Raw genomic sequence first — 54,493 nt, forward strand, 5'->3', positions numbered from 1 at the left:
GGGCCCAGCCGACCAGAGTGCCCACCGTCATGCCGGCGAGCAGCACGAGCGCCGCCTTGAGCAGGGCGCCTCGGCGCACGCGGGCCCAGAACTGGCGGCGCGCCAGCACAAGGCACACGACGGCGACGATGTGGAAGCCCAGACCGATGATCTCGCCGACCTTCTCGAACCAGCGTTCGCCGCCGTCGATCAGCGCGATCAGGTTCCACAGGGCGGCGGCGACCATGTAGCCGGTCAGAATCCACAGCGCGATGCGTTTGCGGGCGGCCAGGGCCGCGGCCAGCAGTATGAGCACGAACGCCCAGGCGAAGCTGGTGTCCGGGAAGTTGAAGATGTAGTCGTCGACGAACTCGCGCGGCACCTTGATGGCCAGGCGGATCAGCGGCGAGATGCTGGCCAGCAGCGACAGCGTCGCGATGACGCCGACGATCCAGCCGGCAGCGGCAGGCACCCAGCCGAAGCTGGGTGCGGGACGGGTCCTGGCAACGCCAGTGGTGGTCATAGGGCGCGAGGATAGGCGCTCACGCTGCGTCGCGGCTGCATGTTGGCCGCGCGCCGATGTCACCAGACGGGACCGGTGTACTTCTCGCCGGGGCCTTTGCCGGGTTCCTCGGGTGCGGCGCTGCCCTCGCGGAACGCCAGCTGCAGACTCTTCAGCCCGTCGCGGACCGGTCCGGCGTGCGGACCGAGGTACTCCGCCGACGCCGTCACCAGCCCCGCCAGGGCCGTGATCAGGCGTCGCGCCTCGTCGAGGTCACGGTGCGGGCTGTCGTCGGGGTCGTCTGCCGACAGACCGAGCTTCTCGGCAGCGGCGCTCATCAGCATCACCGCGGCGCGGGTGATCACCTCGACCGCGGGCACGTCGGCCAGCTCCCGCGCGGGCGGGCCGGCGTCCGATTCGGGATGTGCAGAGCTATCGGTCATGGCTGCTAGACTGGCATGCGCGACCGTCCCGGCTGACGCCAGGGACAGCAAGTGGAGTCCCAACTCCCACCGCCTGCCGACGATAGATCACAGGTAGCGCGGTCCGGTCCGGATATCGGTGACGACGTCACCGACGTCTGGCCTGGTCGGCATTGGGCCCTGCTATGAGCAGGGCTTGTTCGTTCCTATGGGGGACGTCTGCCGCCGGGGTGGGGACTCTGTGATGACAACAGGATCTACCCCGGGAGGCCCCATCAGCACTGAGACCCGCGTCAACGAGCGCATCCGCGTACCTGAAGTCCGTCTGATCGGACCGGGCGGTGAACAGGTAGGCATCGTGCGCATCGAAGATGCACTCCGCGTCGCCGCCGACGCCGATCTCGACCTCGTTGAAGTAGCGCCGGACGCCAAGCCGCCCGTGTGCAAGATCATGGACTACGGGAAGTTCAAGTACGAGACGGCGCAGAAGGCTCGCGAGTCTCGCAAGAACCAGCAGCAGACCGTCGTCAAGGAACAGAAGCTCCGTCCCAAGATCGATCCGCATGACTACGAGACCAAGAAGGGTCACGTCATCCGCTTCCTGGAAGCCGGGTCGAAGGTCAAGGTGACGATCATGTTCCGCGGCCGCGAGCAGTCGCGGCCCGAACTGGGTTTCCGCCTCCTGCAGCGTCTGGGCGCCGATGTGGCCGATTACGGCTTCGTCGAGACGTCGGCGAAGCAGGACGGCCGCAACATGACGATGGTGCTGGCGCCGCACCGCGGCGCGAAGACTCGTGCCAAGGCAGCCCACGATGCGGACGCACCGGCGCAGCAGCGCACCCCCGCGCAGCCCGCCGAAAACCAGCCCGACACATCACAGAAGAACTGAGGAAACATGCCCAAGGCGAAGACCCACAGCGGCGCTTCGAAGCGGTTCCGCAAGACCGGGACCGGCAAGATCGTCCGCCAGAAGGCCGGCCGTCGCCACCTGCTCGAGCACAAGGCGAGCAAGCGCACCCGCAGGCTCGACGGCCGCACCGCGGTGGCTGCCAACGACACCAAGCGTGTCGCGAAGATGCTCAACGGCTGATTCTTTCGGGCGCTCGCGCCCTCTCCCTTAACCAACCCAGATAGGAAACACCCATGGCACGCGTGAAGCGCGCAGTCAACGCGCAGAAGAAGCGGCGCACAGTACTCAAGGCCTCCAAGGGCTACCGCGGTCAGCGGTCGCGCCTGTACCGCAAGGCCAAAGAGCAGCAGCTGCATTCGTTGACCTATGCCTACCGTGACCGGCGTGCTCGCAAGGGCGAATTCCGCAAGCTGTGGATCTCGCGCATCAACGCCGCCGCACGGGCCAACGACATCACCTACAACCGGCTGATCCAGGGCCTCAAGGCCGCCGGCATCGAGGTGGACCGAAAGAATCTCGCCGAGATCGCCGTTAGCGACCCGGCGGCGTTCACCGCGCTGGTCGAGGCCGCCAAGGCCGCACTGCCCGAAGACGTCAACGCGCCGTCGGGTGAGGCTGCCTGACTCTGTCAGAACTCACGGATCGATCTGCCCGGGTGGTGGCGGCAGCCAAGCTGCACCGCCACACCGGGCGCCGCCGCGCCGCACGCTTTCTCGCCGAGGGACCCAACCTCGTGGAGGCAGCGCTGCGGCGCGGACTCGTTTCCGAGCTGTTCGCCACCGAAGCCGCCGCGCAGCGATTCGCCGATCTGCTGACCGGGACAACCGTCCAGCTGGTCACCGAAAAAGCCGCCAAGGCGTTGTCCGACACCGTGACTCCGGTGGGGCTCGTCGCGGTGTGCGAGCAACCGACCGTCGACCTCGACGACGTGCTGGCCTCGCGGCCGACGATGCTGGCTGTTCCGGTCGGCATCTCCGAGCCCGGTAACGCCGGCACCCTGATCCGGGTGGCCGACGCGATGGGCGCCGATGCCGTCGTGCTCGCCGGCGAGAGCGTCGACCCCTACAACGGCAAATGCCTGCGCGCCTCGGCGGGCAGCATCTTCTCGATTCCGGTTCTCTCCGAACCCGATGCGTCCCAGGTGGTCTCGCGGTTGACGGCGGCCGGTGTGCAGATCCTGGCCACCGTCCTCGACGGCGACGTGAGCGTCGACGACGTCGATGCCTCGACGCCCACCGCGTGGCTGTTCGGCCCGGAAGCGCACGGCCTGCCCGACGACGTGACCGCGCTCGCGACCGCGCGGGTGCGCATCCCGATGCTGGGGGAGGCGGAGAGCCTCAACGTCGCCTCGGCAGCCGCCATCTGCCTCTACGCATCGGCCCGCAGCCGCCGCGAGGCTACTCGGCTTTGAGCATGCGCTCCGACACCGCGAGCAGGAGCTTTCGCGGTGCCACCCGGTACCCCGAGGCGAGGATGGCGTTCTTGAGGCCGGACACGACGGTCGGCGTCGATTTGTCGAGCGCGGCAAGCGCGGTGTCGACGACCTCGGTGGCGCTCTGGCGCCCGTCGGTCATGAAGGTCTCGCCGGTGCGGTCGAAGAACTCGGTCTCTGTCGCGCCCGGGCAGAGCGCGAGGACCCGCACTCCGGTCTTGCGATTCTCCTGCCACAGGGCCTCGGTGAACGACAGCACGAACGCCTTCGTGGCACCGTAGACAGCCATGCCGGGGGTGGGCTGGAACGCCGCGGTGGAGGCCACATTGATCACTACGCCGTGGCGCCGCTCTGCCATGGCGGGCAGGAACCGCGCGGTCAGATCGACCAGGGTGCCGCAATTGAGTTGCACTGCACCGGCATTGGCGTCGGGTTCCTGGGTGTGGAACGCGCCGTGCAGGCCGATGCCGGCGTTGTTGATCAGGACGTCTACGCGGCGATCGAGCTCACCGACGCGCGCCGCCAGCTCGGCGCCGGACCCAGGGCGGGCGAGGTCGGCGGTGACGATGTCGACGACGATGCCGGGGTGACGTTCCGTCAGCCGCTGACTTAGCTGCTCGAGCCGGTCGGCGCGGCGCGCCACCAGGATCAGGTCGGCGCCGCGCGCCGCGAGCTGGACCGCGAACTCCTCGCCGATGCCGCCGCTCGCTCCGGTGATCAACGCCGTGCTGTCGGTGAATTCCACGCCCGCGCTCCTTCGATGGTCGGAGCCCCCAGTGTGTCAGGTCGGTCAGGCTGCCGTGCGGCTCCGCGGACGTCCCGGACGCAGCGCGGCCAGCGCGAAGGTGGTGTGCACCAGCGAACCGGCGCGGTCCAGAAGTGTCTTGCCGTGGGGAACGTAGTGCATGGGGAGGCCGCGGCGTTCCCGCGGCGGACCCATGAACGAGGGCGCCTCCACCAGCGGGGAGTCCGGTGGGGTCGTACCGTCGGCGCGCCGGTAGGCGGCCACCGCGCGCGGGTGCAACCGGATCTCGTCGGGTACCGCGACGAACGCCAGCTCGACCAGCTTGCCGAACAGCCGCAGCAGGACTTCGTCGCCGGGCGTCCAGCGCATGCCGGCCTTCTCCCGCACCGCGGGGTCGAAGAGCCCCGCCGCGATCCAGCGTTGCGCGCCGACCATCGGTTTGAACATCTGGTCCCACAGCGGCGTCGGCATCAGGACGAAGCGGGGCTTGGGGATGCGGATCGAGAAGATGTCGCGAGTGGCGCGGTTGATCTCGAGATCCTCGCGACACGTCCGGTCCCAGTACTCGCAGAACTCCTCCCACGAGCCGGGGACCGGCCGCATGCTCATGCCGTACATGCGATACCACTGGACGTGTTCGTCGAACAGTTGCCGCTTCTCGGTGTCGGTCAGGCCGCCGCAGAAGTACTCGGCCGTCTTGATGATCAGCATGAAGAACGTGGCGTGCGCCCAGTAGAACGTGTCGGGGTCCAGCGCGTGGTAGCGGCGGCCCGACGCGTCGACCCCCTTGATGGTGGCGTGGTAGCCCTTGATCTGCGCGCCGGTCTGGGCGGCGCGTTCACCGTCGTAGACGACGCCCATGATCGGGTAGACCGAGCGGGCGACCCGCTGTAGCGGCTCTCTCAGCAGGATCGAATGATCCTCCACGCCCGCCCCGAGGGCGGGATACATGTTCTGGATCGCGCCGATCCACACGCCGAGCATCCCCGTGCGGACGTCGCCGAAGTACTTCCACGTCAGCGAGTCCGGGCCCAGCGGGTCCGATGCCGAGGTGCGCGGGGCCGTCGCCGGTGATCGCATCACCTCACGCTAACGACTGACAACGGCCGTTGTCTACGGGTGGTCCGTCCCCGTTATCGGCCCGCCATCGCACGGTCGCACGCGTGTGACCTGGTCGTTCAGTGGCGTCGACCGGCTCGATTACGCTGACCGCTGTGGAGGACAGTGAGGCGTCGGGGCCGCTGACGTGGCTACGCACTGTGAACCACCATGCGGGAGCCGTGGCTTTTCTCCGCCGCGCCCGCCGGGCATTGCCCGGAGACCCCGAGTTCGGCGATCCGCTGTCGGTCGCGGGCGTGGGCGGTCCGCGCGCGGCCGCTCGAGCGGCTGACCGTCTGCTGGAACGCGAGGCGCTGACCCGCGAGGTGAGCCTGGGCGCGCTGCAGGTGTGGCAAGCGCTCACCGAGCGGGTGTCGGGCCGGCCGGCCAACGACGAGGTGACGCTCGTCTTCACCGATCTCGTCGCGTTCTCCGCCTGGTCACTGCGCGCCGGCGACGACGCCACGCTGCGGTTGCTGCGCCGCGTCGCCCAGGTGGTGGAACCGCCGCTGCTGCAGGCCGGCGGACACATCGTCAAACGCATGGGCGACGGGCTCATGGCGGTCTTCGCCGATCCCTCCACCGCGCTGACTGCGGTGCTGGAGGCCAGAGAGGCCATCAGGACCGTCGAGCTCGACGGTTACACGCCCCGCATGCGGGTGGGCGTCCACACCGGCCGCCCACAGCGGATCGGCGCCGACTGGCTGGGCATCGACGTGAACCTGGCGGCCCGGGTGATGGAACGCGCAACCCGCGGTGAACTGGTGGTGTCGGCCGCCACGCTGGAGCGCATCCCGGACGAGGAGCTCGACCGTCTGGGCGTGTCCGCAAAACGGCTCCGCAAGCCCGTCTTCACGGGCAAACAGGACGGCGTGCCGGACGACTTCGTGATGTACCGGCTGAGAACTCGCAGGCAGTTCGCAGGAAACGAGGACGAGGACGGCGCCGCGTCCGGCGCATAGTGGATGTGGTGCAGTCCGGATTCCTGGTCGGCCTCCGCCGGGCGCGGTTCACGCTGAGCTACGCCGTCGTGGTGTCGGCTGTCACCACCGCCATGGTGCGCATGGATCCGGCGATGCACGAGGCGTTGATCCGCCACGCCAGCACCAACCTGCACAACCTGAGCCGAGGCCGGTTCGGGACGTTGATCAGCAGCGCTTTCGTCGTCGACGCCGGCCCGATCTACCTGTGGCTGCCGGGCCTGGTCTGCCTGCTTCTGGTGGCGGAGTTGACCCTCGGCGGCGGCCGGACCGCTCTCACTTTCGCGACGGGCCACGTCGGGGCGACGCTGCTGGTGGCTGTCGGACTGGTGGCCGCCGTCAAGCTCGACTGGCTGTCGGCCTCGATCGCCCGGGCCTCCGACGTCGGCATGAGCTACGGGGCGATGGCCGTGGTCGGGGTGCTCACCGCGGCCCTTCCCACCCGATGGCGCGCGGCCTGGATCGGATTCTGGTGCGCCGCGGCGGTTGTGGTGGTGACCGGTGGCGGTGGGTTCACCGACATCGGGCATGCGGTGGCGCTGGCCCTCGGCATGCTCGTCTCGACGCGACTGCACGCACGCGCGCGCTGGTCCGTGCCGACGGCAGCCCTGCTGTGCGTCGGAGCCGCATTCGCGTTCCTGATGCTCGCCGACGGTCTCGTCGGGGTCGTCGAGGGCGCCGCCTGGGGCACCGCGGGGGCACTCGCGGCCGCCGGTGTCGAGCGCCTACGGCGCTCTGAACCGCTGCGTCAGACGAACTCGTCGGCAGATGCTGTCACCCAGTCCGAGCGCCACGACTGCGGCGGGTCCTCGAGCAGCTCGCCGGAAGCCAGCCACTCGTAGATCTCGGCGTAGGTGCCGGTGCGCTGACCTTCGATACGCCGGTTCAGCATGGCCGGCGACAGCTCGTGAAAACCGTTGAGCCCCATGGAGGCAACGATTTGTGCAGCACTCTGGACCGTGGCGCGCTGGAAGTTGACCACCCGGGCGGTCTTGTCGGTGACATCGAGAGCACGGCTGCGGGCGGGATCCTGAGTGGCCACGCCCGTCGGGCAGCGATTGGTGTGGCACTTCAGCGCCTGGATGCAGCCGACGGCGAACATCATCGCGCGGGCGGCCATCGTGAAGTCGGCGCCCTGACAGACGCGGCTGACGATGTCGACCCCACTGGCGACCTTGCCTGACGCACCGACCGCGATCCGATCGCGCAACCCGGTGCCGACGAGGCAGTTGTGCACGAGCATCAGCCCCTCGGTCAGCGGCATCCCGACGTGGTCCTCGAACTCCTGTGGGGCCGCACCGGTTCCGCCCTCGGCGCCGTCGACGATCACGAAATCGGGGGTGATCCCGGTGGCCAGAAAGCCCTTGCACAGCGACAGGAACTCGGTGCGGGCTCCGACGCACAGCTTGAAGCCGACGGGCTTGCCCCCGGAGGCGCGCCGCAGCGCCGCGATGAAGTGCGCGAACTCCACCGGCGTGCCGAACGCGGTGTGCGCCGGTGGCGAGACGACGGTGCGCCCCACCGGAACCCCGCGGGTCTCGGCGATCTCGGGACTCACCTTGGCACCCGGCAGCACGCCGCCCAGCCCGGGCTTGGCGCCCTGGGACAGCTTGATCGAGATCGCCTTCACCGCGGGAAGTGCCGCCTTCTCGGTGAACTGGGCGGCGTCGAAGCGCCCCTCGGTGTCTCTGCATCCGAAGTAGCCCGACCCGATCTCCCAGATCAGATCTCCGCCGCCGGCGAGGTGATAGGGGCTGATGCCACCCTCACCGGTGTCATGGGCGAATCCACCGCGAGCGGCGCCGGTGTTCAGCGCCGTGATGGCGTTGGCCGACAGCGCTCCGAAACTCATGGCCGACACGTTGAGCAGCGCGATGTCGTAGGGCTGCGTGCAATCCGGGCCGCCGAGGCGGACCCGCGGGTCGAGCTCGTCGGCGAACCGCGCGCGCAGCGAGTGGCGCAGGAACTCGTAGCCGAGCGCGGTGACATCGCGTTCGGTGCCGAACGGTTCGTCGCCCTTGGTGCCCTTCGCCCGCTCGTACACCAGGTCCCGGGTCTCGCGGTCGAACGGTGTCGCCTCGATGTTCGACTCGATGAAGTACTGCCGGACCTCCGGACGGATCATCTCCATCAGGAACCGCACGTGGCCGATGATCGGATACAGGCGAAGGATCGTGTGCCTGCGCTGGATCAGGTCCCACGAACCGAGGAGCGCGAGCGCCAGCAGCACGGCCGCGGTAACGCCCCACCCCGCATGCGAGAGCACGGCCAGCGCCGCCGCGCCCGCCGCGAGCAGCCAGATTCCTGCGATCACCAGCGGCCGCATCACCACGGCGTGAGGGTAACGCGCCATCGCCTATGATCGCCGGGTGGCTGATCAGCCAGGGAAACTCACCGACGACGCGTTGACCGATGCGGTCAGCGCAGCCGGGCGCGCCTTCGCCGAGGCGGCGACCCTCGACGACCTCGCGCGCGCGAAAACCGAACACCTCGGGGACCGGTCTGCGATCGCGCTGGCCCGCCAGGCGCTGGGCAGCCTGCCCAAGACCGAGCGGGCCGACGCGGGCAAGCGGGTCAACGTCGCGCGGACCGCCGCGCAGAGCGCATACGACGAGCGCTTGGTCGCGCTGCGCGCCGAACGCGACGCCGCGGTGCTCGTGGCCGAGCGCATCGACGTGACACTGCCGTCCACGCGGCAACCGATCGGCGCCCGGCATCCCATCACGATCCTTGCCGAGCGCGTCGCGGACACGTTCGTCGCGATGGGGTGGGAGCTGGCCGAAGGCCCCGAGGTCGAGACCGAGCAGTTCAACTTCGACGCGTTGAACTTCCCGCCCGATCACCCCGCCCGCAGCGAGCAGGACACCTTTCACGTGGCGCCCGACGGCTCCCGGCAGGTGCTGCGCACCCACACCTCCCCGGTACAGATCCGCGCGCTGCTCGACCGCGAACTGCCCGTCTACATCGTCTCGATCGGCCGCACCTTCCGCACCGACGAACTCGACGCCACCCACACACCGGTCTTCCACCAGGTGGAGGGACTGGCCGTCGACAGAGGACTGACCATGGCGAACCTGCGCGGCACGCTGGACGCGTTCGCGCGCGCCCAGTTCGGGCCGCAGGGGCGGACCCGGCTGCGGCCGCACTTCTTCCCGTTCACCGAGCCGTCGGCCGAGGTCGACGTCTGGTTCCCCGACAAGAAGGGTGGGCCCGGCTGGGTGGAGTGGGGCGGTTGCGGCATGGTGAACCCGAATGTGTTGCGCGCGTGCGGTATCGACCCCGAGGAGTACTCGGGTTTTGCATTCGGCATGGGATTGGAGCGCACGCTGCAATTCCGCAATGGCATCCCGGACATGCGTGACATGGTCGAAGGTGACGTGCGCTTCTCGCTGCCGTTCGGGGTGGGCGCCTGATGCGCCTTCCCTACAGCTGGCTGCGCGACGTCGTGGCGGCCGGAGCTCCGGGCTGGGACGTGACGCCCGAGGACCTCGAGCAGACGCTGATCCGGATCGGCCACGAGGTCGAGGAGATCATCCCCGTCGGACCCGTGCGCGGACCGTTGGCCATCGGCCGGGTCGTCGCCATCGAGGAACTCACCGAGTTCAAGAAGCCGATCCGTGCGGTCAAGGTCGACGTCGGCTCGCAGAACCTCGACGGCGAGCCACGCGACATCGTCTGCGGTGCAACCAACTTCGCGGTCGACGATCTCGTCGTGGTGGCGCTGCCCGGCACCGTGCTGCCCGGCAAGTTCACGATCGCCACGCGCAAGACCTACGGACGCACCTCCGACGGCATGATCTGCTCGTCGGCCGAGCTCAACCTCGGCGCCGACCATTCCGGCATCCTGGTGCTCCCGCCGGGCACCGCTGCACCCGGAGACTCCGCCCACGAGGTCTTGGGGCTCGACGACGTGGTGTTCCACCTCGCGATCACCCCCGATCGCGGCTATTGCCTGTCGGTGCGCGGCCTGGCCCGCGAGATCGCCAACGCCTACGACCTCGACTACGTCGATCCGGCGCTCGAGGTGCCCGCGCTGCCCAGCGAGGGTGAGGCGCTGCCGGTGGTCATCGATCCCACGGCCGGCGTCCAGCGCTTCACGCTGCGCCCCGTGACCGGCATCGATCCGAGCGCCGTCTCTCCGTGGTGGCTTCGACGCCGCTTGCTACTCAGCGGGATTCGCGCGATCTCCCCGGCCGTCGACGTGACCAACTATGTGATGCTCGAGCTCGGGCAACCCATGCATGCCCACGACCACAGCTTGATCCACGGCGGCTTCCGGGTGCGTTTCGCGGAGCCGGGGGAGACCGTCGTCACGCTCGACGACGTCGAGCGCCGACTCGACCCGGCCGACGTGCTGATCGTCGACGACGTCGACACGGCTGCCATCGGCGGTGTCATGGGCGCCGGCACCACCGAGGTTCGCGACAGCACCACCGACGTCCTGCTCGAAGCCGCGGTCTGGGATCCGGCCGCAGTGTCGCGCACCCAGCGTCGACTCCGACTGCACAGCGAGGCCGGTCGTCGCTACGAACGCACCGTCGACCCCGCGATCTCCGTCGCCGCGCTCGACAGGGGAGCCGCTCTGCTGGCCGAGATCGCCGGTGGCACAGCGCAACCGACGCTCACCGACTGGCGGGGTGAACCGCCGCGGCAGGACTGGTCGCCGGCGCCGGTCCGCATGCCCGTCGACCTGCCCGACCGCATGGCCGGGGTCGAGTACCCGGCCGGGGCCGCGCAGCACCGACTGACCCAGATCGGCGCGACGGTCACCGTCGACGGCGACGAGCTCACGGCCGTACCGCCCAGCTGGCGCCCCGACCTGCGGGAGCCCGCGGATCTGGTCGAAGAAGTGATGCGCCTCGAGGGGCTCGACGTCGTCCCCTCGGTGCTGCCCGCCGCGCCCGCTGGGCGTGGCCTGACCCCGGTGCAGAAGCGGCGCCGGGCGATCGGAAAGGCCCTCGCGCTCGGCGGCTACGTCGAGATCCTGCCGACGCCGTTCCTGCCCGCGGGAATCTTCGACCAGTGGGGGCTGCCGGCCGACGACCCGCGCCGCAACACCACCCAGGTGCTCAACCCACTGGAGTCCGACCGGCCGGCGCTGGCCACGACGCTGCTCCCCGGCCTGCTGGAAGCGTTGAGCCGCAACGTCTCCCGCGGCGCCGCCGACGCGGCGCTGTTCGCACTGGCGCAGGTCGTCGAACCCACCACCGCGACGCGCGCCGTGGACCGCATCCCCACCGACCGGCGCCCCACCGGCGAGGAGATCGCGACGCTGGACGCGTCGCTGCCCCGCCAGCCCCAGCACGTCGCCGCGGTGCTGACCGGACTGCGTGAACCTGCCGGCCCGTGGGGTCCCGGACGTCCCGTCGAACCGTTCGACGCCTTCGAGGCGGTCCGGATCGTCGGTAGGGCAGCGGGCGTCGAGTTCACCCTGCGCGCGGTCGACCACCTGCCCTGGCACCCCGGCCGGTGCGCCGCGGTGTGTCTCGGCGACACCGTCGTCGGGCACGCCGGGCAGTTGCACCCCGCAGTGATCGAGCGCTCCGGTCTGCCCAAGGGCACCTGTGCGGTGGAGTTGGACCTCGACGCGGTGCCGATCACCGAGCTGCTTCCGGCCCCACGCGTCTCACCGTTCCCCGCGGTGTTCCAGGATGTCGCGCTCGTCGTCGACGACGAGGTGCCGGCGCAGCAGGTCGTCGACGCGGTGCGCGACGGTGCGGGCGACCTCCTCGAAGACGTCCGGCTCTTCGACGTCTACACCGGGCCGCAGGTCGGCGAGGGCCGCAAATCGCTGGCGCTCGCGCTGCGCTTCCGGGCCGACGACCGGACGTTGACCGAGGACGAGGCCAGCGCCGCACGAGATGCGGCAGTGTCCGCCGCAGCCGCCGCGGTCGGCGCGCAGCAGCGGCGCTGACCAGCAGTAATAATGAATTTGCATGTTTCTGCATAAGCATGCAAAGATCGATCACATGACATCCGTCGCCGTGGCCGGAGCCAGCGGATACGCCGGAGGAGAGATCCTGCGGCTGCTGCTCGGGCACCCCGCCTACGCGCAGGGCACACTCACCCTCGGAGCGCTCACCGCTGCGGCGAGCGCCGGGACCGCACTCGCTGACCACCACCCCCACCTCTTGCCGCTCGCCGATCGTGTCCTCGAGCCGACCGAGGTCGAGGTGCTGGCGGGTCACGACGTCGTGTTCCTCGGTCTGCCGCACGGCCACTCCGCCGCATTGGCCGAGCAGTTGGGCCCCGACACGGTGATCATCGACTGCGGCGCGGACTTCCGGCTCACCGACGCCAGCGCATGGGAACGCTTCTACGGCTCCGACCATGCGGGTAGTTGGCCCTACGGGCTGCCCGAATTGCCCGGCGCGCGTGACCGTCTGCGCGGCGCCACCCGGATCGCAGTCCCCGGCTGCTATCCCACTGCTGCGCTGCTGGCGCTCTGGCCCGCGGTGGCGGCGGGGCTCGTCGAGCCGGCCGTGACCGTCGTGGCGGTCAGCGGCACCTCCGGTGCGGGCCGGGCCGCCAAGGTCGACCTGCTGGCCGCCGAGGTGATCGGCTCGGCGCGGGCGTACAACGTGGGCGGCAAGCATCGGCACACTCCCGAGATCGCCCAGGGCCTGGCTGCAGTGGCCGCCGGCGCGGACGTATCGGTGTCGTTCACCCCGGTGCTGATCCCGACGGCCCGCGGCATCCTGGCAACCTGCACCGCACGCACCCAGGCGTCGGTGTCGGATCTGCGCGCCGCCTACGAAAAAGCCTACGATGCCGAGCCTTTCGTGCATCTGCTGCCCGAGGGGCGGCTGCCGCAGACCGGTGCCGTGGTGGGTGGCAACGCCGCCCAGCTCGCGATCGCCGTCGACACCGATGCGCAGACGTTCGTCGCGATCGCCGCGATCGACAACCTGGTCAAGGGCACAGCGGGTGCGGCCGTGCAGTCGATGAACCTCGCGCTGGGCTGGACCGAGACCGATGGACTGACGACTGTGGGAGTGGCTCCGTGACCGATCTGGCCGACAGCGCCCGGCTGCTGCGCACGCAGGGGGTGACGGCGCCCGCTGGGTTCCGGGCGACGGGGATCGCCGCAGGCATCAAGGCATCCGGCAAACTCGACCTCGCGCTGGTCTTCAACGAAGGCCCCGATCACGGCGCGGTCGGGGTGTTCACCCGCAACAAGATCAAGGCTGCGCCGGTGCTGTGGTCGACGCAGGTGCTCACCACCGGTCGGCTGCGCGCGGTGATCCTCAACTCCGGGGGCGCCAACGCCTGCACCGGCCCGGCCGGTTTCCAGGACACGCATGCGACCGCGGAGGCGGTCGCGGCGGCGCTGTCGGACTGGGGCACCGAGACAGGAGCGATCGAGGTCGCGGTGTGCTCGACCGGCCTGATCGGTGATCGCCTCCCGATGGACAAGGTGCGCGCCGGCGTGACCGAGATCGTGCACGAGATGGCCGGCGGCCTCACCGGTGGGGAAGAGGCGGCGCGCGCGATCATGACCACCGACACCGTGCCCAAACAGGTTGCGCTGCACCACCAGGACCGGTGGACCGTCGGCGGTATGGCCAAGGGGGCGGGCATGCTCGCGCCGTCGCTCGCCACCATGCTCTGCGTGCTGACCACCGATGCGGTGGCCGACGCCGCCGCGTTGGACCGTGCGCTGCGCCGCGCGACCGCGGCCACGTTCGACCGGCTCGACGTCGACGGCAGTTGCTCCACCAACGACACGGTGCTGCTGCTGTCGTCGGGGGCATCGGAGATCGCACCGAGTCAGGACGACCTCGACGCCGCGGTGCTCGCCGTCTGCGAGGACCTCTGCGCGCAGCTGCAGGCCGACGCCGAAGGCGTGACCAAGCGGATCACCGTCACCGTCACCGGGGCGGAGACCGAGGACGACGCCGTCACGGCTGCCCGGGTGATCGCCCGCGACAGCCTGGTCAAGACCGCGCTGTTCGGCTCCGACGCCAACTGGGGTCGGGTGCTCGCCGCGGTGGGTATGGCGCCGGTGCCGTTGGACGCCGACCGGATCACCGTGTCCTTCAACGGCTTTCCGGTCTGCGTCGACAGCGTGGGGGCGCCCGGCGCGCGCGAGGTCGACCTCACCGGTGAGGACATCGTGGTCGCGGTGGATCTGGGGGTGGGCGCCGCCTCTGCCTCGATCCGCACCACTGATCTGTCGCACGCCTACGTCGAAGAGAATTCGGCATACAGCTCATGAGCATCGCCACTTCGCAGAAGGCAATGGTGCTCGCCGCCGCGCTGCCCTGGCTCAAGGCGCTGCACGGCAAGATCGTCGTGGTCAAGTACGGCGGGAACGCGATGACCGACGACACCCTCAAGGCGGCGTTCGCCGAGGACATGGTCTTTCTGCGCAACTGCGGCGTGCATCCGGTGGTCGTCCACGGAGGCGGCCCCCAGATCAGCGCGATGCTCAAGAAGCTCGGTATCGCAGGGGAATTCAAGGGCGGGTTCCGCGTCACCACCCCCGAGGTGCTCGACGTCGCCCGCATGGTGCTGTTCGGTCAGGTCGGCCGCGAACTGGTCAACCTGATCAACGCGCACGGGCCCTACGCCGTCGGCATCACCGGCGAGGACGCGCACCTGTTCACCGCGGTGAGGCGCAGTGTGCTCGTCGACGGGGTGGCCACCGACATCGGCCTCGTCGGCGACGTCGAGAAGGTCAGCACCGACGCGGTGCGCGATCTCATCGCCGCCGGGCGCATCCCCGTCGTGTCGACGATCGCGCCGGACGCCGAGGGGCTCGTGCACAACATCAACGCCGACACCGCTGCGGCCGCCCTGGCCGAGGCGCTGGGCGCGGAGAAGCTGCTGATGCTCACCGACGTCGAAGGGCTCTACACCAGCTGGCCCGACCGCGGGTCCCTGGTCGGCGAAATCGATTCCGCCGCTTTGACGCAACTGCTCCCGACGTTGGAGGAGGGCATGGTGCCCAAGATCGAGGCATGCCTGCGCGCGATCAACGGCGGTGTCCCCAGTGCGCACGTCATCGACGGCCGCGTCGAACACTGCGTGCTGGCCGAACTGTTCACCGACGAGGGCGCGGGAACGAAGGTGGTGCCGCTATGACCGATACGCTTCTCGACCGCTGGTCTGCGGTGATGATGCACAACTACGGCACCCCGCCGGTGGCGCTGGCCAGCGGAGCTGGCGCCGTCGTCACCGACGTCGACGGCAAGTCCTATGTCGATCTGCTCGGCGGCATCGCCGTCAACGTGCTGGGCCACGGCCATCCCGCGGTCATCGAGGCTGTGCACCGGCAGATGAGCACGCTCGGTCACACCTCGAACCTCTACGCCACCGAGCCGGGGATCGCCCTGGCCGAAGCGCTGGTCGGCCACCTCGGGGCGCCCGCCCGGGTGTTCTTCGCCAACTCCGGAACCGAGGCCAACGAGGTCGCGTTCAAGATCACCCGGTTGACGGGACGCACCAAACTCGTTGCCGCCGAGGGCGCTTTCCACGGCCGGACCATGGGGTCGCTGGCGCTGACCGGCCAGCCCACCAAGCAGGCGCCCTTCGAGCCGCTGCCCGGTGACGTCACGCACGTGCCCTACGGCGACGTCGAGGCGTTGCGCGCGGCCGTCGACGACGAGACGGCCGCGGTCTTCCTCGAACCGATCATGGGCGAGGGCGGCGTCGTCGTCCCGCCGGCGGGCTACCTGGTCGCCGCGCGGGAGATCACCGCGCGGCACGGCGCCCTGCTGGTGCTCGACGAGGTGCAGACGGGGATCGGACGGACCGGAGCGTTCTACGCGCACCAGCACGACGGCATCACCCCCGACATCGTCACGCTGGCCAAGGGGCTCGGCGGCGGGCTGCCCATCGGGGCGTGCCTGGCCATCGGACCGACCGCCGAGCTGCTGACCCCCGGCCTGCACGGCAGCACCTTCGGGGGCAACCCGGTGTGCACCGCGGCGGCACTGGCCGTCCTGAAGGTGCTCGCCGACGAGGGCCTCGTCGAGCGCGCCGACGTGCTGGGCAAGACGCTGAGCCACGGCATCGAGGCACTCGGACATCCGCTGGTCGACCACGTCCGCGGTCGCGGACTGCTGCGCGGCATCGTGTTGACCGCCGAGGTCGCCAAGCCGGTCGAGGCCGCGGCCCGCGACGCCGGCTTCCTCGTCAATGCCGCTGCGCCGCAGATCGTCCGGCTCGCCCCACCGCTCGTGCTCACCGACGAGCAGGCGGAGTCGTTCGTCGCCGCGCTGCCGGCCATCCTCGACGCGGCGAGCCAGCTGTGATCCGGCATTTCCTGCGCGACGACGATCTGAGCCCGGCCGAGCAGGCCGAGGTGCTGGCGTTGGCCGCCGAGCTCAAACGGGAGCCGTTCAGCCGCCGGCCGCTAGAGGGGCCGCGCGGTGTCGCGGTGATCTTCGAGAAGAACTCCACCAGAACGCGGTTCTCGTTCGAGATGGGCATCGCCCAGCTCGGGGGGCACGCCGTCGTCGTCGACGGACGCAGCACCCAGCTGGGGCGGGAGGAGACGCTGGAGGACACCGGAGCGGTGCTCTCCCGCTACGTCGACGCGATCGTGTGGCGTACCTTCGCGCAGGAGCGACTGACCGCGATGGCCTCCGGTTCCAGCGTTCCGATCGTCAATGCGCTGTCCGACGAATTCCACCCCTGCCAGGTGCTCGCCGATCTGCAGACGCTCGCCGAGTGGAAGGGTGGCCTGAACGGCTTGCGGCTCAGCTACTTCGGCGACGGCGCCAACAACATGGCCCACTCGCTGATGCTGGGCGGCGTCACCGCCGGCGTGCACGTGACGATCGCCGCGCCGCGTGGCTTCGCTCCGCACCCGATGTTCGTCGCGGCCGCCGAGGCCCGCGCCCACCAGACCGGCGCCACGGTGACGGTGACCGACGATCCGCGGGCGGCCGCCGCGGGAGCCGACGTGCTGGTGACCGACACATGGATTTCGATGGGCCAGGAGAACGACGGTCTCGACCGAGTCCGGCCGTTCCGCCCGTTCCAGGTGAACGCGGAATTACTCGGCCAGGCTGATTCGGAAGCTGTTGTGCTGCATTGTCTTCCGGCTCACCGGGGACACGAGATCACCGACGAGGTGATCGACGGGCCGCGCAGCGCGGTGTGGGACGAGGCCGAGAACCGGCTGCACGCGCAGAAAGCGCTGCTGGTGTGGCTGCTGGAGAATTCGTGACCGCCTCCACCCGCGCGGGCCGGCAGGCGCGCATCGTCGCGCTGCTGTCCGCGCAGCCGGTGCGTAGCCAGGGGGAGTTGGCGGCGTTGTTGTCCGCCGACGGTATCGAGGTGACGCAGGCGACGCTGTCGCGCGACCTCGAAGAGCTGGGCGCGGTCAAGCTGCGAGGCGCCGACGGTGGCGGTGGCCAGTACATCGTTCCCGAGGACGGCAGCCCGGTGCGCGGGGTGAGCGGTGGCACCGAGCGGGTGTCGCGGCTGCTGGGAGACCTGCTGGTCGCCACCGACGCCAGCGCCAACCTCGCGGTGCTGCGCACACCCCCCGGTGCCGCGCACTATCTGGCCAGTGCGATCGACCGGGCCGCACTGCCGTACGTCGTCGGCACCATTGCCGGCGACGACACGATCTTCGTCATCGCGCGTGAGCCGATGACCGGGGCTGAACTCGGCGAGGCTCTGGAGAGCCTCGCCAAAGCGTGACACGAACAAGGGAGAGAGTCATATGTCCGAGCGCGTCATCCTGGCGTATTCCGGCGGTCTGGACACCTCGGTGGCCATCAGCTGGATCGGCAAGGAGACCGGCCGCGAGGTCGTCGCGGTGGCCATCGATCTCGGGCAGGGCGGCGAGGACATGAACGTCGTGCGCCAGCGGGCCCTGGACTGCGGCGCGGTGGAGGCCGTCGTGGTCGACGCCCGCGACGAGTTCGCCGAGCAGTACTGCCTGCCGGCGATCCAGTCCAACGCGCTCTACATGGATCGCTACCCGCTGGTCTCGGCGCTGAGCCGGCCGCTGATCGTCAAGCACCTGGTCGAGGCGGCGCGTGAGCACGGCGGCGGCACCGTCGCGCACGGCTGCACCGGCAAGGGCAACGACCAGGTCCGCTTCGAGGTGGGCTTCGCCTCGCTGGCGCCCGATCTGCAGGTCCTGGCTCCCGTGCGCGACTACGCGTGGACCCGCGAGAAGGCGATCGCGTTCGCCGAGCAGAACGACATCCCGATCAACGTGACCAAGCGGTCGCCGTTCTCGATCGACCAGAACGTGTGGGGTCGAGCGGTGGAAACCGGCTTCCTGGAACACCTCTGGAACGCCCCAACCAAGGACGTCTACGACTACACCGAGGATCCGACGGTCAACTGGAGCAGCCCGGACGAGGTGATCGTCGGGTTCGAGAAAGGCGTGCCGGTCAGCATCGACGGCCAGCCCGTGACGGTGCTGCAGGCCATCGAACAGCTCAACGCCCGCGCCGGGGCGCAGGGCGTGGGCCGGCTGGACGTCGTCGAGGACCGCCTCGTCGGCATCAAGAGCCGCGAGATCTACGAAGCACCCGGCGCGATGGTGCTGATCACCGCGCACACCGAGCTCGAGCACGTCACGCTGGAACGCGAACTGGGCCGCTTCAAGCGCGGCACCGACCGCAAGTGGGGCGAGCTGGTTTACGACGGCCTGTGGTACTCGCCGCTGAAGTCCTCGCTCGAGGCGTTCGTCGCGCACACCCAGCAGCACGTCACCGGCGAGATCCGAATGGTGCTGCACGGCGGCCACATCGCGGTCAACGGTCGGCGCAGCGCCGAGTCGCTGTACGACTTCAACCTGGCCACCTACGACGAGGGCGACACGTTCGACCAGTCCTCGGCGAAGGGTTTCGTGCACGTGCACGGGTTGTCGTCGAGCCTGTCGGCGCGGCGGGACCTGGCCGGCAAGTGACGCCCAAACCGACATTTGGGCGGGAAAGTGTGAGTGGAATCCACCAGAACGTCGATCTCGACGCGGGACGGGGGCACTGACGTGAGCACCAATGAGGGGTCGCTCTGGGGCGGCCGGTTCGCCGATGGGCCGTCGGATGCGCTTGCCGCACTGAGCAAGTCGACACACTTCGACTGGGTGCTCGCGCCCTACGACGTCGTCGCGTCGAAGGCGCACGCGCGGGTCCTGCATCGCGCCGGGCTGCTGACCGACGACCAGCGCGACGGGCTGCTCGCCGGGCTGGACAGTCTGGGCGCCGATGTCGCCGACGGCAGCTTCGGTCCGATCGCGACCGACGAGGACGTGCACGGCGCGCTGGAGCGTGGCCTTATCGACCGCGTGGGTGCCGATCTGGGCGGGCGGTTACGCGCCGGCCGATCGCGCAACGATCAGGTGGCCACGCTGTTCCGGCTGTGGCTGCGCGATGCGATCCGCCGGATCGCCGACGGCGTGTTCGACGTCGTCGCCGCCCTGTCCACGCAGGCCGCCGCGCACCCCACCGCGATCATGCCCGGCAAGACGCACCTGCAGTCCGCGCAGCCGATCCTGCTGGCTCACCACCTCCTGGCGCACGCCCATCCATTGCTGAGGGACATCGACCGGCTCGTCGACGCCGACAAGCGCGCCGCGGTGTCGCCCTACGGTTCGGGTGCGCTGGCGGGGTCGTCGCTGGGTCTAGATCCTGATGCGATCGCCGAGGAACTGGGCTTCACCGCCGCCGCTGACAACTCCGTCGATGCCACCGCCGCACGGGATTTCGCGGCCGAGGCGGCGTTCGTCTTCGGTCTGATCGCCGTCGACCTGTCTCGGTTGGCCGAAGACATCATCTTGTGGAGCACAACGGAATTCGGGTACGTGCGGCTGCATGACGCCTGGTCGACGGGTAGTTCGATCATGCCGCAGAAGAAGAACCCCGACATCGCCGAGCTCGCCCGCGGCAAGGCCGGTCGGCTGATCGGCAACGTGACCGGACTGCTCGCCACGCTCAAAGCCCAGCCGCTGGCCTACAACCGGGACCTGCAGGAGGACAAAGAGCCCGTCTTCGATTCCGCGGCACAGCTCGAGCTTCTGCTGCCCGCGATGGCCGGACTGGTCTCGACGCTCGAATTCGACGAGGGCCGCATGGTCGCCCTCGCTCCGCTGGGCTACACGCTGGCCACCGACGTCGCGGAATGGCTGGTGCGGCGCGGTGTCCCGTTCCGGGTGGCGCACGAAGCCGCCGGTGCGGCGGTGCGCGCCGCCGAAGCCCGCGGCGTCGGCCTGGAAGACCTCGAGGACGCCGAACTCGCTTCGATCCATCCTGACCTCGGTCCGGAGGTTCGCGACGTCCTCACCGTGGAAGGGTCGGTGAACTCGCGCGACGCGCGGGGCGGCACCGCGCCGGTGCAGGTGGCCCGGCAGCTGAGCGCGGTGCGGGCTACGACCGACGAACTGCGGATCCGGCTGCGCCGCTAGCATTCGGCACCATGGACCCCGGCGAGCAGCAGGCCCGGCCACCTCGGGTGATCAGCCGGCGCGCCCGACTCCGGCACTGGGTGGCGCAACGCCGGTTGCGACAGTGGTGGAAAGCCGCGCTGGCCGCGGTCCTCGCGGTCGCCGCACTGTTCGGGGGCCTCGACACCGTCAACACCGGCGCGGTCCCGTTCGCGGCCGACGAGGACTTCTCCGACGGTCAGTACACCGTCACCGTCCACGGCGCCTCGCTGCTGCCCAAGGTCACCGCCGGCACGCGCACGATCGGCCCCGCCCAGCCCGGCAAGCTCTATCTCGGCGTGACCGTCACGCTCACCAACGACGCAACGGTGCCCGGCCGGCTTCGCAACGAGCTGGATCTGCGTGAGGTGGAGGGCAAAGAGTTCTTCGGAGCGTTCCGCTTTCGCGACGGTTCGCCGATCCAGACCCTCGGACCCGGGCTGACGGAAAAGCTGGCCTACCTGTGGGTGATACCGCAGAACGCGGTCCGGCCGGGCGACACGATCAGCGTGCGGGTGTGGAAGAAGCAGTACAAGCAGCTGATGGTGACCTACGGCGGCAAGGAGTGGCTCGACAGCCTCACCGATTACGGCGTCACCGAGCTGACCGTGAAGGAACCGGCATGACCGCGACCAGGATGCGGTCGGTGATGTCAGCGGTGTGCGTCGTCGTCCTGGTCGCAGCCGCGGCACTGGTCTGGCACAACCTGCCCACACCCACCGATCTCTACGGACCGTTCGACATCCACGGGAAAGCCGGTGAGCCGGTCCGCGGCCGCGGCGTCACCGCCACCGTCTCATCGGTCAGCGTTGCGCCGACAGTGAATTCGGTACCGGCAGCCGGCCGATGGGTGGTCGTCGAGACGACGTTGCAGGCACAGGGCACCACCGACGTGCCGCACGCCGATCTGCTCGTCGGCCCCAATACCTACATTCCTACCGACCGGTTCTTGACCAAGACCCTCGGACGGTCGCTGGCGCCGGGGATCGAGCAGCGCGGCAGCTGGGTTTTCGACGTCGCGGCGGAACTGGTCGACGGCCCCGCGCTGGACCCGCTGACACTGCGGGTCTGGGTGGGCAGTGACCTGCTCGACTCGAGGCTGGTGATCACGATCCCGCCCGAGACGGTGAACCGAGGTGCCGAGCTCGAGCTGGGTCGCCCGGAGGCGAGCGCGTGAACGGCCGGATGACCAGGCTGTGGCAGCGCAATCTCGTGGGCGCCGTCGCGGTCGCCTGCGCCCTCGGCGTGTACGTCGTGATCGATTTCGGACCGGACTGGTCGACCTACCGTCACTCCGTGCAACCCCGCGTCGTCATCCCCAAGGGGGAGAGCGGCTCTGCGGGGGGAGAGACGTGGCGGCTGACGAAGGTCACGCACCTCAACCGCAGCCCCGTGCGGTTCGGTCCGCCGCTTCCGCAGGGCACGGTGTTGACCGTGCTCGACTTCGACCGGTCGGGCACCCCCGAGCAGGGTTACTGCACCGCGGTGATCACCGACGGCACGACGCGGTGGACGGCGGAGGGGGTCGGCGGCTACACGCCGATCCCGCCCGACGGGGTCACGCCGCTGTGCCACCTGCCCGGCCCCGTCCAGTTCACGTTCCTGCTGCCCGACGACGTCGTGCCCACGGCCATGGACGTGACGCACAACGGTGAGATCACTGTGCGGGTGCTGCTGTAACCGATTGCGGGCGTACGTGTTCGAGGCAGTACGCCACCGTCGAGGCGATCAGACACACCCGCAGCGGCTCGATGATCAAGTTCGACAGGAAGACGAGCGTGGGCCGCACCGCATCCCAGTAGGCCTGCGGGTGCGGCCCGAGCAGCCGCGCCACTGCGCGGAACAGCTCTCCGGTGCGCACCTCGGGGCGGTAAAAACTGCCCGCCATGTCCAGCCAAGCCAGCCCGAGATAGCCGAGCACGTAGAGCGCCAACGCGATCACGCCGCCGTGCAGGATGAGCCGGGCCGAATCGGCGATCGGCCGGTAGTTGCCGAGCCGGGACAGCAGCACGTCCCGTGCCTCGTCGCGGCGGACATCAGACAACCGAGACCACCGCTCCCGCACCCGCTTCTGCCGCGTCGCCGTCCGCTCGAAGAGCAGGTCAGCCCGTTGCCCGGCCACGCGGCGCGCCGCGCTGCGCCAGTCCGCGGGCATCGACACCCCGTAGACGATCGCGGCGACGGCCAGCCACAGCAGCGGAATGGTGGCTCCGCCGAACACGGTGGACACGGTCCAGGTGACCGTGTCCCACAGGATTTCCAGCGGCCGGAAGTGGGAGAAGAGTTCCGCGCGAGTGTCGGTGAACCACACGACGATTCGCCGCTGCTGCAGCCAGCCGCTCGGGTTGACGAAGAAGGTGACGTCCTTGCTGGCGGCGAAGCTGAGGCTGAGGAAGACCCACAGCGCGTCGACGTAGACCCGGACCGCGATCATCCACCGCGGCATCAGATCCGCGAAGCGGCTCAGGACGTAGCGCAGGACCAGTGCCGTCACGATCAACACCACGGTGAGCGTTCCCCCTGGAAGCGCTTCAGGGTGGAGGTCGACCCCGCCGGGGGTCGTCATGGTCTGCCCGATCCGATAGCCCAGCGCGCGTTGTTCGTAGGCGATCCAGTCCTCAGCGAACATCTTCCACGCCAGGTAGATCGCGAAGAACGGCACGATCACGGTGGCGAAGACGTCGACGCGGCGGGCGCTGCGTGGCGGCAGCGTCGCCAGCGCCGGGAGGCCCGACCGGAGCACGAAGAACATCGCGACGTAGGACCCGAGCCGGGCCAGTCCGGCCAGCGGCATGATCAGCGAGGCCCACAGATCGTTGTCGTAGCCTGCCCACGCGGCCAGCTCGATCGCACCCCGGCGCCCCAGCAGCCCGAGCAGATAACACGCGGCGAGCTGGGGCCAGTACCGCACGCACAGCACGAACGGGCGCGCGAGATACGACAGGCCGGTGCTCACCCGGCGTCCTCCGCCAGTTCGAGCCAGGCCTGCTCCAGATCGTCCTTACGGGAGAGCAGGTCGCCGAGCTCGCCGTTGAGCTCGCCCGCCCGCACGTGGTCGGCGGCGGCGTCGGCCATCGCCTCGTGTAGGGCGGCGATCCGATCGTCGAGTTTGGTGAGCTGGTTCTCGATTCGTGCCATCTCCTTGCCCGCGCGGCGATCGCGGGCGGCGGCCGATTCGGCACGCACCGGCTCCGCGCGGGCGGCGGGGGTCTGCACAGCGGCCGCCGACCGTTCCGCGAGGTACTGCTCGACGCCCCCGGGCAGCAGAACGCAGCGTCCGCCGCCGGTCAGTGCGTAGGTCACGTCACTGACGCGCTCGAGGAAGTACCGGTCGTGGCTGACCACGATCAGCGTGCCGGGCCAGCCGTCGAGGTAGTCCTCGATGACGGTCAGCGTGTCGATGTCGAGATCGTTGGTCGGTTCGTCGAGCAGCAGCACGTTCGGCTCGTCGAGCAGCAGCCGCAGGAACTGCAACCGCCGCCGCTCACCGCCGGACAGCTCGCCGAGCCGCGTGGTCAACTTGTCCCCGGTGAAGCCGAAGTCCTCCAGCAGCGTCGAGGTGCTGACCTCGCGACCGCCCGCCACCTCGGTGAGCCGCTTCTTGCTCTCGACCGCGTCGAGAACTCGCTCGTCGGGATGCAATTCGGTGAGGGCCTGGCTGAGGTGGCCGATCGACAGCGTCTGACCGCGCTTCACCGTGCCCGAGGTCGGGGGTATCTCACCGATGAGGAGCTTGAGGATCGACGTCTTTCCGGTGCCGTTGACGCCGACCAGCCCGATGCGCGCGCCCGGGCCGATCGACCAGTCGATGCCGTCGAGGAGCGTGCGCGGCGGATCGCCCACCTGCAGACCCACCCGGTGCAGATCGAAGACGTCTTTGCCGAGCCGCGAGGTGGCGAAGCGTTGCAGCATCAGCGAGTCACGGGGCGGTGGCTCGTCCGCGATGAGGTCGTTGGCGGCCTGGATGCGGAACTTCGGTTTGGACGTCCGCGCCGGCGGTCCGCGCCGCAGCCACGCCAACTCCTTGCGCATCAAGTTTCTGCGTCGGGCCTCGGTCCCGGCGGCCATTCGCATGCGTTCGGCGCGCGCAAGCACGAACGCCGCGTACCCGCCGTCGTAGGCGTCGACGACGCCGTCGTGCACCTCCCAGGTGCTCGTGGCGACCGCGTCGAGGAACCACCGATCGTGGCTGACCACCACCAGTGCCCGAGCGGGCCGCGTGGCCAGGTGCCCGGCCAGCCAGCCGATCACCTCGACGTCGAGGTGGTTGGTGGGTTCGTCGAGCACCAGCACGTCGTGGTCGGCCAGCAGCACCTCGGCGAGCGCGACGCGGCGCCGCTCGCCGCCGGACAGATCGGCCGCGCTGCCATCCAGCGAAACCCCGGACAGCAGGTGTTCGACGACGGCGCGGGTGTTCGCCTCGGCAGCCCAGATGTGGTCGGGGCGGCCGCCGACGATGACGCCGCGCACGGTGTCCTCCGGCGCGAAGTCGTCGGCTTGGCGCAGATAACCCACCGACAGCCCGGAGGTGTGGGTCGCCCGTCCGGAGTCGGGGGCCTGCGTGCCGGTGAGCACCTTCAGCAATGTCGTCTTGCCGTCGCCGTTGCGGCCGACCACGCCGATCGCGTCGCCCTCCTCGACACCGAGGCTGACGGCATCGAGCAACGTGCGGGTGCCGTAGCCCACGGTCACCTTTTCCAGGTTGATCAGGTTCGCCATCAGGCGCAAATGATAGGCCTGCGCTGTGCCATGATGACCTCTGCACTGGGGGGATCAGCGGTTCGGGGTCGGCGATAGGGGAGCAGGCGTTGGTGGATCTCTCGGCGATCACCGGACCGGTCGGCCGATTGGTCGCGACCGCTCAGAACGGTCTCGAGGTGCTGCGCTACGGCGGCCTGGAGACCGGATCGGTGCCCTCACCGTTCCAGATCGTGGAGAGCGTGCCGATGTACCGGCTGCGCCGCTACTTCCCGCCGGACACCCGGCCCGGCGCCAAACCCGCGGGCCCTCCCGTGCTGATGGTCCACCCGATGATGATGTCGGCCGACATGTGGGACGTCACCCGTTCCGACGGCGCGGTCGGCATCCTGCACCGCGCCGGCATCGACCCGTGGGTGATCGATTTCGGATCGCCGGACAAGGTCGAGGGCGGGATGCAACGCAACCTGGCCGACCACATCGTCGCGCTCAGCGAGGCGATCGACACGATCAAGTCGACGACCGGGCGCGACGTGCACGTGGCCGGGTACTCGCAGGGCGGCATGTTCGCCTATCAGACCGCGGCGTACCGCCGCTCGAAAGACCTGGCGAGCATCATCGCGTTCGGCTCGCCGGTCGACACCCTGGCCGCGCTGCCGATGAACCTGCCGGCCAGTCTCGCCCCGGTGGCCGCCGACTTCATGGCTGACCACGTCTTCAGCCGGATCGACATCCCGGGCTGGATGGCGCGCACCGGTTTCCAGATGCTCGACCCGATCAAGACCGCCCAGTCGCGGCTGGAGTTCCTGCTCCAGCTGCATGACCGCGAAGCCCTGCTCCCGCGCGAGCAGCAGCGCCGGTTCCTGGCCTCCGACGGCTGGATCGCGTGGTCGGGCCCCGCGATCTCGGAACTGCTCAAGCAGTTCATCGCGCACAACCGGATGATGACCGGTGGCTTCTCCGTGCACGGCGATCTGGTGACGCTCTCCGACATCGACTGCCCCGTGCTGGCTGTCGTCGGCGAGGTCGACGACATCGGGCAACCCGCCTCGGTACGCGGGATCAAGCGGGCGGCACCGCAGGCCGACGTCTACGAATTCATGATCAGGGCCGGCCATTTCGGGCTCGTCGTCGGTTCCAAGGCGGCCGGCCAGACGTGGCCGACGGTGGCGCAGTGGGTGCGTTGGCTCGACGGGGCAGGCGCCATGCCCGACGGTGTCGCGCCGATGGCGCTGCAACCGGCGGCATCGTCGGAGAGCGGTGTCTCGCTGACGTCCCGACTGGCGCACGGCACCGCCGCGGCGACGGAGATGGCGCTGACGCTGGCGAAGTCGGCCGCCGACGCGCTGGTCGCGGCGAACCGCTCGGCCCGCACGCTCGCGGTGGAGACCGCCCGCACGCTGCCCCGCCTCGCGCGACTGGGGCAGGTCAACGATCACACCCGAATCTCGTTGGGCCGCATCATGAGTGAGCAGGCCCGCGATGCCCCGCAGGGTGAGGCGCTGCTGTTCGACGGCCGTGTGCACACCTACGAGGCGGTCGATCGGCGCATCAACAACGTGGTGCGCGGCCTGATCGAGGTCGGGGTGCGTCAGGGCGCCCGAGTGGGCGTGCTGATGGACACCCGGCCCAGCGCACTGGTCGCGATCGCCGCGCTGTCCCGGCTGGGTGCGGTCGCGGTGCTGATGCCGCCCGACGCCGATCTCGCCACCGCGGCACGGCTGGGCGCGGTCACCGAGATCATCGCCGACCCGGGCCATTTGGATGCCGCCCGCACGCTCGACACCCGGGTGTTGGTGCTCGGTGGCGGCGAATCGCGCGACCTGCACCTGCCTGACGATGCCGGCGTCATCGATATGGAACAGATCGATCCCGAGCGCGTCGATCTGCCCGGCTGGTACCGCCCGAACCCCGGGCTCGCCCGCGACCTGGCGTTCATCGGGTTCAGCACGATCAGCGGCGAGATGGTCGCCCGCCAGATCACCAACTACCGCTGGGCGCTCTCGGCGTTCGGCACGGCGTCGGCGGCCAACATCAGCCGCAACGACACCGTCTACTGCCTCACCCCTCTGCACCACCAGTCGGGTCTGCTGGTGAGCCTGGGCGGCGCGGTCGTGGCCGGCGCGCGCATCGCGTTGTCGCGGGGTCTGCGGCCGGACCGCTTCGGGCAGGAGATCAGGCAGTACGGCGTGACGGTGGTGTCCTACACCTGGGCGATGTTGCGCGAGGTGATCGACGATCCCGCCTTCTCGCTGACCGGCAGCCACCCGGTGCGGGTGTTCATCGGTTCCGGCATGCCCAGCGGTCTGTGGAAACGGGTCGCGGAGGTGTTCGAACCGGCCAGGGTCGTCGAGTTCTTCGCCACCACCGACGGGCAGGCCGTGTTGGCCAACGTCGCGGGCGCGAAGGTGGGCAGCAAGGGCAGGCCGCTGCCGGGTGGCGGCGAGATCGCGCTGGCCGCCTACGACCCCGAGGACAACCTGATCCTCGAGGACGACCGCGGTTTCGTTCGTCGTGCCGACACCAATGAGGTCGGCGTCCTGCTCGCGCACCCGCGCGGCCCGGTCGATCCGCTGGCGTCGGTCAAGCGCGGCGTCTTCGCACCCGCCGACACCTGGGTGTCGACCGAGTACCTGTTCCGCCGCGACGAAGACGGCGACTACTGGCTCGTCGACACCCGTGCCGCGGTGATCCACACCGCCCGCGGACCCGTGTTCGCGGCCACCGTCAACGACGGGGTCGGGCGTCTGGGCGCGGTCGACATGGCCGTCACCTACGCGGTGCCCACGGACACCGGCACGCTGGCGGTGACCGCCCTGGCCCTGCGTCCGGGAGGCAGCGTCACCACCGCCGATCTGTCCGAGGCGCTGGCCGATCTTCCCGTCGGCGCCGCGCCCGACATCGTCCACGTCGTCGCCGACATGACGCTCACCGCCACCTACCGCCCTCTGGCAGGGCCGATGCAGGCTGACGGCATTCCCAAAGCGTCCCGTAACGCCTGGTATCGCGACGCCGATACCCATCTGTACAAGCGGTTGACTGCGGCTGTTCGCAGCGAGATTGCCGGCACACAGCAGTGATGCCCGGTGCGCGCCTCACTGTTAGGCTCGCGCTGGCGACTCCGAGGAGGATTCATGTCACCACGCAATTGGCGCCGCGCCGCCGGGACCGCGCTTGCCGGTGCCGCGCTGATCGGCGGCGTTGCCGCGGGGCTGTCGGCTCCGGTGGCGGCAGCTGATCCGGCCGCCGCGCCGGCCACGGGGGATGCTCCTCCGCCGGTGTCGCCCGATCGAATTCTCATGATGATCAATGAGCAGTACAACACCGGGTCGGGCGGCGGTCAGGTCTCGAAGCTGATCGACCAGGTGATGACGCTGCGCATGCAGGGCTTCAAGCCCTCGCGCGCCAACACCGCTGCGCTTGCGGATGCCCTCGACAAGCGTCCGAATCAGGCTCCGCTGGTCGAAGCTCTACAGGCGACGCTGGCGACACAGCGCAAGATCAAAATGCAGGCATCCAATCAGGTCCAGCAGCCCGCGGTGCCGCCGCCGGCGACGCCCGGCATCGTCCAGGCGCCGATGGGTCCGAACTGGGGACCGGGTAATCCGATGATCAAGGATCCCGACGACAACCCCTTCCCGATGCCCGGTCGGACGGGATGACGCTCGACCCTGCACTGCTCGAGCTGCTCGTCTGCCCGCAGGACCGCGGCCCTCTGACCTACGTGGACGGGTGTCTGTACAACCCTCGTCTGCAGCGTAAGTACCGCATCGACGACGACATCCCGGTGCTGCTGATCGACGAAGCCGTGACGGTGGACGACGCCGAGCATCGGCGCCTGGTCGCCGCGGCGGGGGAGTCCTAACCGAGGCCGGGGAGTTCGCCCGTCAGGTAGCGCTGAAGATTCGGCGCAATCGTCTCCACGACCTGGTCGACCGGCAGGGATCTGAACGGTTCCAGCTCGAGGATGTAGCGCGCCATCACGACGCCGACCAGCTGTGATGCCACGAATTGGACGCGGATGTGGCCGGTGCCGGGCGGATCGTCGACGCGGCCGCCCACCTCGACGGTGATGACGTCCTGCAGAAAGCTCCGCACCATCGAGACGTCGCTGCCGGCCAGCAATGACCGCAGGGTGGCGATGAATCCCTTGCCCATCTCCGAATCCCAGAGCGGCAGCAGAAGCGACGGCAGGACGTGGCCGATCTCCTCGACCGGCACCTCGCGCAGCGGGCCGATCACCGTCATGGGGTCGATCGGGATGTGGATCGCAGCGGCGAACAGCTGGGTCTTGGTGCCGAAGTAGTGGTGCACCAGCGCAGCGTCCACGCCGGCTCCCGCAGCGATGGAGCGGATCGACGTGTTCTCGAACCCGTTGCGGGCGAACAGGTCTCGCGCGACGGCCAAGATGCGATCGCGGGTGTCCGAGGCGCCGGGGGGACGTCCCGGACGTTTGCGATCCTGCTCGGTCGTCACGGTCGCTACGGTGTCCTTCGCCTCAGTGTCGCTGCGGCCAGGGCGAGTGCCGACACCGCGAAGGCGGCGACGATCAGCAGATCGCGTACGGCCAGCGATGTCAGCTCGGCGTGGGCGCCGACCTGGCGGAGTGCCTCCAGAGCGTAGCTGGCAGGCATCGCGTTGCTCACCCACTGCAGCCAGTCGGGCAGCTGCTCGCGCGGCACGACGATCCCGCAGAGCAGCAGCTGCGGCGCGATGACCAGCGGCATGAACTGCACGGCCTGGAATTCGGTGCGTGCGAACGCGCTGCACAGCAGACCCAGCCCGACCCCGAGTACGGCGTTGACGATTGCGATGACGAACACCCACACCGGATTTCCTGCGGTGTGGAGACCCAGGAGCCAGAAGGACACCAGGCACGCGAGGGTGGCCTGCGCTGCTGCCGCGAGTGAGAACGCGGTCCCGTAACCGGCGAGCAGGTCGAGGCGGCCCAGCGGCGTGGTGAGGATGCGCTCCAACGTGCCCGACACCCGTTCGCGCTGCATGGTGATCGAGGTGATCAGGAACATCACGATCAGCGGAAAGACGCCCAGCATCACCAGGCAGGCGTTGTCGAACGGCCACGGCATTCCCGGCCTGGTGGGCACCGCGTCGAACATGAAGTACATCAGCGCGATGATCAGACTGGGCACCACCAGGATCATCGCCACGCTGCGGTGATCGCCGGCCAGCTGCCGCAGGATGCGGACGGTGGTCGCGAGGTAGGCGCGCGGCGTTCCCGCGGTCAGGCGGGCGCGGCTGCGGTGTCGCGCCGGATGACGGACAGGAACGCTTCCTCCAACGACTGACATGCGGTGTCCTCTCGGAGTCGATTCGGTGTGGTGTGCGCCAGGAGACGGCCCTCGCGCATGAGCAGCAGGTCCTGACAGTGGTCTGCCTCGTCCATGACGTGGCTGGACACCAGCAGCGTGGTGCCGTGTCGCGCGAGAGCCGCGAACCGGTCCCACAGTTCTGCGCGCAGCACCGGGTCGAGGCCCACGGTCGGCTCGTCGAGCACCAGCACCTCGGGATGGCCCACCAGTGCGCAGGCCAGCGACACCCGGGTGCGCTGACCGCCGGAGAGGTTGCCTGCGAGCGCGGTGCGATGGCTGTCGAGACCCACCGCGGCCAGGGCGTCGTCGATGTCGGCGGCGTCACTGCCGTAGAGCGCGGCGAAGTACCGCACGTTGTCGACGACCCGCAGATCCGGGTAGACGGTCGGCTGCTGCGTGACGTAGCCGACTCGGTGGCGCAGTTCGGCGCAGCCGGCGGGCAACCCGAGCACCCGCACCGCGCCGCTCGACACCACCTGGGTGCCGACGATGCTGCGCATCAGCGTGCTCTTTCCGCACCCGGAGGGCCCAAGCAATCCGGTGATGGTGCCGCGCGCAACGTGCATGGTCACGCCGTCGACCGCGGTCCTGCCACCGCGACGAACGTGAAGGTTCTCAACGTCGATAGCGGCGGCTGACACCCCGGTCGTTAATTCATCGTGCGATGAACTCATCATGTGATGAATATTGCGCTCGCCGGCGAGACGGTGTCAAGACCGGTCGTAGGATGGCCCGACATGGCGGACCTCGGCGCGCAGCTCCTGGCTGTCGATCCCGTTCGGGCGGCGCAGATGCTGCTCGGCGCCCGCCTGACGGGACGCGAAGTCACTGCCACGATCGTCGAAGTCGAGGCCTACGGGGGTCCGGCTGACGGGCCGTGGCCAGATGCGGCGTCGCACTCGTTCCGCGGCCGCGGGGGACGCAACACCGTGATGTACGGCCCGCCGGGTCGCCTCTACACCTACCGAAGTCACGGCATCCACGTCTGCGCCAACGTGGTGTGCGCCACCGACGGTGTCGCGGGCGCAGTGTTGCTCCGAGCGGCCGTCGTCGAGGACGGTGTGGGTCCCGCCCGGATGCGGCGGGGCGAGCTGGTCGCCGAGTCCGCCCTGGCCCGAGGGCCCGGCAACCTGTGTTCTGCGCTGGGCATCGAGATGGCGGACAACGGCTGTGATCTCTTCGATCCGCTTGCGCCGGTCCGTCTTTCACTGGCGCGCCCGCTACCTGGGGCGGCGGGACCCCGCACGGGGGTCAGTAAGGCTGCCGATCGGCCCTGGCGCTTCTGGGTGTCGGGTCGCAGGGAGGTGTCGCCCTATCGGCGCAGCCCGCGGGCACCCGCTCCCGGCGAGAGCGACTAGTACGGGAAGATCGGTGCGTGGGCAGCGACATCCCGGGGAACATCCTCGATGAATTGGACTGGCGCGGGCTGATCGCGCAGTCGACAGACCGTGACGCACTGGGCGAAGCCTTGGCCGGCGGACCCGTCACCGTGTATTCCGGGTTCGATCCGACCGCCCCCAGCCTGCACGCCGGGCACCTCATCCCGCTGCTGACCCTGCGGCGATTCCAGCAGGCCGGACACCGCCCGATCGTGCTGGCGGGCGGCGCGACCGGAATGATCGGCGACCCGCGTGAGGTCGGCGAGCGCACGATGCAGACTGCCGACACCATCGCCGAGTGGTCTGTCCGCATCCGCGGTCAGCTGGAGCGGTTCGTCGATTTCGACGACTCGCCCACGGGCGCGGTCATCGCCGACAACCTGTCCTGGACTCAGGAGATGTCGGCCATCGAGTTCCTGCGTGACGTCGGGAAGCACTTCTCGGTGAACGTGATGCTCGACCGGGAAACGGTACGTCGCCGACTCGAGGGCGATGGCATCTCCTACACCGAGTTCAGTTACATGCTGTTGCAGGCCAACGACTTCGTGGAGTTGCACCAGCGCTACGGGTGCGCACTGCAGATCGGTGGCTCCGATCAGTGGGGGAACATCATCGCCGGCGTGCGGCTGGTCCGGCAGAAGGCCGGTGCCGGGGTGCATGCGCTGACGACCCCGCTGGTGACGGATTCCGAGGGGCGCAAGTTCGGGAAGTCCACCGGGGGCGGCAGCCTGTGGCTCGATCCCGAGATGACCAGCCCGTACGCCTGGTACCAGTACTTCATCAACACCGCCGATGCCGACGTCGTCGGATACCTACGGTGGTTCACGTTCCTCGACGCGACCGAGATCGCAGAACTCGAGGAGGCCACCGCACAGCGACCTCACGAACGTGCCGCCCAGCGCCGCCTGGCCCGCGAGCTCACGACGCTCATCCACGGTCAGGCGGCCACCGATGCGGTCGAACACGCGAGCAGGGCGCTGTTCGGCAGGGGAGAGCTCGCCGATCTCGACGAGCCCACCCTGGCGGCCGCGCTGCGCGAAGCCGGCAACAGCGAGATCGTGGAAGTGCTTCCCGCAGGGCAGGATTCGATCGTCGACCTCCTGGTGGCGACCGGTTTGTCGGCGAGCAAGGGCGCCGCCCGACGGACGATCGCCGAAGGTGGAGTCTCGGTGAACAACGTGAGGATCGCCACAGAGGAGTGGACGCCGCAGCCGTCGGACTTCCTGCACGGTCGGTGGCTCGTACTGCGCCGCGGCAAGCGCAATGTCGCCGGCGTGCGCAGCGCGTGAGCCAAATGCCCAGGTCAAGACGAATTTGACGCGTCGGGAACAACCACGCTTGCCCGCGCGTTGTCACTTCAGCAGTCAACGCACGCCAGCCGTGCGCACGCTGGGATCAGGTCGAAAAACCGGTTCTAGCAGGCCATTTGACTCGGCGTTATCCCTGACGTAACTTATCGGAGTCGCTGCGACACGGGCCCAGCCCGGAGAGCGCGGCCGACTCCCGAGAGGTCACTCACTTTGGTGAGAGTCCTCATCTGCCCGCAGTAGAGATCGCGGCTTTTAGCCGCGGGATCTTCGCGCGGTCAGTCGGGGCTGTTGTTTGAGAACTCAATAGTGTGTTTGGTGGTTTTTGTTTGTTGTTTTTTGTTGTGTCCGCATTTTCCCGTTTGGGGGCATGACGTTTTTTTGGATGCCAGTTTGTGGTGTCTGTTGTTTGTGATCGGATTTTTCTGATTCGAATTCTGCCCGGGGTTGTCCCTGGGGGTTTTTGTTTGGAGAGTTTGATCCTGGCTCAGGACGAACGCTGGCGGCGTGCTTAACACATGCAAGTCGAACGGAAAGGCCCTTCGGGGTACTCGAGTGGCGAACGGGTGAGTAACACGTGGGTGATCTGCCCTGCACTTTGGGATAAGCCTGGGAAACTGGGTCTAATACCGAATAGGACCACGGCATTCATGTGCTGTGGTGGAAAGCTTTTGCGGTGTGGGATGGGCCCGCGGCCTATCAGCTTGTTGGTGGGGTAATGGCCTACCAAGGCGACGACGGGTAGCCGGCCTGAGAGGGTGACCGGCCACACTGGGACTGAGATACGGCCCAGACTCCTACGGGAGGCAGCAGTGGGGAATATTGCACAATGGGCGCAAGCCTGATGCAGCGACGCCGCGTGAGGGATGACGGCCTTCGGGTTGTAAACCTCTTTCGCCAGGGACGAAGCGCAAGTGACGGTACCTGGAGAAGAAGGACCGGCCAACTACGTGCCAGCAGCCGCGGTAATACGTAGGGTCCGAGCGTTGTCCGGAATTACTGGGCGTAAAGAGCTCGTAGGTGGTTTGTCGCGTTGTTCGTGAAAACTCACAGCTTAACTGTGGGCGTGCGGGCGATACGGGCAGACTGGAGTACTGCAGGGGAGACTGGAATTCCTGGTGTAGCGGTGGAATGCGCAGATATCAGGAGGAACACCGGTGGCGAAGGCGGGTCTCTGGGCAGTAACTGACGCTGAGGAGCGAAAGCGTGGGGAGCGAACAGGATTAGATACCCTGGTAGTCCACGCCGTAAACGGTGGGTACTAGGTGTGGGTTTCCTTCCTTGGGATCCGTGCCGTAGCTAACGCATTAAGTACCCCGCCTGGGGAGTACGGCCGCAAGGCTAAAACTCAAAGGAATTGACGGGGGCCCGCACAAGCGGCGGAGCATGTGGATTAATTCGATGCAACGCGAAGAACCTTACCTGGGTTTGACATGCACAGGACGTGCCTAGAGATAGGTATTCCCTTGTGGTCTGTGTGCAGGTGGTGCATGGCTGTCGTCAGCTCGTGTCGTGAGATGTTGGGTTAAGTCCCGCAACGAGCGCAACCCTTGTCTCATGTTGCCAGCACGTTATGGTGGGGACTCGTGAGAGACTGCCGGGGTCAACTCGGAGGAAGGTGGGGATGACGTCAAGTCATCATGCCCCTTATGTCCAGGGCTTCACACATGCTACAATGGCCGGTACAAAGGGCTGCGATGCCGTGAGGTGGAGCGAATCCTTTCAAAGCCGGTCTCAGTTCGGATCGGGGTCTGCAACTCGACCCCGTGAAGTCGGAGTCGCTAGTAATCGCAGATCAGCAACGCTGCGGTGAATACGTTCCCGGGCCTTGTACACACCGCCCGTCACGTCATGAAAGTCGGTAACACCCGAAGCCGGTGGCCTAACCCTTGTGGAGGGAGCCGTCGAAGGTGGGATCGGCGATTGGGACGAAGTCGTAACAAGGTAGCCGTACCGGAAGGTGCGGCTGGATCACCTCCTTTCTAAGGAGCACCACGAGAGCTCGGCCCGCCCACATCGTGTGGGGGTTCGGTGACCGTAGCCGATTCGTGAAGATGGCCTGTCATCTGTAGTGGATGCAGGTCTGGTGCAATTCAACAAACGTTGAGTGCTGGAACGGGATTCACCCTTTTGGGGGTGGATCGCCGGCGCGAGATCATCGGACACACTATTGGGCTTTGAGACAACAGCCCGTTGGTTCTCTGGCCACTGTGTGTGGTGAGAGGTGCTGTTGTTGCCCTGCTTTGGTGGTGGGGTGTGGTGTTTGATTTGTGGATAGTGGTTGCGAGCATCTGATCGCAGACAACTCTTGTGTGGGTTGTGTGGGGTCAGCATGTAATGCAAATTTTTCTGATACCCGCACACATGCGTGTGTGTGGGTGATGACTCATTTTTTTGGTTTTGTGTTGTAAGTGTTTAAGGGCGCATGGTGGATGCCTTGGCACTGAGAGCCGATGAAGGACGTGGGAGGCTGCGATATGCCTCGGGGAGCTGCCAACCGAGCGTGGATCCGAGGATGTCCGAATGGGGAAACCCAGCACGAGTGATGTCGTGTTACCCAGCGCTGAATATATAGGCGTTGGGGGGGAACGCGGGGAAGTGAAACATCTCAGTACCCGTAGGAAGAGAAAACAACAGTGATTCCGTGAGTAGTGGCGAGCGAAAGCGGAGGATGGCTAAACCGTGTGCATGTGATACCCGGCGGGGGTTGTGTGTGCGGTGTTGTGGGGCGTTTCTTCTTCTCTCCGCCGAGAGGAGCGAAAGTGATCAACCGTTGTGTTAGGTGAAGTGGTCTGGGATGGCCTGCCGGAGAGGGTGAGAGCCCCGTACCTGAAAACGTGACGGCTTTCGTGAAATGTTTTCCCCGAGTAGCAGCGGGCCCGTGGAATCTGCTGTGAATCTGCCGGGACCACCCGGTAAGCCTGAATACTTCTCAGTGACCGATAGCGGATTAGTACCGTGAGGGAATGGTGAAAAGTACCCCGGGAGGGGAGTGAAAGAGTACCTGAAACCGTGCGCTTACAATCCGTCAGAGCCCTCGACTTGTCGTGGGGTGATGGCGTGCCTTTTGAAGAATGAGCCTGCGAGTCAGGGACATGTCGCGAGGTTAACCCGGGTGGGGTAGCCGTAGCGAAAGCGAGTCTGAATAGGGCGTATCCACACAACAGTGTGTGGTGTAGTGGTGTGTTCTGGACCCGAAGCGGAGTGATCTACCCATGGCCAGGGTGAAGCGCGGGTAAGACCGCGTGGAGGCCCGAACCCACTTAGGTTGAAGACTGAGGGGATGAGTTGTGGGTAGGGGTGAAAGGCCAATCAAACTCCGTGATAGCTGGTTCTCCCCGAAATGCATTTAGGTGCAGCGTCGCAGTGTTCGTGTCGGAGGTAGAGCTACTGGATGGCCGATGGGCCTCACAAGGTTACTGACGTCAGCCAAACTCCGAATGCCGACACGGTGTAATGCGGCAGTGAGACGGCGGGGGATAAGCTCCGTGCGTCGAGAGGGAAACAGCCCAGATCGCCGGCTAAGGCCCCTAAGCGTGTGCTAAGTGGAAAAGGATGTGCAGTCGCGAAGACAACCAGGAGGTTGGCTTAGAAGCAGCCACCCTTGAAAGAGTGCGTAATAGCTCACTGGTCAAGTGATTGTGCGCCGATAATGTAGCGGGGCTCAAGCACACCGCCGAAGCCGCGGCAGCGTACGTCGTACGCTGGGTAGGGGAGCGTCCTGCATCCGGTGAAGCCGCCGAGTGATCGAGTGGTGGAGGGTGTGGGAGTGAGAATGCAGGCATGAGTAGCGATAAGGCAAGTGAGAACCTTGCCCGCCGAAAGACCAAGGGTTCCTGGGCCAGGCCAGTCCGCCCAGGGTGAGTCGGGACCTAAGGCGAGGCCGACAGGCGTAGTCGATGGACAACGGGTTGATATTCCCGTACCCGTGTGTGAGCGTCCCTGATGAATCACCGGTACTAACCGCCCAAAACCAGCATCACTGATCCCTTCGGGGTGACGGATTCTGGGGCTGCGCGGGACCTTCGGTGGTAGTAGTCAAGCGATGGGGTGACGCAGGAAGGTAGCCGTACCAGTCAGTGGTAATACTGGGGCAAGCCTGTAGGGAGAACGATAGGCAAATCCGTCGTTCACATATCCTGAGAGGTGATGCATAGCCGAGTGAGGCGAATTCGGTGATCCTATGCTGTCGAGAAAAGCCTCTAGCGAGCGCACACACGGCCCGTACCCCAAACCAACACAGGTGGTCAGGTAGAGAATACCAAGGCGTACGAGTGAACTATGGTTAAGGAACTCGGCAAAATGCCCCCGTAACTTCGGGAGAAGGGGGACCCCCATACCGTCAACACCCTTGCGGTGGGCAGCGGGAGGGGGTGGCACAAACCAGTGAGAAGCGACTGTTTACTAAAAACACAGGTCCGTGCGAAGTCGCAAGACGATGTATACGGACTGACGCCTGCCCGGTGCTGGAAGGTTAAGAGGACCTGTTAACCCGTAAGGGTGAAGCGGAGAATTTAAGCCCCAGTAAACGGCGGTGGTAACTATAACCATCCTAAGGTAGCGAAATTCCTTGTCGGGTAAGTTCCGACCTGCACGAATGGCGTAACGACTTCTCAACTGTCTCAACCATAGACTCGGCGAAATTGCATTACGAGTAAAGATGCTCGTTACGCGCGGCAGGACGAAAAGACCCCGGGACCTTCACTACAACTTGGTATTGGTGCTCGATACGGTTTGTGTAGGATAGGTGGGAGACTGTGAAGCGGTCACGCCAGTGATTGTGGAGTCGTTGTTGAAATACCACTCTGATCGTATTGGGCCTCTAACCTCGAACCGTATATCCGGTTCAGGGACAGTGCCTGGTGGGTAGTTTAACTGGGGCGGTTGCCTCCTAAAAAGTAACGGAGGCGCCCAAAGGTTCCCTCAACCTGGACGGCAATCAGGTGTTGAGTGTAAGTGCACAAGGGAGCTTGACTGCGAGACATACATGTCGAGCAGGGACGAAAGTCGGGACTAGTGATCCGGCACCTCTGAGTGGAAGGGGTGTCGCTCAACGGATAAAAGGTACCCCGGGGATAACAGGCTGATCTTCCCCAAGAGTCCATATCGACGGGATGGTTTGGCACCTCGATGTCGGCTCGTCGCATCCTGGGGCTGGAGCAGGTCCCAAGGGTTGGGCTGTTCGCCCATTAAAGCGGCACGCGAGCTGGGTTTAGAACGTCGTGAGACAGTTCGGTCTCTATCCGCCGCGCGCGTCAGAAGCTTGAGGAAATCTGTCCCTAGTACGAGAGGACCGGGACGGACGAACCTCTGGTCCACCAGTTGTCCCACCAGGGGCACCGCTGGATAGCCACGTTCGGACAGGATAACCGCTGAAAGCATCTAAGCGGGAAACCCCCTCCAAGACCAGGCTTCTCACCCATTTCAGTGGGATAAGGCCCCCCGCAGACCACGGGATCGATAGACCAGACCTACACACCCAGCAATGGGTTCAGGGAACTGGCACTAACCGGCCGAAAACTTACAACAACAACAAAACCTCGCAACCACACCACACACGGTCAAACAACAACGACCACACCCCACCATCAAAAAACAGGGGCTATAAACTTCCCCACCACGGGGATCACTCAAAAACGAGTGAATACAGTTACGGCGGCCATAGCGGCAGGGAAACGCCCGGACCCATCCCGAACCCGGAAGCTAAGCCTACCAGCGCCGATGATACTACCCACCCGGGTGGAAAAGTAGGACACCGCCGAACACACATTGGAATCGCCCCCCACTTTTGTGGGGGGCGATTTCCTATTTCCGCGACATATTCCGACACCATTAATTGCTCTGACAATTTGCGCAATTGTGGTGTCATCGGCGGTGCCCGTATCCTTTTGTCGTGCCCGAAGAGAATATGGCCGGCCGCGGTGACCGCCGGCCCCACCGCGGCGGTCCGTCCGGTAGCAGGCAGGGTCCGCGCCGCGATCAGCGCTCGGCCCCCCGCACCTCGGGCCCCAACCGCGCTCGTTCCGCTCAACCCCGCACGCAGGACGATACGAAGCCGGCAGGACCGCCGATCCCTCCAGAGATCGAGGCCCGTCAACTCGCTCCCGAGATCCGCGGAGAACTCACGACATTGGATCGGGCGACCGCCGATGCCGTCGCCCGACATCTGGTGGCCGCCGGTGAGCTGCTCGAGGAGGATCCTGAGGCGGCCCTCGAGCATGCCCGGGCCGCGCGTGCCCGCTCGGGACGCATCGCTGCCGTGCGTGAGGCCGTCGGCATCGCCGCCTACGCCTGCGGCGACTGGGCGCAAGCGCTCTCCGAGCTCCGAGCGGCCCGCCGAATGGGCAGTCGCTCACCACTTCTCGCGATGATCGCCGACTGCGAACGGGGCGTCGGCCGTCCCGAGCGCGCGATCGAATTGGCACGCAGTCCCGAGGCGGCGCAATTGACCGGCGATGACGCCGACGAATTGCGCATCGTCGTGGCCGGCGCCCGTTCCGATCTCGGCCAGCACGAGCAGGCCCTCGCCGTGCTGTCGTCGCCGCAACTGGATCCGGCCCGTACCGGCCAGACGGCGGCCCGACTGTTCTACGTCTACGCGGACACGCTCTTGGCTCTCGATCGCCCGGACGAGGCCCTGCAATGGTTCCTCAAGGCCGCCGCCGCCGATGCCGAAGGTGTCACCGACGCCGAAGAGCGGATCACGGAACTGTCCTGACGTGAAAACTCTTGCGCACCTTCATGACTGTTTCCTGCTCGACCTCGACGGCACCGTCTTTCGAGGGCACGAGCCGACACCCGGTGCAGTCGACACCCTCGCCTCGCTGCAAGCCCGCACGCTGTTCGTGACCAACAACGCCTCGCGCAGTGCCGACCAGGTCGCCGAACACCTGCGCGACATCGGCTTCACCGCAGCCCCCGACGACGTCGTGACAAGCGCTCAGACAGCCGCGCGGATGCTGGCCGAGCAGCTGCCGAGCCAGGCGAAAGTCCTCGTCGTCGGTACTGATTCGCTCGCCGACGAGGTGCGGGCGGTCGGATTGCAACCGGTACGCCAGTTCGACGACGATCCCGTCGCCGTCGTCCAAGGCCACTCGCAGGAGACCGCATGGTCCGATCTCGCCGAGGCGGGACTCGCCGTTCGGGCGGGTGCGCTGTGGATCGCCGCCAACGTCGACAAGACACTGCCGTCAGAACGCGGCCTGCTGCCCGGCAACGGCTCGATGGTCGCCGCGCTGCGTGCGGCCACCGATCAGGAACCCCAGGTGGCCGGTAAGCCGGCGCCTGCCCTGATGGCAGATGCGTTGGCGCGTGGCGACTTCGACACGCCTTTGGTGGTGGGGGACCGGCTCGACACCGACATCGAAGGAGCGCGCGCTTCGGGTCTGCCCAGCTTGATGGTGCTCTCCGGTGTCAACGATGCCGCCGACGCGATCTTCGCGGTGGCCGATCAGCGGCCGGACATGATCGCCGAGGACCTTCGTGCGTTGACCGCTGACGCCGACAGCCTGCGGGTCGGTCCCCATCCCGCGTGGCGCGTGGACTGCAGCGACCACATCAGTGTCGCCTCCACCGGCGAGGATCCCGGCGACGCGCTGTCCATCGTGCGTGCGATCGCGGCGGCGGTCTGGGCGGCCGGGCGCGAGCCTGGGCGCGCGACGATCGTCGCGGCCGACGACGCGGCGCGCGAAGCGGCGCAGCGGTGGTCGCTGCTCGACCCCGCCATCGACTAGCGTGGCACCCGTCATGAGTACCGAACCCGACCAGATCCGCGCCCAGGTCGCTGACCTTCTCGGAGAGCCGACCGAACCCACCGACGCTGATCTGGACTCCGTCGGCGCCCGCCTGGAGGAGGCGCACGACCTGTTGGTGCGCGCGCTGGAATCGGTCGAGAAAGGCTGATCCCCGTGACGCGGCGCGCTCGTGTGGACGCCGAGCTGGTTCGGCGTGGGCTGGCTCGCTCGCGCCAGCAGGCGGCCGAAATGATCGGCGCCGGCCGGGTGAGCGTGGACGGCATGCGGGCCGCGAAGCCGGCGACAGCGATCGCGACGACCGCACATCTCACGGTCGACGATGCCGACGAGCCCAGCTGGGTGTCGCGGGGAGCGCACAAACTTATCGGAGCGCTCGACGCGTTCGGGGTGGCGGTGCAGGGCCGGCGCTGTCTGGATGCGGGTGCGTCCACAGGAGGGTTCACCGAAGTCCTGCTGAGCCGCGAGGCGCGGGAGGTCGTCGCGGTCGACGTCGGTTACGGGCAGCTCGCGTGGTCGTTGCGCACCGACGACCGGGTGACGGTGATGGAGCGGACCAACGTGCGAGAGCTGACCGCCGAAGCCATCGGCGGGCCTGTCGAACTGATCGTTGCCGACCTGTCCTTCATCGCGCTGTCGACCGTGCTCCCGGCGCTGACTGCGTGCGCGTCGGCGGCCGCAGATATCGTTCCCATGGTGAAGCCGCAGTTCGAGGTCGGCAAGGACCGGGTGGGCGCCGGTGGCGTGGTCTCCGACCCGCTGCTGCGCATCGACGCGGTCCGCTCGGTCGCCGCGACCGCGCAGACGCTGGGCTGGCGCAGCGTCGCCGTCACGGCCAGCCCGCTGCCCGGTCCGGCCGGCAACGTCGAGTACTTCCTGCATCTACGCGCCGACACGACGGATGCCCTGACGGGTGACGCGCTCGAGACCGCGATCCGCCGCGCCGTCGAGGAAGGTCCGCAATGACAGCCCAACGCACCGTCCTGCTGGTGGTGCACACCGGACGCGACGACGCCGTCGACGTCGCGCGGCGGGTGGCAAAGGTGTTCGGCGACAACGGGATAGCGCTACGCGTGCTCTCCGCCGAAGCTGTGGACCGCGGGTCGCCGCAGAGCCGCTCGACGGACATGGCCGCGCTCGGCGTCGACGTCACGGTCGTCGACGCCGATCAGCGCGCCGCCGAGGGATGCGAACTCGTTCTCGTGCTCGGCGGGGACGGTACGTTCCTGCGTGCCGCAGAGCTGGCCCGCAACGTGGAGATACCGGTGCTCGGCGTGAACCTCGGCAAGATCGGCTTCCTCGCCGAGGCCGAAGCCGACTCGATCGACACCGTGCTCGACCACATCGTCCGCCGCGACTACCGCGTCGAGGAGCGGATGACGCTCGACGTGACCGTGTGGTCGGGCGGGGAACTGCTCGACCGCGGCTGGGCGCTCAACGAGGCCAGCTTGGAGAAGGGGCCTCGGCTGGGCGTGCTCGGCGTGGTGCTCGAAGTGGACGGCCGGCCGGTGTCCGCGTTCGGGTGCGACGGAGTGCTGGTGTCGAGTCCGACCGGCTCCACCGCCTACGCGTTCTCCGCCGGTGGCCCGGTGCTGTGGCCCGACTTGGAGGCGATCATCGTCGTGCCGAACAACGCGCACGCATTGTTCGCCCGCCCGATGGTGACCAGTCCGCACGCCTTGATCGCCATCGAGATCGAGGCGGGCGGCCACGATGCGACGGTGTTCTGCGACGGGCGCCGCGAGATGGTGCTGCCGGCAGGCAGTCGTCTCGAGGTGACCCGCTGCGGCACTCCGCTGAAGTGGGTGCGGCTGGACAGCGCACCGTTCACCGACCGGCTGGTGCGTAAGTTCCGGTTGCCGGTCACGGGGTGGCGCGGACAGTAGTGCTAGGCGAGATTCGGATCGAGTCGCTCGGCGCGATCAGCGCCGCGACCGCGGAGTTCGACGGTGGGTTGACCGTGCTCACCGGGGAGACGGGCGCCGGCAAGACCATGGTGGTGACGGGCCTGCATCTGCTCGGGGGTGCGCGAGCAGATCCGGCCCGGGTGCGCTCGGGCTCGGCCAAGGCGGTGGTCGAGGGCCGGTTCGTCACCGCCGACATCGGCGCGGACGCGGTCGCCCGGGTCGAGGACATCCTCGATTCCTCGGGCGCCGACCGAGACGACGACGGCAGCGTGATCGCGGCCCGTTCCGTGAGCCGCGAAGGCCCGTCGCGCGCGTATCTGGGTGGCCGCAGCGTGCCCGCCAAATCGCTCAGCGAGTTCACCGGTGAGCTGCTGACGCTGCACGGCCAGAATGACCAGCTGCGCCTGATGCGCCCGGACCAGCAACGCGCTGCCCTGGACCGCTACGCCGGCGTCACCGACAAGTTGCAGCGCTATCGGACCGCCCGCGACGAGTGGCTGGCCGCGCGCACCGATCTCGAGGAGCGCCGCCGCAGCGCCCGCGAACTGGCGCAGGAGGCGGACCGCCTGCAGTTCGGCATCGATGAGATCGATGCGGTCGCGCCGCAGCCGGGTGAAGACGAGTCGCTGGTGTCCGACATCCGACGCCTGTCCGAGCTCGACGCGTTGCGCGAAGCGGTGCACACAGCCCGTTCGGCGCTCTCGGGCGAGAGCGAGCCGGGCGGTGACGGCGTGTCCGCACTCGACACGATCGGGCAGGCGCGCTCGGCGCTCGAGCACACCGATGACGCCGCGCTGAAGGCGCTCGCCGGTCAACTCGACGGGGCCCTGACCGTCGTCGTGGACGTCGCTGCCGAACTCGGTCAGTTTCTGTCCGAACTACCCACTGACGCAAGTGCTTTGGAGACGAAGCTGGGGCGCCAGGCCGAGCTGCGCTCGCTGACTCGCAAGTACGCTCCCGACGTCGACGGCGTGCTGGACTGGGCGGCCACGGCCCGTGAGCGGCTCGCCCAGCTCGACGTCTCCGAGGAGGCGATGGCCGGTCTCGCGCGTCGTGTCGACGAGCTCGCCGGGGCCGTCGCCGCTGCTGCGGCGGACGTGACCAAGGCTCGGGTCAAGGCCGCCAAGGGGCTGGCCAAGGCCGTCACCACCGAACTCGGTGGACTCGCGATGGCCGGCGCGCAGTTCACCATCGCGGTCGGTCCGCTGCCGGCCCGCCCCGATGACAGCGCTCCGCTGACGCTGGCATCCGGGGATGTCGTGCACGCCGGGCGCGACGGTGTCGACGCGGTGGAATTCGGGTTTGCCGCGCACAGCGGGTCGGACATCCTGCCGCTGCACAAGAGCGCATCGGGCGGGGAGCTGTCGCGCGTGATGCTCGCCCTCGAGGTGGTGCTCGCCGCGTCCACGGAGGGCACCACGATGGTGTTCGACGAAGTCGATGCGGGGGTGGGCGGGCGCGCGGCCGTGCAGATCGGCCGCCGGCTTGCCCGTTTGGCCCGCACCCACCAGGTGATCGTCGTGACCCACCTGCCCCAGGTCGCCGCCTACGCCGACGTGCACCTGGTCATCGAGGGTCAGGCCGCTGCGACCTCCACGCGGGCCAAGACCAGCGGCGTGCGCCGGCTCGACGAGGACGACCGGGTCGCTGAACTGGCCAGGATGCTGGCCGGTCTCGGGGAGTCCGACAGCGGCCGAGCGCATGCGCGCGAGCTGCTCGAAGCGGCTCGGCAGGAGCGTGACGCGCCCACCTAGCGTGTGACTGGTGTGAAAAGAACATACTTCTGGGGCTGATGTTACGGCGCGCCTCCGACAGATCTCGGGCGTTGCTGGCCAGAATCCCCCCATGAAGATGTCAGCGCTGCTCTCCCGAAACGCCAGTACACGGCCGGGCATCACCGGCACCGCCCGTGTGGACCGCGACATCGACCGACTCCTGCGCCGGGTGACGCCCGGCGACATCGTCGTCATCGACGTGCAGGACCTCGACCGCGTCACGGCCGACGCTCTGGTCGAGGCGAACATCGCCGCCGTGGTCAACGCGTCGTCGTCGATCTCGGGGCGCTACCCCAACCTCGGACCCGAGGTGCTCGTCGCCAACGGCATCACCCTCGTCGACGACACCGGCCAGGAGCTCTTCAAGAAGGTCAAGGACGGCGCTCGGATCCGCATCAACGAAGGCGGTGTCTACTCCGGTGACCGCCGGCTGATCCTCGGCACCGAACGCACCGACGCCGACATCCACGAGCTGATGCAGGAAGCCAAGGGCGGGCTGGTCGCGCATCTGGAGGCCTTCGCCGGCAACTCCATCGAGTTCATCCGCAGCGAGAGCCCGCTGCTCATCGACGGCATCGGCATCCCCGACATCGACGTCGACGTCAATCGCCGGCACGTCGTGGTGGTCGCCGAGGAGGACCACGCCGCGGCCGATCTGAAGGCGCTCAAACCGTTCATCAAGGAGTACCAGCCGGTGCTCGTCGGGGTCGGAACCGGCGCCGACATCCTGCGTAAGGCGGGCTACCGGCCGGCGCTGATCGTGGGCGACCCGGACAAGATCAGCACCGAGGCGCTGCGCAGCGGTGCGCAGGTGGTGCTGCCCGCCGACGCCGACGGGCATGCCGCCGGACTGGAGCGCATCCAGGATCTCGGTGTCGGAGCGATGACGTTCCCGGCCGCGGGATCGGCGGCCGACCTGGCGCTGCTGCTCTGCGATCACCACGGGGCGTCGCTGATCGTCACCGTCGGCCACACCGCCAGCATCGAGGAGTTCTTCGATCGCACGCGGCAGCGCAGCAACCCGTCGACCTTCCTGACCCGGCTCAAGGTGGGGGAGAAGCTCGTCGACGCGAAAGCCGTTGCGACGCTGTACCGCAGCCGCGTCTCCGGCGGGGCGATCGCGCTGCTGGTGCTGGCGATGCTGATCGCCGTGATCGCCGCGCTGTGGGTGTCGCGTGCCGACGCTGCCGTGCTCGAATGGATCACCCACACGTGGAACCAGTTCCTGCTGTGGGTCCAGGGTCTGGTCTCCTAGGGCACCGCCATGATCTCGCTGCGTTCGCACGCCATCTCGCTGGCTGCCGTGTTCCTCGCGCTGGCCATCGGCATCGCCCTGGGCTCCGGGCTGCTCTCCAATACCGTGCTGTCGGGCCTGCGCGACGACAAGGCGCAGATGCAGACCGAGATCGACACGCTCACCAACGATCGCAACGCACTCAACGAAAAGCTCAGCGCCGCAGGTGACTTCGACGCTCAGATGGCGCCGCGGATCCTGCGCGGGAGCTTGGCCGACAAGTCGGTGGTGCTGTTCCGCACCCCGGACGCAGCCGACGACGACGTCGACGCCGTGGCTCGGCTCGTCGGTGAGGCGGGCGGCACTGTCAGCGGCACCGTCGCGTTGACCCAGGAGTTCGTCGACGCGAACTCCGCCGAGAAGCTGCTGTCGGTGGTGAACTCGCCGATCGTGCCGGCCGGCACGCAACTGAGCACCACGACCGTCGACCAGGGCTCCCAAGCCGGCGATCTGCTCGGCATCACGCTACTGGCCAACAAGGACCCCAAGGCTCCGCCCGTCAATGACGACCAGCGCGACACGGTGCTGTCGGCGCTGCGCGACACCGGGTTCATCACCTACGGCACCGAGCGCATCGGAGTGGCCGACACCGCGGTCGTCGTCACCGGCGGCGGCCTCGGTGACGACGCCGGCAACCAGGGCGCTACGACGGCCCGCTTCGCCGCCGGTCTGGCCACCCACGGCGCGGGCGTCGTGCTCGCCGGCCGCGACGGGGCCGCCTCCGGCACCTCGGCTGTCGCCGTCGCACGCTCCGACAACGCGCTCACCAGCGCGCTGAGCACCGTCGACGACGTCGACCGCGAATCCGGTCGGATCACCACCGTGCTCGCGGTGAGCGCGCTGGCCAACAACGGCAAGCCGGGTCAGTACGGCACCGGGCAGGGCGCGACCGCGGTCACCCTCGCGCAGTAGACCCGTCCTCCCGCGTGTCAGTGACGCCGAGTCGCAGTCGCTGTTAGGGTGGAGTTCCGTGCCAGGCCAAACGAAGCCGTTGCGCAAGCATCCGCAGACCGCCACCAAACATCTCTTCGTGACCGGTGGGGTGGTGTCCTCTCTCGGTAAGGGTCTGACGGCGTCCAGCCTCGGTCAGCTCCTCACCGCGCGCGGTCTGCAGGTGACCATGCAGAAGCTGGATCCGTACCTGAACGTCGATCCGGGCACGATGAACCCGTTCCAGCACGGTGAGGTGTTCGTCACCGAGGACGGCGCCGAGACCGACCTGGACGTCGGCCACTACGAACGCTTCCTGGATCGCAACCTGAGTGGCTACGCCAATGTGACCACAGGCCAGGTGTATTCGTCGGTCATCGCCAAGGAGCGCCGCGGCGAGTACCTGGGCGACACCGTGCAGGTCATTCCGCACATCACCGACGAGATCAAGAACCGGGTGCTGGCCATGGCCGAGCCCGACGCCGACGGGAACCGTCCCGACGTGGTGATCACCGAGGTCGGCGGCACAGTCGGCGACATCGAGTCGCTGCCGTTCCTGGAGGCCGCGCGGCAGGTGCGCCACGAGGTGGGCCGGGAGAACTGCTTCTTCCTGCACTGCTCGCTGATCCCCTACATGGCGCCGTCGGGGGAACTGAAGACCAAGCCGACGCAGCACTCGGTCGCGGCGCTGCGCAGCATCGGCATCCAGCCCGACGCGCTGATCCTGCGCTGCGACCGCGACGTCCCGGAAGGGCTGAAGAACAAGATCGCGCTGATGTGCGACGTCGACATCGACGGCTGCATCTCGACCCCCGATGCGCCGTCGATCTACGACATCCCCAAGGTGCTGCACCGCGAGGAGCTCGACGCCTACGTGGTGCGCCGGCTGAATCTGCCGTTCCGCGACGTGGATTGGACGCAATGGAACGACCTGCTGCGCCGCGTGCACGAACCACGTGAGACCGTGCGGATCGCGCTGGTGGGTAAGTACATCGACCTCTCCGATGCCTACCTCTCGGTCGCCGAAGCGCTGCGTGCGGGCGGCTTCGCCCATCACGCCCGGGTCGAGATGCGCTGGGTGCCCTCCGACGACTGCGAGTCCGACGCCGGTGCCGCCGCGGCCCTGGCCGATGTCGACGGGGTGCTGATCCCCGGTGGTTTCGGTATCCGCGGGATCGAAGGCAAGATCGGCGCGATCCGCTACGCCCGCCGGCGTGGCCTGCCCGTGCTGGGCCTGTGCCTGGGCCTGCAGTGCATCGTGATCGAGGCGGCGCGATCGGTGGGCCTGACCGAGGCGAGCTCGGCCGAGTTCGACCCCGACACCCCCGATCCGGTGATCTCGACGATGGCCGATCAGCAGGAGATCGTCGCCGGCGAGGCGGACCTCGGCGGCACCATGCGCCTGGGTGCCTACCCCGCGGTGCTCACCCCGGATTCGCTTGTCGCGCAGGCTTATCAGGCGACCGAGGTGTCCGAGCGTCACCGGCACCGCTACGAGGTCAACAACGCCTACCGCGCGCAGATCGCCGAGAGCGGCCTGCGATTCTCGGGCACCTCGCCCGACGGGCACCTGGTCGAGTTCGTCGAATACGACCCCGAGGTGCATCCGTTCCTGGTCGGCACACAGGCCCACCCGGAGCTCAAGAGCCGGCCTACCCGGCCGCATCCGCTGTTCACCGCGTTCGTCGGCGCATCGCTGGACTACAACAACGCCGAACGGCTGCCCGTCGATATTCCCGACATTCCGGAGGCGCCCGAGCGGGAGACCAACGGCGCCAAGCATTCTCTGGAAGACGCGCCCGCCCGTGGCTGACGAGGCCGGCACCCACGACTTCTCGGTCGCCTCCTCGGAAACCCTCTACGTCGGCAACATCTTCGCGCTGCGCGCCGACGAGGTGCGGATGCCCGGTGGGTCGACGGCGAGACGCGAGATCGTCGAGCACTACGGCGCGGTCGCCGTGGTCGCCCTCGACGACGAGGGTCGCGTCGTCCTCGTCTACCAGTACCGGCACCCGTTCGGCCGCCGGCTGTGGGAGCTGCCCGCCGGTCTGCTGGACATGAGTGGCGAACCGCCGCACGAGTCCGCGGCGCGGGAACTCGCAGAGGAAGCCGGACTGGCTGCCGACACCTGGCACACGCTGGTCGACCTCGACACCGCCGCAGGGTTCAGCGACGAGAGCGTGCGGGTGTTCCTGGCGACCGGGCTGCGCGAGGTCGGCCGCCCGGAGGCCGAACACGAAGAAGCCGACCTGACCGTCGAGCGTGTCGCGCTCGAAGACGCCGTCGCCAGGGTGTACTCGGGGGAGATCGTGAATTCGATCGCCGTCGCCGGCATCCTGGCCGCGCACGCGATGCCCGGCATCGATGCGCTCCGCGCCGTCGACGCGCCCTGGACCGACAGGCCCAGGGCGTTCGCACGGCGGAAGGGACACGCGTGACCCAGACGTTCTCGTCTGTCGGCTCCACCCTCGAGGTCCAGATTCAGGGCTACCTCGACCACCTGGCGATCGAACGCGGCGCCGCCGCGAACACGCTGAGCTCCTACCGCCGCGACCTGCGCCGCTACGTCGAGCATCTGTTCTCCCGCGGCGTCACTGATGTCGCCGACGCCACCGAACCCGACGTCAGCGAGTTCCTCGTCATGCTGCGTCAGGGGGATCCCGACAACGGCGTGCCGGCGCTGTCGGCGGTCTCGGCGGCGCGCGCGTTGATCGCAGTGCGCGGCCTGCACCGCTTCGCCGCCGCCGAGGGGATCGCCACGGCCGACGTCGCGCGGGAGGTCAAACCGCCCACGCCGAGCCGGCGCCTGCCCAAGAGCCTGACGCTGGACGACGTCCTGGCGCTGCTGGACGCCGCCGGCGGGGACAGCGACGCCGACGGGCCGCTGACACTGCGCAACCGGGCCCTGCTGGAGCTGCTGTACTCGACCGGGGCGCGCATTTCTGAAGCCGTCGGTCTGGACATCGACGACATCGACCTGCACGCCCGTTCGGTGCTGCTCCACGGCAAGGGCGGCAAGCAGCGCCTCATCCCGATCGGCCGGCCCGCGGTCGCCGCGCTGGACGCCTACCTGGTGCGGGCCCGGCCGGAGCTGGCCCGCCGCGGTCGCGGCACCCCGGGGATCTTCCTCAACGCCCGCGGCGGGCGACTGTCGCGGCAGAGCGCATGGCAGGTGCTCCAGGACGCCGCCGACCGCGCCGGCATCACCGCGGCGGTCTCACCGCACGTGCTGCGGCACTCGTTCGCCACCCACCTGCTCGACGGCGGCGCCGACGTGCGCGTCGTGCAGGAGCTACTCGGCCACGCGTCGGTGACCACGACGCAGATCTACACCATGGTCACGGTCAACACGCTGCGCGAGGTGTGGGCCGGTGCGCACCCGAGGGCGCGCTAGCGTGCGGGTCTGCCTCGCCGGCGCGCCATCTCCCGTTAAACTCGTCGCGATGTCCGCCATGCCCGAAGGATGCCTGACCAGCGACGGTCCGGCATGACCGACGACACCGGCGGGTCCATCCCAAGCCAGGAACCCACACCGGACCCGGTACCCGAGCCCGAGCCCGCTCCCACCCCCGGGTTGACCGGCCGGCTGCCCCGCGAGATCCCCGAACCGGCGCCGCGGACCTCGCACGGTCCGGCGACGGTGATCGCGATGTGCAACCAGAAGGGCGGGGTCGGCAAGACCACGTCGACGATCAACCTGGGCGCCGCGCTGGCCGAATACGGTCGCCGGGTGCTGCTGGTCGACCTCGACCCGCAGGGCGCGCTGTCGGCCGGGCTGGGCGTCCCGCACTACGAGCTGGACAACACGGTCTACAACCTCCTGGTCGAGCCCAGGGTGTCGATCGACCAGGTGCTGATGACCACGCGGGTGCCGGGGTTGGACCTCGTGCCCAGCAACATCGACCTCTCCGCCGCCGAGATCCAGTTGGTCAACGAGGTCGGCCGGGAGCAATCGCTGGCGCGGGCGCTCTACCCGGTGCTCGACCGCTACGACTACGTGCTGATCGACTGCCAGCCGTCGCTGGGCCTGCTCACCGTCAACGGGTTGGCGTGCAGCGACGGAGTGGTGATTCCCACCGAGTGCGAGTACTTCTCGCTCCGCGGTCTGGCGCTGCTCACCGACACCGTCGAGAAGGTGCACGACCGGCTCAATCCCAAGCTCGACATCAGCGGAATCCTGATCACCCGCTACGACCCCCGCACCGTCAACTCCCGCGAAGTGATGGCCCGGGTCGTCGAACGCTTCGGTGACCTCGTGTTCGACACCGTGATCACCCGCACAGTGCGCTTCCCCGAGACCAGTGTGGCCGGCGAGCCGATCACCACATGGGCGCCCAAATCGGCTGGGGCAGAGGCGTATCGCGCGTTGGCCCGCGAGGTCATCCACCGGTTCGGCGCGTGAGCGAGGCGGCCGGGTTCCAGGTTCGACTGAGCAACTTCGAGGGTCCGTTCGACCTGCTGCTGCAGCTGATCTTCGCGCACCGGCTCGATGTCACCGAGGTGGCGCTGCACCAGGTCACCGACGAGTTCATCGCCTACACCAAGGAGATCGGCAGCAAGCTCGGCCTCGACGAGACGACATCCTTTCTGGTGGTCGCCGCGACACTGCTCGACCTGAAGGCCGCCCGGCTGCTGCCCGCAGGCGATGTGCACGACGAGGACGACCTGGCGCTGCTGGAGGTGCGGGATCTGCTGTTCGCGCGGCTGCTGCAGTACCGCGCGTTCAAGCATGTCGCGGAGATGTTCGCCGAGCTGGAGTCCGCGGCGCTGCGCAGCTATCCGCGGGCCGTCGCGCTGGAAGACCGCTTCGCCGATCTGCTGCCCGAGGTGATGCTCGGCGTGGACGCGGCGCGCTTCGCCGAGATCGCGGCCGCGGCCTTCACCCCCCGACCGGTGCCGTCGGTCGGTCTGGACCATCTGCATCAGGTCCCCGTCTCGGTACCCGAACAAGCCGCCAACCTGATGTCCCTGCTGCAAGACCGGGGGATCGGCCAGTGGGCGTCGTTCTCCGACCTGGTGGCCGATTGCCAGATGCCGATGGAGATCGTCGGGCGCTTCCTGGCGCTGCTCGAGTTGTTTCGCGCCCGGGCGGTAACATTCGACCAGTCAGAACCGCTGGGAGTGCTCCAGATTTCCTGGACAGGGGAGCGGCCGAGCAGTGAGCAGTTGGCGACCGCGGACGCCGAATAGCGCGGAACTAGAGAAGATGCCTGAGAATTTTTCGCCGGACACCGAGCCGGAGACCGAGCCTGATGCTGAGCATGTCGAGGCGGACCTCGACGACGCGGTGCTCGATGATGCCGAGCCGGATGACGCCGTGCTCGATGATGGGATGCTCGACGCGGTGCTCGAAGCACTGCTGCTCGTCGTCGACACCCCTGTGCCCATCGACGCGCTCGCGACGGCCACCGAGGTCCCGGAGGCCCGCATCGCCGAGCGGTTGCAGGTCCTCGCCGACGGCTTCGCGGCCCGGGGGAGCGGCATCGATCTTCGGGAAGCCGGAGGTGGGTGGCGGATGTACACACGCTCCCGCTATGCGCCGTACGTGGAGAAGCTGCTGCTCGACGGCGCCCGCGCGCGGCTGACCCGCGCCGCGCTGGAGACCCTGGCTGTGATCGCCTACCGCCAGCCGGTGACGCGTGCCCGGGTGAGCGCGGTGCGCGGCGTCAACGTCGACGCGGTGATCCGCACGCTGATCGCGCGCGGTCTGATCACAGAGGCCGGTACAGATCCCGATTCCGGTGCGGTCACCTTCGCCACCACCGAGCTGTTCCTCGAACGCCTCGGGCTGTCGTCGCTGACCGATCTGCCCGACATCGCACCGCTGCTGCCCAATGTCGACGTGATCGACGACATCAGCGAAAACCTCGACGAGGAGCCACGTTTCATGAAACTCAACGGGGCTGCTGGGTCCCCACCAGGATCCCAGGCGGACGCCGCGATCGACGTCGACGCGGAACGGGAGTGACGATGAGCGACGACGAGGGCGTACGCCTGCAGAAAGTGTTGTCCCAAGCGGGAATCGCGTCCCGGCGGGTGGCCGAGAAGATGATCCGCGACGGACGGGTCGAGGTTGACGGCATCATCGTCACCGAACTCGGTACCCGGGTGGATCCCCAGAATTCGACGATCCGGGTCGACGGCGCGCGCATCGCGGTCGACGAGGACCGGGTGTACCTGGCGATCAACAAACCGCGCGGCATGCATTCGACCATGTCCGACGATCGTGGCCGGCCCTGCGTGGGAGACCTCGTCGAGCACCGGGTCCGCGGCACCAAGAGCCTCTTCCACGTCGGCAGGCTCGACGCCGACACCGAAGGTCTGTTGCTGCTCACCAACGACGGTGAACTCGCCCACCGGCTCATGCACCCGTCGTTCGAGGTGCCCAAGACCTACCTGGCCACCGTGATGGGCAGCGTCCCCCGCGGACTGGGCAAGAAGCTGCGTGCCGGTGTCGAATTGGACGACGGACCGGTGCAGGTGGACGACTTCGCCGTCGTCGACACCGTGCCGGGCCGGTCTCTGGTGAAAGTGACGCTGCACGAGGGGCCGTAAGCACATCGTGCGACGGCTGCTGGCTGACGTCGGCTTCCCGGTCCAGGAACTCGTCCGCACCGACATCGGCGCGGTGACGCTCGGCGAGCAACGACCGGGCAGCATCCGGGTGTTGACGCAGAAGGAGATCGGCGACCTGTACAAGGCGGTGGGATTGTGACCCGGTCGGTGGTGATCGCGATCGACGGTCCGGCGGGAACCGGAAAGTCAACCGTGGCAAGAGGTTTGGCGACAGCGCTGCGTGCCCGCTATTTGGACACCGGAGCGATGTACCGCATCGTCACGCTGAGCGCGCTGCGCCAGGCAGTCGACCTCGACGACCCGGCGGCGATCGCGGCCGCAGTGCTCGACATCGACATGGCCGTCGGGCACGACCCCGCCGAGGACCGGTCCTTCCTGGCCGGCGAGGACGTTTCGGCGAGATCCGCGGAGACGCGGTGACCAAAGCGGTGTCCGCGGTGTCGGCGGTGCCCGATGTTCGCAGCCGCCTGGTCGCGCTGCAGCGCGACCCTCGCCGACGGCGCGGGTCCCGTCGTCGTCGAAGGGCGCGACATCGGCACCGTCGTGCTGCCCGATGCCGACGTCAAGATCTTCCTCACCGCCTCCGCCGAGGAACGAGCGCGCCGGCGCAACGACCAGAACGTCGCGTCGGACTGCCGACGACTACGACGCGGTCCTCGCCGATGTCCGTCGCCGCGACCACCTCGACTCCACCCGGGCGGTGTCGCCGCTGCGGGCCGCCGACGACGCGCTGGTGGTCGACACCAGCGACATGACCCAGGACCAGGTGATCGGCCATCTGACCGCACTGGTCGAACAGAAAGCCGGTGCGATCAGATGAGTGACGGAGACGGCGTCTGGTTCGACGAAGGCGACTGGGAGGTCGGCAGCGAGGACATCAGCGAGGCGATCGAGGAGGCCTCGGCCCCGCCGCCGGTGCTGGCCGTCGTCGGCCGGCCCAACGTCGGCAAGTCCACACTGGTCAACCGCATCCTCGGCCGCCGCGAGGCCGTCGTGCAGGACATCCCCGGCGTCACGCGCGACCGCGTCTCCTACGACGCGGCGTGGTCGGGCCGGCGCTTCGTGGTGCAGGACACCGGCGGG

Annotated in this window: 48 protein-coding genes, 3 rRNA genes and 3 pseudogenes; 44 read left to right on the top strand and 10 right to left on the bottom strand. The window is 68.1% G+C overall.

Annotation, left to right across the window (positions count from 1 at the left end; translation table 11 throughout):
* Both lysS and PGN37_RS24280 read right to left on the bottom strand, forming a co-directional pair.
* Positions 1-502, bottom strand: a pseudogene (lysS, locus tag PGN37_RS24275) (bifunctional lysylphosphatidylglycerol synthetase/lysine--tRNA ligase LysX); the annotation flags it as partial.
* A 59-nt stretch (positions 503-561) separates the two neighbouring features.
* Positions 562-924 carry a DUF1844 domain-containing protein gene (locus PGN37_RS24280; RefSeq protein ID WP_335333539.1) on the bottom strand — a complete coding sequence of 121 codons (363 nt, stop codon included), beginning with the start codon at positions 922-924 and terminating at the stop codon, positions 562-564.
* 253 nt (positions 925-1,177) lie between these two features.
* On the opposite strand from PGN37_RS24280, the gene infC reads away from it, so the two are divergent.
* From infC to PGN37_RS24300, 4 genes are read left to right on the top strand one after another with little or no spacing between them, the layout of a single operon-like run.
* The gene (gene infC, locus PGN37_RS24285) at positions 1,178-1,792 is read left to right on the top strand and encodes a translation initiation factor IF-3 (RefSeq protein ID WP_335333579.1); all 615 of its coding nucleotides are present in this window, start codon (positions 1,178-1,180) and stop codon (positions 1,790-1,792) included.
* Between the two features lie 6 nt (positions 1,793-1,798).
* Positions 1,799-1,993 carry a 50S ribosomal protein L35 gene (gene rpmI / locus PGN37_RS24290; RefSeq protein WP_046366216.1) on the top strand — a complete coding sequence of 65 codons (195 nt, stop codon included), beginning with the start codon at positions 1,799-1,801 and terminating at the stop codon, positions 1,991-1,993.
* 53 nt (positions 1,994-2,046) lie between these two features.
* Positions 2,047-2,436 (top strand): 50S ribosomal protein L20, encoded by a 390-nt coding sequence (gene rplT, locus PGN37_RS24295; protein ID WP_335333540.1) that lies wholly within the window; start codon positions 2,047-2,049, stop codon positions 2,434-2,436.
* A gap of 32 nt (positions 2,437-2,468) precedes the next feature.
* Positions 2,469-3,224 carry a TrmH family RNA methyltransferase gene (locus PGN37_RS24300; RefSeq protein WP_335333541.1) on the top strand — a complete coding sequence of 252 codons (756 nt, stop codon included), beginning with the start codon at positions 2,469-2,471 and terminating at the stop codon, positions 3,222-3,224.
* Here the strand turns inward: PGN37_RS24300 and PGN37_RS24305 are convergent.
* A complete protein-coding gene (locus PGN37_RS24305) occupies positions 3,211-3,990 on the bottom strand; it encodes an SDR family NAD(P)-dependent oxidoreductase (RefSeq protein WP_335333542.1) in 780 nt (259 codons plus the stop codon). The genes PGN37_RS24300 and PGN37_RS24305 overlap by 14 nt on opposite strands.
* Positions 3,991-4,035: 45 nt before the next feature.
* Positions 4,036-5,070, bottom strand: a complete 1,035-nt coding sequence (locus tag PGN37_RS24310; RefSeq protein ID WP_335333543.1) for an oxygenase MpaB family protein — start codon at positions 5,068-5,070, stop codon at positions 4,036-4,038.
* Positions 5,071-5,204: 134 nt separating this feature from the next.
* Between PGN37_RS24310 and PGN37_RS24315 the strand changes: the two genes are divergently transcribed.
* Both PGN37_RS24315 and PGN37_RS24320 read left to right on the top strand, forming a co-directional pair.
* Positions 5,205-6,050: an adenylate/guanylate cyclase domain-containing protein gene (locus PGN37_RS24315; protein WP_442933010.1), complete on the top strand. Its 846-nt coding sequence runs from the start codon at positions 5,205-5,207 to the stop codon at positions 6,048-6,050.
* Between the two features lie 8 nt (positions 6,051-6,058).
* The gene (locus PGN37_RS24320) at positions 6,059-6,910 is read left to right on the top strand and encodes a rhomboid-like protein (RefSeq protein ID WP_335333544.1); all 852 of its coding nucleotides are present in this window, start codon (positions 6,059-6,061) and stop codon (positions 6,908-6,910) included.
* On the opposite strand, the gene PGN37_RS24325 is transcribed toward PGN37_RS24320, so the two are convergent.
* Positions 6,817-8,394 (bottom strand): FMN-binding glutamate synthase family protein, encoded by a 1,578-nt coding sequence (locus PGN37_RS24325; protein WP_442933013.1) that lies wholly within the window; start codon positions 8,392-8,394, stop codon positions 6,817-6,819. The genes PGN37_RS24320 and PGN37_RS24325 overlap by 94 nt on opposite strands.
* Before the next feature lie 43 nt (positions 8,395-8,437).
* Between PGN37_RS24325 and pheS the strand changes: the two genes are divergently transcribed.
* The 13 genes from pheS (at position 8,438) to PGN37_RS24390 (ending at position 22,143) form a co-directional block, all read left to right on the top strand.
* Positions 8,438-9,481 carry a phenylalanine--tRNA ligase subunit alpha gene (pheS, locus tag PGN37_RS24330; protein WP_335333545.1) on the top strand — a complete coding sequence of 348 codons (1,044 nt, stop codon included), beginning with the start codon at positions 8,438-8,440 and terminating at the stop codon, positions 9,479-9,481.
* On the top strand, positions 9,481-11,982 hold the full coding sequence (pheT, locus tag PGN37_RS24335; protein WP_335333546.1) for a phenylalanine--tRNA ligase subunit beta: 2,502 nt from the start codon (positions 9,481-9,483) through the stop codon (positions 11,980-11,982). The genes pheS and pheT overlap by 1 nt, the downstream gene beginning before the upstream one ends.
* Before the next feature lie 55 nt (positions 11,983-12,037).
* Positions 12,038-13,075 carry an N-acetyl-gamma-glutamyl-phosphate reductase gene (gene argC / locus PGN37_RS24340; protein WP_442933011.1) on the top strand — a complete coding sequence of 346 codons (1,038 nt, stop codon included), beginning with the start codon at positions 12,038-12,040 and terminating at the stop codon, positions 13,073-13,075.
* On the top strand, positions 13,072-14,286 hold the full coding sequence (argJ, locus tag PGN37_RS24345) for a bifunctional glutamate N-acetyltransferase/amino-acid acetyltransferase ArgJ (protein ID WP_335333548.1): 1,215 nt from the start codon (positions 13,072-13,074) through the stop codon (positions 14,284-14,286). Before argC ends, argJ begins: the two co-directional genes overlap by 4 nt.
* Positions 14,283-15,155, top strand: coding sequence for an acetylglutamate kinase (gene argB / locus PGN37_RS24350; protein ID WP_335333549.1), 873 nt, complete (start codon positions 14,283-14,285; stop codon positions 15,153-15,155). Before argJ ends, argB begins: the two co-directional genes overlap by 4 nt.
* Entirely contained in the window at positions 15,152-16,327 is a 1,176-nt protein-coding gene (locus PGN37_RS24355; RefSeq protein ID WP_335333550.1) for an acetylornithine transaminase, read from the top strand. Before argB ends, PGN37_RS24355 begins: the two co-directional genes overlap by 4 nt.
* Positions 16,324-17,247 carry an ornithine carbamoyltransferase gene (gene argF, locus PGN37_RS24360; protein ID WP_335333551.1) on the top strand — a complete coding sequence of 308 codons (924 nt, stop codon included), beginning with the start codon at positions 16,324-16,326 and terminating at the stop codon, positions 17,245-17,247. Before PGN37_RS24355 ends, argF begins: the two co-directional genes overlap by 4 nt.
* On the top strand, positions 17,178-17,726 hold the full coding sequence (locus tag PGN37_RS24365; RefSeq protein WP_335333552.1) for an arginine repressor: 549 nt from the start codon (positions 17,178-17,180) through the stop codon (positions 17,724-17,726). The genes argF and PGN37_RS24365 overlap by 70 nt, the downstream gene beginning before the upstream one ends.
* A gap of 22 nt (positions 17,727-17,748) precedes the next feature.
* Complete coding sequence (locus PGN37_RS24370) at positions 17,749-18,951, top strand: argininosuccinate synthase (protein WP_335333553.1); 1,203 nt, start codon at positions 17,749-17,751, stop codon at positions 18,949-18,951.
* A gap of 81 nt (positions 18,952-19,032) precedes the next feature.
* A complete protein-coding gene (gene argH / locus PGN37_RS24375; protein WP_335333554.1) occupies positions 19,033-20,445 on the top strand; it encodes an argininosuccinate lyase in 1,413 nt (470 codons plus the stop codon).
* 11 nt (positions 20,446-20,456) lie between these two features.
* Positions 20,457-21,089 carry a hypothetical protein gene (locus tag PGN37_RS24380; protein WP_335333555.1) on the top strand — a complete coding sequence of 211 codons (633 nt, stop codon included), beginning with the start codon at positions 20,457-20,459 and terminating at the stop codon, positions 21,087-21,089.
* Positions 21,086-21,640 carry a hypothetical protein gene (locus tag PGN37_RS24385; RefSeq protein WP_335333556.1) on the top strand — a complete coding sequence of 185 codons (555 nt, stop codon included), beginning with the start codon at positions 21,086-21,088 and terminating at the stop codon, positions 21,638-21,640. Before PGN37_RS24380 ends, PGN37_RS24385 begins: the two co-directional genes overlap by 4 nt.
* Positions 21,641-21,648: 8 nt before the next feature.
* Entirely contained in the window at positions 21,649-22,143 is a 495-nt protein-coding gene (locus PGN37_RS24390; protein WP_335333557.1) for a hypothetical protein, read from the top strand.
* On the opposite strand, the gene PGN37_RS24395 is transcribed toward PGN37_RS24390, so the two are convergent.
* Complete coding sequence (locus PGN37_RS24395) at positions 22,121-23,419, bottom strand: hypothetical protein (RefSeq protein WP_335333558.1); 1,299 nt, start codon at positions 23,417-23,419, stop codon at positions 22,121-22,123. The two genes, PGN37_RS24390 and PGN37_RS24395, sit on opposite strands and share 23 nt — an antisense overlap.
* Entirely contained in the window at positions 23,416-25,182 is a 1,767-nt protein-coding gene (locus PGN37_RS24400) for an ABC-F family ATP-binding cassette domain-containing protein (protein ID WP_335333559.1), read from the bottom strand. The genes PGN37_RS24395 and PGN37_RS24400 overlap by 4 nt, the downstream gene beginning before the upstream one ends.
* A 92-nt stretch (positions 25,183-25,274) precedes the next feature.
* On the opposite strand from PGN37_RS24400, the gene PGN37_RS24405 reads away from it, so the two are divergent.
* Genes PGN37_RS24405 through PGN37_RS24415 form a run of 3 tightly spaced genes read left to right on the top strand, consistent with a single transcriptional unit; the run spans position 25,275 to position 29,026 of the window.
* Positions 25,275-28,241, top strand: coding sequence for an acyl-CoA synthetase (locus PGN37_RS24405; RefSeq protein WP_335333560.1), 2,967 nt, complete (start codon positions 25,275-25,277; stop codon positions 28,239-28,241).
* 54 nt (positions 28,242-28,295) lie between these two features.
* On the top strand, positions 28,296-28,823 hold the full coding sequence (locus tag PGN37_RS24410; protein ID WP_335333561.1) for a hypothetical protein: 528 nt from the start codon (positions 28,296-28,298) through the stop codon (positions 28,821-28,823).
* Complete coding sequence (locus PGN37_RS24415; protein WP_335333562.1) at positions 28,820-29,026, top strand: Trm112 family protein; 207 nt, start codon at positions 28,820-28,822, stop codon at positions 29,024-29,026. Before PGN37_RS24410 ends, PGN37_RS24415 begins: the two co-directional genes overlap by 4 nt.
* On the opposite strand, the gene PGN37_RS24420 is transcribed toward PGN37_RS24415, so the two are convergent.
* The 3 genes from PGN37_RS24420 to PGN37_RS24430 are packed head-to-tail and all read right to left on the bottom strand — an operon-like array spanning position 29,023 to position 31,168.
* The gene (locus PGN37_RS24420) at positions 29,023-29,637 is read right to left on the bottom strand and encodes a TetR/AcrR family transcriptional regulator (RefSeq protein WP_335333563.1); all 615 of its coding nucleotides are present in this window, start codon (positions 29,635-29,637) and stop codon (positions 29,023-29,025) included. The genes PGN37_RS24415 and PGN37_RS24420 overlap by 4 nt on opposite strands.
* Before the next feature lie 5 nt (positions 29,638-29,642).
* A complete protein-coding gene (locus tag PGN37_RS24425) occupies positions 29,643-30,470 on the bottom strand; it encodes an ABC transporter permease (protein WP_335333564.1) in 828 nt (275 codons plus the stop codon).
* On the bottom strand, positions 30,404-31,168 hold the full coding sequence (locus PGN37_RS24430; RefSeq protein WP_335333565.1) for an ABC transporter ATP-binding protein: 765 nt from the start codon (positions 31,166-31,168) through the stop codon (positions 30,404-30,406). The genes PGN37_RS24425 and PGN37_RS24430 overlap by 67 nt, the downstream gene beginning before the upstream one ends.
* Positions 31,169-31,228: 60 nt before the next feature.
* Here PGN37_RS24430 and PGN37_RS24435 point away from each other — a divergent pair, with 60 nt between their 5' ends.
* The 22 genes and pseudogenes from PGN37_RS24435 to PGN37_RS24540 all read left to right on the top strand — a co-directional run.
* Positions 31,229-31,849: a DNA-3-methyladenine glycosylase gene (locus PGN37_RS24435; RefSeq protein ID WP_335333566.1), complete on the top strand. Its 621-nt coding sequence runs from the start codon at positions 31,229-31,231 to the stop codon at positions 31,847-31,849.
* A 29-nt stretch (positions 31,850-31,878) separates the two neighbouring features.
* On the top strand, positions 31,879-33,159 hold the full coding sequence (gene tyrS / locus PGN37_RS24440; protein WP_335333582.1) for a tyrosine--tRNA ligase: 1,281 nt from the start codon (positions 31,879-31,881) through the stop codon (positions 33,157-33,159).
* A 482-nt stretch (positions 33,160-33,641) separates the two neighbouring features.
* Positions 33,642-35,159, top strand: a 16S ribosomal RNA gene (locus PGN37_RS24445).
* Between the two features lie 423 nt (positions 35,160-35,582).
* Positions 35,583-38,706, top strand: a 23S ribosomal RNA gene (locus PGN37_RS24450).
* A 122-nt stretch (positions 38,707-38,828) separates the two neighbouring features.
* Positions 38,829-38,941: ribosomal RNA gene (gene rrf, locus PGN37_RS24455) — 5S ribosomal RNA — on the top strand.
* Together the 16S, 23S and 5S rRNA genes form the textbook arrangement of a ribosomal RNA operon.
* A 144-nt stretch (positions 38,942-39,085) precedes the next feature.
* On the top strand, positions 39,086-39,895 hold the full coding sequence (locus PGN37_RS24460; protein ID WP_335333583.1) for a tetratricopeptide repeat protein: 810 nt from the start codon (positions 39,086-39,088) through the stop codon (positions 39,893-39,895).
* A 1-nt stretch (position 39,896) separates the two neighbouring features.
* Positions 39,897-40,910: an HAD-IIA family hydrolase gene (locus PGN37_RS24465; protein WP_335333567.1), complete on the top strand. Its 1,014-nt coding sequence runs from the start codon at positions 39,897-39,899 to the stop codon at positions 40,908-40,910.
* A 13-nt stretch (positions 40,911-40,923) separates the two neighbouring features.
* Positions 40,924-41,079 carry a hypothetical protein gene (locus tag PGN37_RS24470; protein ID WP_335333568.1) on the top strand — a complete coding sequence of 52 codons (156 nt, stop codon included), beginning with the start codon at positions 40,924-40,926 and terminating at the stop codon, positions 41,077-41,079.
* Positions 41,080-41,084: 5 nt separating this feature from the next.
* Complete coding sequence (locus tag PGN37_RS24475; RefSeq protein ID WP_335333569.1) at positions 41,085-41,894, top strand: TlyA family RNA methyltransferase; 810 nt, start codon at positions 41,085-41,087, stop codon at positions 41,892-41,894.
* Entirely contained in the window at positions 41,891-42,814 is a 924-nt protein-coding gene (locus PGN37_RS24480) for an NAD kinase (protein ID WP_335333570.1), read from the top strand. The genes PGN37_RS24475 and PGN37_RS24480 overlap by 4 nt, the downstream gene beginning before the upstream one ends.
* Positions 42,814-44,589, top strand: coding sequence for a DNA repair protein RecN (recN, locus tag PGN37_RS24485; RefSeq protein ID WP_335333584.1), 1,776 nt, complete (start codon positions 42,814-42,816; stop codon positions 44,587-44,589). Before PGN37_RS24480 ends, recN begins: the two co-directional genes overlap by 1 nt.
* A 91-nt stretch (positions 44,590-44,680) precedes the next feature.
* On the top strand, positions 44,681-45,865 hold the full coding sequence (gene steA, locus PGN37_RS24490; RefSeq protein ID WP_335333571.1) for a putative cytokinetic ring protein SteA: 1,185 nt from the start codon (positions 44,681-44,683) through the stop codon (positions 45,863-45,865).
* Positions 45,866-45,874: 9 nt separating this feature from the next.
* The gene (locus PGN37_RS24495) at positions 45,875-46,816 is read left to right on the top strand and encodes a copper transporter (protein ID WP_335333572.1); all 942 of its coding nucleotides are present in this window, start codon (positions 45,875-45,877) and stop codon (positions 46,814-46,816) included.
* A 79-nt stretch (positions 46,817-46,895) separates the two neighbouring features.
* Entirely contained in the window at positions 46,896-48,647 is a 1,752-nt protein-coding gene (locus PGN37_RS24500; protein WP_335333585.1) for a CTP synthase, read from the top strand.
* Positions 48,640-49,272, top strand: a complete 633-nt coding sequence (locus PGN37_RS24505; RefSeq protein WP_335333573.1) for an NUDIX hydrolase — start codon at positions 48,640-48,642, stop codon at positions 49,270-49,272. The genes PGN37_RS24500 and PGN37_RS24505 overlap by 8 nt, the downstream gene beginning before the upstream one ends.
* Positions 49,269-50,228, top strand: a complete 960-nt coding sequence (xerD, locus tag PGN37_RS24510) for a site-specific tyrosine recombinase XerD (RefSeq protein WP_335333574.1) — start codon at positions 49,269-49,271, stop codon at positions 50,226-50,228. Before PGN37_RS24505 ends, xerD begins: the two co-directional genes overlap by 4 nt.
* A 93-nt stretch (positions 50,229-50,321) precedes the next feature.
* Positions 50,322-51,236, top strand: a complete 915-nt coding sequence (locus PGN37_RS24515) for a ParA family protein (protein WP_335333575.1) — start codon at positions 50,322-50,324, stop codon at positions 51,234-51,236.
* Positions 51,161-52,024, top strand: coding sequence for a segregation/condensation protein A (locus PGN37_RS24520; protein WP_442933012.1), 864 nt, complete (start codon positions 51,161-51,163; stop codon positions 52,022-52,024). The genes PGN37_RS24515 and PGN37_RS24520 overlap by 76 nt, the downstream gene beginning before the upstream one ends.
* A gap of 16 nt (positions 52,025-52,040) precedes the next feature.
* Positions 52,041-52,802 carry an SMC-Scp complex subunit ScpB gene (gene scpB, locus PGN37_RS24525; protein ID WP_335333577.1) on the top strand — a complete coding sequence of 254 codons (762 nt, stop codon included), beginning with the start codon at positions 52,041-52,043 and terminating at the stop codon, positions 52,800-52,802.
* Between the two features lie 2 nt (positions 52,803-52,804).
* Positions 52,805-53,549, top strand: a pseudogene (locus PGN37_RS24530) (pseudouridine synthase).
* Between the two features lie 53 nt (positions 53,550-53,602).
* Positions 53,603-54,230, top strand: a pseudogene (cmk, locus tag PGN37_RS24535) ((d)CMP kinase).
* On the top strand, positions 54,227-54,493 hold a 267-nt coding region (locus tag PGN37_RS24540), incomplete at its 3' end, for a GTPase (RefSeq protein WP_335333578.1). The pseudogene cmk and the gene PGN37_RS24540, both read left to right, overlap by 4 nt.

The sequence above is a fragment of the Mycobacterium kyogaense genome, from assembly GCF_036946525.1.
GTDB lineage: Bacteria > Actinomycetota > Actinomycetes > Mycobacteriales > Mycobacteriaceae > Mycobacterium > Mycobacterium kyogaense_A.

Excerpts from the sequence above, each read along its gene's own strand:
- PGN37_RS24415 (WP_335333562.1), top strand. The coding sequence starts at position 28,820 with ATGACGCTCGACCCTGCACTGCTCGAGCTGCTCGTCTGCCCGCAGGAC.
- PGN37_RS24280 (WP_335333539.1), bottom strand. The coding sequence starts at position 924 with ATGACCGATAGCTCTGCACATCCCGAATCGGACGCCGGCCCGCCCGCG.
- PGN37_RS24390 (WP_335333557.1), top strand. The coding sequence starts at position 21,649 with ATGACCAGGCTGTGGCAGCGCAATCTCGTGGGCGCCGTCGCGGTCGCC.
- PGN37_RS24425 (WP_335333564.1), bottom strand. The coding sequence starts at position 30,470 with ATGTCAGTCGTTGGAGGAAGCGTTCCTGTCCGTCATCCGGCGCGACAC.
- pheT (WP_335333546.1), top strand. The coding sequence starts at position 9,481 with ATGCGCCTTCCCTACAGCTGGCTGCGCGACGTCGTGGCGGCCGGAGCT.
- argB (WP_335333549.1), top strand. The coding sequence starts at position 14,283 with ATGAGCATCGCCACTTCGCAGAAGGCAATGGTGCTCGCCGCCGCGCTG.
- rplT (WP_335333540.1), top strand. The coding sequence starts at position 2,047 with ATGGCACGCGTGAAGCGCGCAGTCAACGCGCAGAAGAAGCGGCGCACA.
- PGN37_RS24355 (WP_335333550.1), top strand. The coding sequence starts at position 15,152 with ATGACCGATACGCTTCTCGACCGCTGGTCTGCGGTGATGATGCACAAC.
- PGN37_RS24435 (WP_335333566.1), top strand. The coding sequence starts at position 31,229 with ATGGCGGACCTCGGCGCGCAGCTCCTGGCTGTCGATCCCGTTCGGGCG.
- steA (WP_335333571.1), top strand. The coding sequence starts at position 44,681 with ATGAAGATGTCAGCGCTGCTCTCCCGAAACGCCAGTACACGGCCGGGC.
- PGN37_RS24400 (WP_335333559.1), bottom strand. The coding sequence starts at position 25,182 with ATGGCGAACCTGATCAACCTGGAAAAGGTGACCGTGGGCTACGGCACC.
- PGN37_RS24410 (WP_335333561.1), top strand. The coding sequence starts at position 28,296 with ATGTCACCACGCAATTGGCGCCGCGCCGCCGGGACCGCGCTTGCCGGT.
- PGN37_RS24470 (WP_335333568.1), top strand. The coding sequence starts at position 40,924 with ATGAGTACCGAACCCGACCAGATCCGCGCCCAGGTCGCTGACCTTCTC.
- PGN37_RS24385 (WP_335333556.1), top strand. The coding sequence starts at position 21,086 with ATGACCGCGACCAGGATGCGGTCGGTGATGTCAGCGGTGTGCGTCGTC.
- PGN37_RS24520 (WP_442933012.1), top strand. The coding sequence starts at position 51,161 with ATGGGCGCCCAAATCGGCTGGGGCAGAGGCGTATCGCGCGTTGGCCCG.
- PGN37_RS24380 (WP_335333555.1), top strand. The coding sequence starts at position 20,457 with ATGGACCCCGGCGAGCAGCAGGCCCGGCCACCTCGGGTGATCAGCCGG.
- PGN37_RS24495 (WP_335333572.1), top strand. The coding sequence starts at position 45,875 with ATGATCTCGCTGCGTTCGCACGCCATCTCGCTGGCTGCCGTGTTCCTC.
- PGN37_RS24460 (WP_335333583.1), top strand. The coding sequence starts at position 39,086 with ATGGCCGGCCGCGGTGACCGCCGGCCCCACCGCGGCGGTCCGTCCGGT.
- scpB (WP_335333577.1), top strand. The coding sequence starts at position 52,041 with ATGCCTGAGAATTTTTCGCCGGACACCGAGCCGGAGACCGAGCCTGAT.
- PGN37_RS24325 (WP_442933013.1), bottom strand. The coding sequence starts at position 8,394 with ATGCGGCCGCTGGTGATCGCAGGAATCTGGCTGCTCGCGGCGGGCGCG.
- PGN37_RS24480 (WP_335333570.1), top strand. The coding sequence starts at position 41,891 with ATGACAGCCCAACGCACCGTCCTGCTGGTGGTGCACACCGGACGCGAC.
- PGN37_RS24310 (WP_335333543.1), bottom strand. The coding sequence starts at position 5,070 with ATGCGATCACCGGCGACGGCCCCGCGCACCTCGGCATCGGACCCGCTG.
- argC (WP_442933011.1), top strand. The coding sequence starts at position 12,038 with ATGACATCCGTCGCCGTGGCCGGAGCCAGCGGATACGCCGGAGGAGAG.
- PGN37_RS24430 (WP_335333565.1), bottom strand. The coding sequence starts at position 31,168 with ATGATGAGTTCATCGCACGATGAATTAACGACCGGGGTGTCAGCCGCC.
- PGN37_RS24370 (WP_335333553.1), top strand. The coding sequence starts at position 17,749 with ATGTCCGAGCGCGTCATCCTGGCGTATTCCGGCGGTCTGGACACCTCG.
- PGN37_RS24515 (WP_335333575.1), top strand. The coding sequence starts at position 50,322 with ATGACCGACGACACCGGCGGGTCCATCCCAAGCCAGGAACCCACACCG.
- rpmI (WP_046366216.1), top strand. The coding sequence starts at position 1,799 with ATGCCCAAGGCGAAGACCCACAGCGGCGCTTCGAAGCGGTTCCGCAAG.